General features: G+C 70.4%; 43 protein-coding genes. 32 read left to right on the forward strand and 11 right to left on the reverse strand.

What is annotated here, in order from left to right; all coding sequences use genetic code 11:
* Nucleotides 1-155 precede the first annotated feature (155 nt).
* Entirely contained in the window at nt 156-827 is a 672-nt protein-coding gene (locus ACFHVL_RS24355) for a hypothetical protein (protein ID WP_416630753.1), read from the reverse strand.
* 68 nt (nt 828-895) lie between these two features.
* Here ACFHVL_RS24355 and ACFHVL_RS24360 point away from each other — a divergent pair, with 68 nt between their 5' ends.
* The 3 genes from ACFHVL_RS24360 (at nt 896) to ACFHVL_RS24370 (ending at nt 5,369) form a co-directional block, all read left to right on the forward strand.
* A complete protein-coding gene (locus tag ACFHVL_RS24360) occupies nt 896-3,562 on the forward strand; it encodes a valine--tRNA ligase (RefSeq protein WP_416630754.1) in 2,667 nt (888 codons plus the stop codon).
* 107 nt (nt 3,563-3,669) lie between these two features.
* On the forward strand, nt 3,670-4,941 hold the full coding sequence (locus ACFHVL_RS24365) for a bifunctional folylpolyglutamate synthase/dihydrofolate synthase (protein ID WP_416630790.1): 1,272 nt from the start codon (nt 3,670-3,672) through the stop codon (nt 4,939-4,941).
* A gap of 74 nt (nt 4,942-5,015) precedes the next feature.
* Nucleotides 5,016-5,369 carry a DUF4233 domain-containing protein gene (locus ACFHVL_RS24370; RefSeq protein WP_416630791.1) on the forward strand — a complete coding sequence of 118 codons (354 nt, stop codon included), beginning with the start codon at nt 5,016-5,018 and terminating at the stop codon, nt 5,367-5,369.
* A 23-nt stretch (nt 5,370-5,392) separates the two neighbouring features.
* Here ACFHVL_RS24370 and ACFHVL_RS24375 read toward each other — a convergent pair whose 3' ends face one another.
* Nucleotides 5,393-6,904 carry a VOC family protein gene (locus ACFHVL_RS24375; RefSeq protein ID WP_416630755.1) on the reverse strand — a complete coding sequence of 504 codons (1,512 nt, stop codon included), beginning with the start codon at nt 6,902-6,904 and terminating at the stop codon, nt 5,393-5,395.
* A 305-nt stretch (nt 6,905-7,209) separates the two neighbouring features.
* On the opposite strand from ACFHVL_RS24375, the gene ndk reads away from it, so the two are divergent.
* The 3 genes from ndk (at nt 7,210) to ACFHVL_RS24390 (ending at nt 12,166) form a co-directional block, all read left to right on the forward strand.
* On the forward strand, nt 7,210-7,635 hold the full coding sequence (ndk, locus tag ACFHVL_RS24380; RefSeq protein ID WP_416630756.1) for a nucleoside-diphosphate kinase: 426 nt from the start codon (nt 7,210-7,212) through the stop codon (nt 7,633-7,635).
* Nucleotides 7,636-8,194: 559 nt separating this feature from the next.
* Entirely contained in the window at nt 8,195-11,374 is a 3,180-nt protein-coding gene (gene ileS / locus ACFHVL_RS24385; RefSeq protein ID WP_416630757.1) for an isoleucine--tRNA ligase, read from the forward strand.
* 78 nt (nt 11,375-11,452) lie between these two features.
* Complete coding sequence (locus ACFHVL_RS24390) at nt 11,453-12,166, forward strand: lysophospholipid acyltransferase family protein (RefSeq protein ID WP_416630758.1); 714 nt, start codon at nt 11,453-11,455, stop codon at nt 12,164-12,166.
* A gap of 15 nt (nt 12,167-12,181) precedes the next feature.
* Here ACFHVL_RS24390 and ACFHVL_RS24395 read toward each other — a convergent pair whose 3' ends face one another.
* A complete protein-coding gene (locus ACFHVL_RS24395; RefSeq protein WP_416630759.1) occupies nt 12,182-13,405 on the reverse strand; it encodes a hypothetical protein in 1,224 nt (407 codons plus the stop codon).
* Nucleotides 13,406-13,558: 153 nt separating this feature from the next.
* On the opposite strand from ACFHVL_RS24395, the gene ACFHVL_RS24400 reads away from it, so the two are divergent.
* From ACFHVL_RS24400 to ACFHVL_RS24450, 11 genes are all read left to right on the forward strand, one after another.
* On the forward strand, nt 13,559-15,556 hold the full coding sequence (locus ACFHVL_RS24400) for a TIGR03960 family B12-binding radical SAM protein (RefSeq protein ID WP_416630760.1): 1,998 nt from the start codon (nt 13,559-13,561) through the stop codon (nt 15,554-15,556).
* Nucleotides 15,557-15,664: 108 nt separating this feature from the next.
* Nucleotides 15,665-16,459, forward strand: coding sequence for a TIGR03936 family radical SAM-associated protein (locus ACFHVL_RS24405; protein WP_416630761.1), 795 nt, complete (start codon nt 15,665-15,667; stop codon nt 16,457-16,459).
* A gap of 144 nt (nt 16,460-16,603) precedes the next feature.
* Entirely contained in the window at nt 16,604-19,753 is a 3,150-nt protein-coding gene (locus tag ACFHVL_RS24410) for an Rne/Rng family ribonuclease (protein ID WP_416630762.1), read from the forward strand.
* A 195-nt stretch (nt 19,754-19,948) separates the two neighbouring features.
* A complete protein-coding gene (gene rplU / locus ACFHVL_RS24415; RefSeq protein ID WP_416630763.1) occupies nt 19,949-20,263 on the forward strand; it encodes a 50S ribosomal protein L21 in 315 nt (104 codons plus the stop codon).
* A gap of 9 nt (nt 20,264-20,272) precedes the next feature.
* Nucleotides 20,273-20,530, forward strand: a complete 258-nt coding sequence (rpmA, locus tag ACFHVL_RS24420; RefSeq protein WP_416630764.1) for a 50S ribosomal protein L27 — start codon at nt 20,273-20,275, stop codon at nt 20,528-20,530.
* Between the two features lie 185 nt (nt 20,531-20,715).
* The gene (gene obgE / locus ACFHVL_RS24425) at nt 20,716-22,257 is read left to right on the forward strand and encodes a GTPase ObgE (protein WP_416630765.1); all 1,542 of its coding nucleotides are present in this window, start codon (nt 20,716-20,718) and stop codon (nt 22,255-22,257) included.
* 182 nt (nt 22,258-22,439) lie between these two features.
* Entirely contained in the window at nt 22,440-22,901 is a 462-nt protein-coding gene (locus ACFHVL_RS24430; RefSeq protein ID WP_416630766.1) for a GNAT family N-acetyltransferase, read from the forward strand.
* A gap of 85 nt (nt 22,902-22,986) precedes the next feature.
* Nucleotides 22,987-23,391, forward strand: coding sequence for a hypothetical protein (locus ACFHVL_RS24435; RefSeq protein ID WP_416630767.1), 405 nt, complete (start codon nt 22,987-22,989; stop codon nt 23,389-23,391).
* A 123-nt stretch (nt 23,392-23,514) separates the two neighbouring features.
* On the forward strand, nt 23,515-23,934 hold the full coding sequence (locus tag ACFHVL_RS24440; protein ID WP_416630768.1) for a hypothetical protein: 420 nt from the start codon (nt 23,515-23,517) through the stop codon (nt 23,932-23,934).
* Between the two features lie 3 nt (nt 23,935-23,937).
* Nucleotides 23,938-24,168: a helix-turn-helix transcriptional regulator gene (locus ACFHVL_RS24445; RefSeq protein ID WP_416630769.1), complete on the forward strand. Its 231-nt coding sequence runs from the start codon at nt 23,938-23,940 to the stop codon at nt 24,166-24,168.
* Between the two features lie 44 nt (nt 24,169-24,212).
* Nucleotides 24,213-25,223: an NAD(P)-dependent alcohol dehydrogenase gene (locus tag ACFHVL_RS24450; protein ID WP_416630770.1), complete on the forward strand. Its 1,011-nt coding sequence runs from the start codon at nt 24,213-24,215 to the stop codon at nt 25,221-25,223.
* 7 nt (nt 25,224-25,230) lie between these two features.
* Here ACFHVL_RS24450 and ACFHVL_RS24455 read toward each other — a convergent pair whose 3' ends face one another.
* Both ACFHVL_RS24455 and ACFHVL_RS24460 read right to left on the reverse strand, forming a co-directional pair.
* Nucleotides 25,231-26,544, reverse strand: coding sequence for a type II toxin-antitoxin system HipA family toxin (locus ACFHVL_RS24455; RefSeq protein ID WP_416630771.1), 1,314 nt, complete (start codon nt 26,542-26,544; stop codon nt 25,231-25,233).
* On the reverse strand, nt 26,528-26,809 hold the full coding sequence (locus tag ACFHVL_RS24460) for a helix-turn-helix domain-containing protein (protein WP_416630772.1): 282 nt from the start codon (nt 26,807-26,809) through the stop codon (nt 26,528-26,530). The genes ACFHVL_RS24455 and ACFHVL_RS24460 overlap by 17 nt, the downstream gene beginning before the upstream one ends.
* Nucleotides 26,810-26,978: 169 nt before the next feature.
* Here ACFHVL_RS24460 and ACFHVL_RS24465 point away from each other — a divergent pair, with 169 nt between their 5' ends.
* Nucleotides 26,979-27,404, forward strand: coding sequence for a helix-turn-helix domain-containing protein (locus tag ACFHVL_RS24465; RefSeq protein WP_416630773.1), 426 nt, complete (start codon nt 26,979-26,981; stop codon nt 27,402-27,404).
* Between the two features lie 9 nt (nt 27,405-27,413).
* A complete protein-coding gene (locus ACFHVL_RS24470) occupies nt 27,414-27,830 on the forward strand; it encodes a VOC family protein (RefSeq protein ID WP_416630774.1) in 417 nt (138 codons plus the stop codon).
* A 90-nt stretch (nt 27,831-27,920) separates the two neighbouring features.
* Here ACFHVL_RS24470 and ACFHVL_RS24475 read toward each other — a convergent pair whose 3' ends face one another.
* The 3 genes from ACFHVL_RS24475 to ACFHVL_RS24485 are packed head-to-tail and all read right to left on the reverse strand — an operon-like array spanning nt 27,921 to nt 29,535.
* Complete coding sequence (locus ACFHVL_RS24475; protein ID WP_416630775.1) at nt 27,921-28,778, reverse strand: class I SAM-dependent methyltransferase; 858 nt, start codon at nt 28,776-28,778, stop codon at nt 27,921-27,923.
* A 6-nt stretch (nt 28,779-28,784) separates the two neighbouring features.
* The gene (locus ACFHVL_RS24480) at nt 28,785-28,973 is read right to left on the reverse strand and encodes a DUF397 domain-containing protein (RefSeq protein ID WP_416630776.1); all 189 of its coding nucleotides are present in this window, start codon (nt 28,971-28,973) and stop codon (nt 28,785-28,787) included.
* Complete coding sequence (locus ACFHVL_RS24485; protein WP_416630777.1) at nt 28,918-29,535, reverse strand: DUF5753 domain-containing protein; 618 nt, start codon at nt 29,533-29,535, stop codon at nt 28,918-28,920. The genes ACFHVL_RS24480 and ACFHVL_RS24485 overlap by 56 nt, the downstream gene beginning before the upstream one ends.
* A gap of 95 nt (nt 29,536-29,630) precedes the next feature.
* Here ACFHVL_RS24485 and ACFHVL_RS24490 point away from each other — a divergent pair, with 95 nt between their 5' ends.
* Nucleotides 29,631-29,993 (forward strand): hypothetical protein, encoded by a 363-nt coding sequence (locus ACFHVL_RS24490; protein ID WP_416630778.1) that lies wholly within the window; start codon nt 29,631-29,633, stop codon nt 29,991-29,993.
* Nucleotides 29,994-30,093: 100 nt separating this feature from the next.
* Here ACFHVL_RS24490 and ACFHVL_RS24495 read toward each other — a convergent pair whose 3' ends face one another.
* Nucleotides 30,094-30,312 carry a DUF397 domain-containing protein gene (locus tag ACFHVL_RS24495; RefSeq protein ID WP_101371446.1) on the reverse strand — a complete coding sequence of 73 codons (219 nt, stop codon included), beginning with the start codon at nt 30,310-30,312 and terminating at the stop codon, nt 30,094-30,096.
* Nucleotides 30,313-30,423: 111 nt separating this feature from the next.
* On the opposite strand from ACFHVL_RS24495, the gene pepN reads away from it, so the two are divergent.
* From pepN to ACFHVL_RS24540, 9 genes are all read left to right on the forward strand, one after another.
* Nucleotides 30,424-32,967, forward strand: a complete 2,544-nt coding sequence (gene pepN / locus ACFHVL_RS24500; RefSeq protein ID WP_416630779.1) for an aminopeptidase N — start codon at nt 30,424-30,426, stop codon at nt 32,965-32,967.
* A gap of 57 nt (nt 32,968-33,024) precedes the next feature.
* Nucleotides 33,025-33,636 (forward strand): nicotinate-nucleotide adenylyltransferase, encoded by a 612-nt coding sequence (gene nadD / locus ACFHVL_RS24505; protein WP_416630780.1) that lies wholly within the window; start codon nt 33,025-33,027, stop codon nt 33,634-33,636.
* A gap of 111 nt (nt 33,637-33,747) precedes the next feature.
* The gene (rsfS, locus tag ACFHVL_RS24510; protein ID WP_326552429.1) at nt 33,748-34,146 is read left to right on the forward strand and encodes a ribosome silencing factor; all 399 of its coding nucleotides are present in this window, start codon (nt 33,748-33,750) and stop codon (nt 34,144-34,146) included.
* Nucleotides 34,143-34,772: a histidine phosphatase family protein gene (locus tag ACFHVL_RS24515; RefSeq protein WP_416630781.1), complete on the forward strand. Its 630-nt coding sequence runs from the start codon at nt 34,143-34,145 to the stop codon at nt 34,770-34,772. Before rsfS ends, ACFHVL_RS24515 begins: the two co-directional genes overlap by 4 nt.
* A gap of 57 nt (nt 34,773-34,829) precedes the next feature.
* A complete protein-coding gene (locus tag ACFHVL_RS24520; RefSeq protein ID WP_416630782.1) occupies nt 34,830-35,708 on the forward strand; it encodes a DegV family protein in 879 nt (292 codons plus the stop codon).
* A gap of 287 nt (nt 35,709-35,995) precedes the next feature.
* Complete coding sequence (locus ACFHVL_RS24525; protein WP_416630792.1) at nt 35,996-36,709, forward strand: ComEA family DNA-binding protein; 714 nt, start codon at nt 35,996-35,998, stop codon at nt 36,707-36,709.
* Nucleotides 36,706-39,147 (forward strand): ComEC/Rec2 family competence protein, encoded by a 2,442-nt coding sequence (locus ACFHVL_RS24530; RefSeq protein ID WP_416630783.1) that lies wholly within the window; start codon nt 36,706-36,708, stop codon nt 39,145-39,147. Before ACFHVL_RS24525 ends, ACFHVL_RS24530 begins: the two co-directional genes overlap by 4 nt.
* A 141-nt stretch (nt 39,148-39,288) precedes the next feature.
* The gene (gene holA / locus ACFHVL_RS24535) at nt 39,289-40,275 is read left to right on the forward strand and encodes a DNA polymerase III subunit delta (RefSeq protein ID WP_416630784.1); all 987 of its coding nucleotides are present in this window, start codon (nt 39,289-39,291) and stop codon (nt 40,273-40,275) included.
* Nucleotides 40,272-40,865: a hypothetical protein gene (locus ACFHVL_RS24540; RefSeq protein WP_416630785.1), complete on the forward strand. Its 594-nt coding sequence runs from the start codon at nt 40,272-40,274 to the stop codon at nt 40,863-40,865. Before holA ends, ACFHVL_RS24540 begins: the two co-directional genes overlap by 4 nt.
* Before the next feature lie 169 nt (nt 40,866-41,034).
* Here ACFHVL_RS24540 and rpsT read toward each other — a convergent pair whose 3' ends face one another.
* Together rpsT and ACFHVL_RS24550 are read right to left on the reverse strand one after the other, a co-directional pair.
* Nucleotides 41,035-41,301 (reverse strand): 30S ribosomal protein S20, encoded by a 267-nt coding sequence (gene rpsT, locus ACFHVL_RS24545; RefSeq protein ID WP_326552435.1) that lies wholly within the window; start codon nt 41,299-41,301, stop codon nt 41,035-41,037.
* A 126-nt stretch (nt 41,302-41,427) separates the two neighbouring features.
* On the reverse strand, nt 41,428-42,483 hold the full coding sequence (locus ACFHVL_RS24550; RefSeq protein WP_416630786.1) for a phosphotransferase family protein: 1,056 nt from the start codon (nt 42,481-42,483) through the stop codon (nt 41,428-41,430).
* Nucleotides 42,484-42,650: 167 nt separating this feature from the next.
* Between ACFHVL_RS24550 and lepA the strand changes: the two genes are divergently transcribed.
* The 3 genes from lepA (at nt 42,651) to ACFHVL_RS24565 (ending at nt 45,501) form a co-directional block, all read left to right on the forward strand.
* Nucleotides 42,651-44,537 carry a translation elongation factor 4 gene (gene lepA, locus ACFHVL_RS24555; RefSeq protein ID WP_416630787.1) on the forward strand — a complete coding sequence of 629 codons (1,887 nt, stop codon included), beginning with the start codon at nt 42,651-42,653 and terminating at the stop codon, nt 44,535-44,537.
* Nucleotides 44,534-45,118 (forward strand): NUDIX hydrolase, encoded by a 585-nt coding sequence (locus ACFHVL_RS24560; RefSeq protein ID WP_416630788.1) that lies wholly within the window; start codon nt 44,534-44,536, stop codon nt 45,116-45,118. The genes lepA and ACFHVL_RS24560 overlap by 4 nt, the downstream gene beginning before the upstream one ends.
* A 104-nt stretch (nt 45,119-45,222) precedes the next feature.
* Complete coding sequence (locus ACFHVL_RS24565; protein ID WP_416630789.1) at nt 45,223-45,501, forward strand: GlsB/YeaQ/YmgE family stress response membrane protein; 279 nt, start codon at nt 45,223-45,225, stop codon at nt 45,499-45,501.
* Nucleotides 45,502-45,658: the final 157 nt, after the last annotated feature.

The raw sequence follows: 45,658 nt of genomic DNA on the forward strand, positions 1-45,658 counted from the left end.
AAGCTCTCCAGCGCCGATGGTACTGCACTCGTGAGGGTGTGGGAGAGTAGGTCACCGCCGGACATCTTTACTTCAGGGCCACCCGCGAGGGTGGCCCTGAAGTGTTTCTGGCGTTGGTCGTCCCCGCCGCCGCAGGTGCATGTATCGCGAGCTGCTCAGCCGCGCTGCTGCAGTTCGGCGCGCAACTCCACGAGCAGCTCAGCGGACTCGTCGATGGACCGCCCCGGAAACAGCGCGACGGCGATGCTTCCATGATCCGCCCAGCCGCAGGCCGTCATGTCCTGGCCGTCGGTCGGTGCGCTGCCGCATTTCATCACCCCGCCGAGTGAACCGGCCGGTACCGTGCGCAGCCCGGCCACCGCACCCTGCTCGTCGCCGACGAGCTCCAGCAATGTGTCCAGATCGCGTTCCGGTGACCACAACATCGTCGTGCCGCCGAAGACGAGCACACTGCGGTCAGGCGCCTCGGTGTCCCGGTAGACCGCAGCTGCGCTGCGGTCCAGGTCGATCCCGGCGGCGAAGGCGTTGCGCAGGTACTGGGCGGTGTCGCGGGCCCGCTCGCTGTCGTCGCGCACCAACCCTGCGGCCTCGTCCGGGGTGGTCAGCGACGCGTCCTTCTGCTGCAGCATCCGTAGTCCGGTGGAGCCGAGCAGTCCGACACCGAGCAGCCCGGCCGCCAAGACCGAACCGATGACGATCCGTCGGCTGCGGGTCGATCGCCCGGGCTGGTCGAGTTCGTCGGGCCGTTCGGGCTGGTCCGGTTGCGGGGTCACGTCCACTGGTTGCGGGTCACCTGTCCGCCGCCCACCGAAGATGTCCTCGACCATCCCGTCACCGTACGTCAGCGGAACCGGGGTGGAGATAATTCTGCTGCGCGGCTCCGTAGACTTGACGGGTGACCGAAACTCCGCAAGCCCAGCGCGCCGATGCCCCCGACCTGCCGGCCCAGTACCAACCCGGCGAGGTAGAACAGCGGCGGTACGCGCGGTGGGTAGCCGAGGGTCGCTTCCGGGCGTCGGCTGGCACCGGCAAGCCGCCATTCACGATCGTCCTGCCGCCGCCCAACGTCACCGGTTCGCTGCACGTGGGGCACGCGCTGGACCACTCGGTCCAGGACACCCTGACCCGGCGTAAGCGGATGCAGGGCTTCGAGGCGCTCTGGCTGCCCGGCATGGATCATGCCGGCATCGCCACGCAGAACGTGGTGGAGCGCCAGCTGGCCGCCGAGGGGTTGTCCCGACACGACCTCGGGCGCGAAGCGTTCGTGGAGCGGGTCTGGCAGTGGAAGGCCGAATCCGGCGGCGCGATCCTCGGGCAGATGCGCCGGCTCGGCGACTCCGTCGACTGGGACCGTGAGCGGTTCACCATGGACGAGGGTTTGTCCCGTGCCGTGCAGACCATCTTCAAACGTCTCTTCGACGACGATCTGATCTATCGGGCCGAACGCATCATCAACTGGTGTCCGCGCTGCCTGACCGCACTGTCGGACATCGAGGTGGAGCACAGCGACGACGAGGGCGAGTTGGTTTCCATCCGGTACGGCGACGGCGACGCTTCCATCGTGGTGGCGACCACCCGGGTGGAGACGATGCTCGGTGACACGGCGGTCGCGGTCCACCCGGACGACGACCGCTACCGGCATCTGGTCGGCACCGAGGTCGAGTTGCCGTTGACCGGCCGTCGGATCCCGATCATCGCCGACGCACACGTCGATCCGGCATTCGGTACCGGAGCGGTGAAGGTGACGCCGGCGCACGACCCCAACGACTTCGAGATCGGCCAGCGGCACCAACTGCCCAGCCGCACCATCCTCGACGAGCGCGGCGTGGTCACCGCGGCCGGTCCGTTCGAAGGTCTGGACCGATTCGAGGCCCGGCCGGCGATCGTCGCGGCGTTGCGCGCCGACGGGCGCATCGTCGCCGAGAGGCGGCCGTACGTGCACGCGGTCGGACACTGCTCGCGGTGCCGGACCACGGTCGAGCCTCGGCTGTCGCTGCAGTGGTTCGTCAGCACCGGTCCGCTGGCCAGGGCGGCCGGTGACGCGGTGCGCGACGGCCGGACCCGGGTCGAGCCACCGGAGCTGGCGCGGCGCTACTTCGCCTGGGTCGACAACATGCACGACTGGTGCATCTCCCGGCAGCTGTGGTGGGGTCACCGGATTCCGGTCTGGTACGGCCCGGACGGCGAGGTCGTCTGCGTCGGCCCTGACGAGCCGCCGCCCACCGGTGACGGCTGGCGTCAGGACGAGGACGTGCTGGACACCTGGTTCTCCAGCGCGCTGTGGCCGTTCTCCACGTTGGGTTGGCCGGACCAGACCGACGACCTGCGGACCTTCTACCCGACGAGTGTCCTGGTCACCGGCTACGACATCCTGTTCTTCTGGGTTGCGCGGATGATGATGTTCGGGCTGTACGCGATGGACGGCCGGCAGCCGTTCGACGTGGTGGCACTGCACGGCATGGTCCGTGACCAGTACGGCAAGAAGATGTCGAAGTCGTACGGAAACGTGGTCGATCCACTGGACTGGATTGAGCGGTTCGGTGCCGATGCCACCCGGTTCACCCTGGTCCGGGGCGCCAACCCCGGTGCCGACGTGCCGGTGAGCGAGGAGTGGTGCCAGGGTTCGCGCAACTTCTGCAACAAGCTGTGGAACGCCACCCGGTTCGCGTTGCTCAACGGCGCGCACCTGACCGGCGAGCTGCCGGCCGCCGCGGACCTGGGGATGACCGACCGGTGGGTCATGTCCCGGTTGCAGGAGGTGGTCACACAGGTCGACGAGCAGTTCGAGGCGTTCGAGCTGGCGAAGGTCTGCGACACGCTCTACCACTTCGCCTGGGACGACGTCTGTGACTGGTATCTGGAGCTGAGCAAGCCGGTGCTGGCCGCTGGTGGGCCGGCGGCAGAGCGGACCCGGCGGGTTCTCGGCCATGTGCTGGACCAGCTGCTGCGGCTGCTGCACCCGGTGATTCCGTTCGTCACCGACGAACTGTGGCTGGCGCTGGCCGGTGCCGGGACCGCCGTGCAGCAGACCAGCAGCGTCATGGTCGCCGACTGGCCGGTCGCGGACCGGTCGTGGCACGACCGGTCCGCTGAGGCGGAGTTGGCGGTGGTGCAGCGAGTGGTGACCGAGGTCCGTCGGTTCCGGTCGGATCAGGGGCTGCGGCCGACCCAGCGGGTCAGCGCCCGGCTCGCTGGCCTTGCCGAAGCGGGCGTCGGCGGGCACGAGCCGTTGATCCGGTCGCTGACCCGGCTCGACGAGCCGGTCGCGGACTTCTCCGCTACGGCGAAGCTCGCCGTGACCGCACAGGTCACCGTCGAGTTCGACACCCGGGGCGCGATCGACGTCGGGGCAGAGCGGGCCCGGCTGGAGAAGGACCGGGCCGCCGCCGAGCGCGAGGCGCAGCAGTGCCAGACGAAGCTGGGCAACAGCGCCTTCGTGGACAAGGCGCCGGCGGCGGTGGTGGACAAGATCCGTACCCGGTTGGCGGTCGCGGAGGCGGAGCTGGCCCGGATCGCCGGGGCGCTCGCCGCGTTGCCGGCCGCCGAGGGCGGGCAGCCGTGACGGTACGGCGGTCGGGTCGTCCCGGTGGCCCGCCGCCGGGGCAGGACCGCCCGACTGGCGAGTTCGCGCAGGTGGAGCAGGAGCTCGACACCCGGGGCTTCACCCGGATGGTGTTCGACCTGGACCGCATCGGCCAGCTGCTGGACCTGTTGGGCAGCCCGCAGCGGGCGTACCCGTCGATTCATCTGACCGGCACCAACGGCAAGACCTCGACGGCCCGGATGATCGACTCGCTGCTGCGTGCGTTCGGGCTGCACACCGGCCGGTACACCAGCCCGCACCTGGAGTCGGTGCGCGAGCGGATCAGCCTGGACGGCGAGCCGATCAGCGAGGAGCGGTTCGCGGCCGGCTACCGGGAGGTGGCGCCGCTGGTCGAGCTGGTCGACAAGCAGGCGACGGAGCCGTTGACCTACTTCGACGTGACCACCGCGCTGGCGTTCGCGACCTTCGCCGACGCCCCGGTGGACGTGGCCGTCGTCGAGGTCGGGCTCGGCGGTGCGGAGGATGCCACCAACGTGCTGTCCGCCGGGGTCTGTGTGATCACCCCGATCGGGTTGGACCATACCGAGTGGCTCGGGGACACGCTCACCGACATCGCCCTGGCCAAGGCGGGCATCGTGCACGCCGGGGCGACGGTCGTCACCGCGCTGCAGCCCGAGGAGGCGGCCGGGCCGATCCTGGACCGGTGCGCCGAGGTCGGTGCCACCATTGCCCGTGAGGGCGGCGAGTTCGGTGTGGTGCACCGGGCGGTCGCGGTCGGCGGCCAGGTGTTGACCCTGCAGGGCCTGGGCGGCCGGTACGACGACGTGTTCCTGCCGCTGCACGGGGCCCACCAGGCGCAGAACGCGGCGCTGGCGTTGGCGGCGGTGGAGGCATTCCTCGGTGCGGGGGCTGGCCGGATGCTCGACGTCGAGCCGGTCCGGCAGGGTTTCGCCGCGGTGTCGTCGCCTGGCCGGCTGGAGCGGGTGCGCAGCGCGCCGACGATCCTGCTCGACGGTGCGCACAATCCGCACGGGATGGCGGCGACGGTCACCGCGCTGCAGGAAGAGTTCGCGTTCCGCCGGCTGGTGGTGGTGCTCGCCGTACTCAGTGACAAGGACGCCGAGACGCTGCTCGACCTGTTGCAGCCGGTGGCGGACGCGGTGGTGGTGACGGTCAACACCTCGCCCCGGGCGATGCCGCTCGGTCAGTTGGCCGCCGCCGCCGTCGAGGTGTTCGGTGAGGACCGGGTACGGGTGGCGCAGTCCATGCCCGACGCGATCGAAGCCGCGGTGGCGTTGGCCGAAGCCGACGTCGACGGGGAACTCAGCGGGGTAGGTGTGCTGATCACCGGTTCGGTGGTGACGGTCGCCGACGCGCGCCGGCTGCTGACGCGGTGAACGACAAACGGCCTGCCGGCGGCACCCCCGTCGGCGACGACCTGCCTGCGGCTGATGGGTGTGCCGGCGACCCGATGGGGCGGCTACCACGGCGTTCCGGGCTGCGTGACCCGGTCGCGGCCGCCCGCGGGCTGGGGGCCGCCACGCTCGGCCTGGAAGCGCTGGTACTGGTGCTGGCGATCCAGCCGATCCGGATGCTCGGGGCGGGTTTCGGCACCTCGGCGATGGCAGCCAGCGCCGTGTTGGCAGTCGGTGCGGTCGTGGTCGCCGGTCTGCTGCGGTACCGGTGGGCCTGGTACGCCGGGACTGTGCTGCAGGCACTGGTGTTGCTGGCTGGCCTGCTGCACTGGTCCCTGCTCGGAGTGGGGCTCGTGTTCGCCGTGGTCTGGGCGTACGTCTGGCATGTCCGTCGGGTCATTGTGGGCTGACCCACTGGCGGGCGGGCGGCCGGCTAGGTCGTGCTCGCCGGGGACGCCACTGGCTGTTCCCGGTCGCGCCATTCGATTATCGCGATGCCGTGGCCGTCGGGGTCGCGGAACGCGGCGGCCCAGAGTTCGAGCAGGGCTCCGCGGTTGACGGCCCTGGGCGCGTAGGTGAAGCGCACGCCTTTCGACTTGAGCTCGTCGTGCACCCGCAGCAGGCCGTCGACTTCGAGATTGAGGTGCATGAGGCGGCGGTTGACCGGGGCGACCTCGGGCACCGACCGCAGCACGAGACGGGTCTGGCCGGAGGCGAGGACGGCGTTGCCGTCGCCGCCGTCGATCTCGTAGAAGCCGAGCATGTCGCGGTAGAAGGCGACGGAACGGTCCAGGTCCGCGACGAGCAGGGTCAGCCCTACGTTGTGGACCGGGCCGCCGCCGTCGTCACCGGCGGCCGGACCGGCCGCGTCGAGGTCGAGGTCGACCATAGGGTCGGCTTCCGTGGCGCCGGGCGGTGCGGTCGGCGGGTCCGGTGCCTCGGGCGGGTCGGCCAGGACGGTACCCGCGGCGGTCGGCATCCGCGCATCGCCGACACCGTCGCGGTCGGTAGGCCCGCCGGCCGCCGCGCCACCGCCCTGCTCCGCCGACGAGTACGGCTTCGGCCTGGGCCGTCGGGGCAGTGGCACCGGCGTCGGGTCGACCAGGGTGCCTTCCAGCACGATCTGGCCGCCGGGTGCCTGCCGTACCACCAGCGGATCGTCGTCGCGGGGACCAGGTGACTCGATGTCCGGGTCGAAGTCGGTGTCCGGGTCGAAGCCGGGGCGGGTGAAGTCGGGCTGCGGGTTCTCGGCCGGATCGCGCCGCCGTCCGGGCCCGGGGCGGTCGGCCGGCGGCGGCCCGTGCAGGTCGCCGAGGTCGGCGTCGGGATCGCCGGTGCGTACCGTGTCGGGGTCGGCCAGTAGGTCGTCGTCCGGGCCGCGGCGGGCCCACGGCGGGTCGTCGTCGACGCCGAGCAGCCGGTCGTCGTCGGCCAGCAGGTCGTCGTCGGTCGGCCCGAAGTCGGGCTCGTCGAACTCCGGCGGCAGGTCGGCGTGTTCGGCGGCGGCCTCGGCGTGTGTCGGTACGTCGTCCCACATGATCCGGACGTGCCGCTGGTCGTCGATGGCGACCATGATCGGCAGGGTGGAGCGAGGGCTAGGCCACTTCGAGACCGGCACCCGGGGATCGCGGATCTTGACCGAACGGGGCGGTACGCCGGGGGCGTCGATCAGGATCTGCAACTCGCACCGGCCGTACGTCGAGGACGCGGGGGGCTCGGAGACGCTGTGCACATGGGCGGTGCCGGCCACCCAGGCGCGTTCCGTGCCGGGGAAGGCGGTGATGACCACCAGGCTGATGGCGAGCACCAGGAGGGCCACGCCGAGCGCCGCGATCGACCAGCTCGTCATGCCGGCACCGAAGAGGATGATGAACGCGGCGAAGGTGCCCAGCACCGCCGCGATGAGCTTTCGGGCGGTGGTAACCGGTCGACGGCCGTTCGCCACAGTAGACCTCCCAGCGTTAGGACCAGGCTAGGCCGGGCTCGGCGCGGATGGAAGAGCCGCGCCGGTAGGCGTTGGCCGCCGTCGCCTGCCCGTTCCCGTCTTCATCATTGCGTGCCTGCGGGTGAGTCTCCATCATTACCTGCCTGCCGACGAGTCTCCACCGTCACGTACCAGCCGGCGAGTCTCCTCGCGGGCAATGTCACCAAGCCGACCGACCGAAGGGTGCGACCCACTAGGCTGGCAGCGCCAGTCCGCACCGGCCGGCGCTGTGGCAGCCGTACCGGTCCGTTGAGTGAGGAGTCAGCGTGTCCAGCCCCACCGAGGTGCAACGTACCCTTGTATTGATCAAACCCGACGCGGTCCGGCGTGGGTTGGTCGGTGAGATCCTCGGCCGGTTCGAACGCAAGGGCCTGCAACTGGTGGCTCTGACGCTGCGCGAGATGGACGTGGCGCTGGCCGACGCGCACTACGCCGACCATGTGGACAAGCCGTTCTACCCGCCGCTGAAGGAGTTCATGACCGGTGGCCCGCTGGTTGCCCTGGTCCTCGCCGGTGACCAGGCGGTCGACGTGGTCCGTGGCCTGATCGGATCCACCGACGGGCGCAAGGCCGCCGCGGGCACGATCCGTGGCGATCTGGGGCTGTCCAACCGGGAGAACCTGGTGCACGCGTCGGACTCGCCGGAGAGCGCGGCCCGGGAGATCAAGCTCTGGTTCACCGACCTGGCCTGACGACCGGGCCGACCTGGCTTGACGGTGCGGACTTGACGGTGCGGACTTGACGGTGCGGACTTGACGGTGCGGACTTGACGGTGCGGACTTGACGGTGCGGATGAGCGCCGGCTTGCGGGGTAGCCGCCACCGGACGGCGCTTCTGGCGTTTTCGCCCGGTTTCTGTGCCGTGGCCACCTGATCAGGTGGCCACTGCGCCACATTCAGTCGATACACCGGGAAGGTGATCGCCGACGATCCGCCGCTCGGGCTGATCGTGCCCACCTCCGGGTAAACGGGTGGCGGGGTGAGCTAACATCAGGGCAACGGCGATGACCCGGCCATCACCGGCGAGCCCCCGGAAGAACCGGCCACCCGCGTCGCTGCGGAGCCTCAGTAGAACCGGGCGGGTCCGGCCCGACACAGCCGGCCCAAGAGCGGGCGGTCGACACTTCGGCCGCCAAGCGAGGTGGTACCGCGGCCCACCGTGGCGGCACCCGGCACCCGCCGGTGTGGCGTTGCGGCGGGTTCGTCCTCGCAGACCACGACGAATGTGTGCTGCGCGAGGAGAACGACCACCATGGCGTACCCGATGACCGACCCTGCCGCGACCGGCGTGCCGGCGAGTCCGGACCTGCCGGCGGTGGAACGCCGCGTCCTGGACTACTGGGCGGCGGACAAGACCTTCGAGGCGAGCGTCGACCGGCGCGACCCCGGCCCCGACGGCGACAACGAGTACGTCTTCTACGACGGACCGCCGTTCGCCAACGGGCTGCCGCACTACGGCCACCTGTTCACCGGCTACGTCAAGGACGTCGTGCCGCGCTACCAGACGATGCGCGGCCGGCGGGTCGAACGCCGCTTCGGCTGGGACTGCCACGGCCTGCCGGCCGAGGTCGAGGCCGAACGGCAACTCGGCATCTCCACCAAGGCGGAGATCGTCGAGCTGGGCATGGAGCGCTTCAACGACGTCTGCCGCAGCTCCGTCCTGGCGTACACCCAGGACTGGGAGCGCTACGTCACCCGCCAGGCCCGGTGGGTCGACTTCGCCAACGACTACAAGACGCTCGACCTGGACTACATGGAGAGCGTCATGTGGGCCTTCAAGGCCCTGCACGACAAGGGCCTGATCTACGAGGGCTTCCGGGTCCTGGCGTACTGCTGGCGGTGTGAGACGCCGCTGAGCAACACCGAGACCCGGATGGACGACGTGTACCGGGACCGGCAGGACCCGTCGGTCACCGTCTGGTTCGAGCTGGAGCCGACGCGACCCGGCGGCCCGCCCGAGCGGATCGGCGTCTGGACGACCACGCCGTGGACACTGCCATCGAACCTCGCCCTCGCAGTCGGCCCGGACATCGAGTACGCGGTCCTGCAGCGTGACGGGCAGCGGTACCTGCTCGGGGCGGCGCGGGTCGAGGCGTACGCCAAGGAACTGGACGGCTTCGACCAGGTCGGCACGGTCCGCGGCGCCGACCTGGTCGGCCGCCGTTACACCCCGCTGTTCGACTTCCTGGTCGACCAGGCCGGCCCGAACGCCTTCCAGGTCCTCGGCGCCGACTTCGTCACCACCGAGGACGGCACCGGGGTGGTGCACATGGCCCCGGCGTTCGGCGAGGACGACCAGAACACCTGCAACGCCGCCGGCATCCCGACGATCGTCACCGTCGACGACCACACCCGGTTCACCGCGCTGGTCCCGCCGTACCAGGGCGAGCAGGTCTTCGACGTCAACAAGCCGATCATCCGCGAGCTGCGTGACCGGGGTGTGCTGCTGCGTCACGACACCTACACCCACTCGTACCCGCACTGCTGGCGGTGCGACACGCCGCTGGTCTACAAGGCCGTGTCTTCGTGGTTCGTCGCGGTGTCGACCTTCCGCGACCGGATGGTGGAGCTCAACCAGCAGATCGAATGGACGCCGGCCCACGTCAAGGACGGGTCGTTCGGCAAGTGGCTGGCCGGGGCGCGCGACTGGTCGATCAGCCGCAACCGGTTCTGGGGTTCACCGATCCCGGTGTGGCGCTCCGACGACCCGGCCTACCCGCGGATCGACGTGTACGGCTCGCTCGACGAGCTGGAACGCGACTTCGGGGTGCGGGTCGCCGACCTGCACCGGCCGGTCATCGACGAGCTGACCCGGCCCAACCCGGACGACCCGACCGGCCGGTCGACGATGCGCCGGGTGCCGGAGGTGCTGGACTGCTGGTTCGAGTCCGGCTCGATGCCGTTCGCCCAGGTGCACTACCCGTTCGAGAACCGCCAGTGGTTCGAGCACCACTACCCGGGTGACTTCATCGTCGAGTACATCGGGCAGACCCGAGGCTGGTTCTACACCATGCACGTGCTGGCCACCGCGCTGTTCGACCGGCCCGCGTTCCGCTCCTGCGTCAGCCACGGCATCCTGCTCGGTGCCGACGGGCGCAAGATGAGCAAGAGCCTGCGCAACTACCCGGACGTGTACGAGGTGTTCGACAGCTACGGCTCGGACGCGATGCGCTGGACGTTGATGTCCTCGCCGGTGCTGCGCGGCGGCGACATGGCGGTGGTGGAGGGCGGCATCCGAGACTCGGTGCGCCAGGTGCTGCTGCCGTTGTGGAACGTCTGGTACTTCTTCGCGCTGTACGCCAACGCGGAGGGCCACACCGCTGCCCGGCGTACCGACAGCAGCCACCTGCTCGACCGGTACGTGCTGGCCAAGACCGGCGAACTGGTCGACGAGGTCACCCGGCAGATGGACGGCTACGACATCCCCGGTGCCTGCGCGAGCGTGCGGACCTACCTGGACGCGCTGACCAACTGGTACGTCCGCCGGTCCCGGGACCGGTTCTGGTCCGGCGACGCCGACGCCTTCGACACCCTCTACACGGTGCTGGAGACGCTGTCGCGGGTGGTGGCGCCGCTGGCACCGCTGACCAGTGAGGAGATCTGGCGGGGGCTGACCGGGCAGCGGTCGGTGCATCTGACCGACTGGCCGACCCGTGACGAGTTCCCCGTCGACCACGACCTGGTCGCGGCGATGGACGCGGTACGCGAGGTCTGCTCCGCAGGGCTGTCGCTGCGCAAGGCCCGTGGCCTGCGGGTCCGGCTGCCGCTGCCGGCGCTCACCGTGGCGACCTCGGCGGCGGAGCGCCTGCGGCCCTTCGCCGACCTGGTCACCGACGAGGTCAACGTCAAGTCGGTGGTCTTCACCGATGCTGTCGACAGCTATTGCCAGCAGGTGCTGAGCGTGGTGCCGCGGGTGCTCGGCCCCCGCGTCGGCGGCCAGGTGCAGTCGGTGATCAAGGCGGTGAAGGCCGGTGACTGGGTGCTGGGCGATGACGGCGCGCCGGTCGCCGCCGGGGTCCGGCTCGCCGACGGTGAGTACGAGCTGAAGCTGGTGGCCGCCGACCCGGAGCACTCCGCGCCGCTGCCGGCCGGGCAGGGCGTGGTCGTACTGGACACCACCGTCACCCCTGAGCTGGCGGCCGAAGGTCTGGCCCGGGACCTGGTCCGGGTGATCCAGCAGGCCCGCCGCGAGGCGGATCTGCGGATCACCGACCGGATCCGGGTCGCGGTGATCGCCAGCGACCAGGTGGCGTCGGCGGTACGGGCGTACCACGGCTTCGTCGCCGGTGAGGTGCTCGCCGACGAGGTGTCGTTCGGGCCGGTGGATGCCGCTGGCCGGGCTGACGCCGCCGACGGGACCACCGGTTTCGGTGGCTTCGGCGGTGAGGTCGGCGACGGCGAGCCGGTTACCGTACGGGTGGAACGGGTCTGATCGGGCGGGACGGGATCCCGTCCGCTACCGTGTCTGTCCGACCACCCCACCCCACCCTGTCCCGTCGCCGGAGGATCCGTGCCGCCGCTGTACTCGATCGGCAAAGTCACTGTCGGACCCGCGTTGCTGCTGGGTTGGCGACCCAAGGTGGAAGGCAAGGAGAACGTCCCGGCCGCGGGTGGGGTGATTCTGGCTGCGAACCACCTCTCCGTTGCCGACGAGTACTTCCTCGGCGCGGTGCTGCCCCGACATGTGGCCTTCTGGGCCAAGGCGGAGTACTTCGTCGGCACCGGGTTCCGCGGTCTGGTCACCAGGAGTCTGGTGACCGGGCTGGGCGCGATCCGGGTGGAACGCGGCGGCGGGCGGGCTGCGTTGAGCGCCTTCGACGGTGCGATTCCGGTGCTGGCGGCCGGTGGGCAGGTGGCGGTCTTCCCGGAGGGGACCCGGTCGCCGGACGGGCGGCTCTACCGGGGCCGCACCGGGGTTGCCCGGCTGGCGTTGGCCGCCGGTGTGCCGGTGGTGCCGGTCGGGTTCGCCGGGACCGACGAGATCCAGCCGATCGGGACGCTCTGGCCGAAGCTGAAGCGTGGCAAGGCCGTGGTCAGGTTCGGCAAGCCGATGGACTTCACCGGGCGCAGTGACGACCGTGCCGAGATGCGTCGGATCACCGACGAGGTGATGGCCGAGATCCAGCGGCTCACCGGCCAGGAGTACGTGCCCCGCTACGCCCCACCGCGTACCGCTGCCGGCGGGGCGGGTCCGGCCACCAGCGGGGAGGGCCTGGCCGGCTGAACGACGTCGACCGGGTCACTGCCGGTCGATCGCGTCGACGCGTAGCCGCCGGGTGAGTTCGGCGCTCTCCTCGACCGATCGCCGGGTGAACAACGCGGTGCCCAGGCTGCCATGGTCGGCCCAGACACAGACGACCATGTCGGTCCCTTCGGACTGCCCGGTGCCGCATTGCAGATGGCTGCCCCGGGTATCGGTCTCGAACGCGGTCATCGTGCCGAGTTCGTACTCGGTGCCGATCCGCGTCATCTCGGCGGTCAGGTCGCTGCCCGGTGAAATCCGGAAGCCGGTGGTGCCGTACAGGACCACCTGTTTGCCGTTGCCGTCGCGGTAGACGGCGGCGAAGGTGTCCTCGGCCAGCAGGTGGGCGCCGCGCATCTCGACCTCGAGTCGGGCCACTGTCTCCTGACTGCGGCCGTCGTCACTCAACCGCAGGTCAGCGAACTGGCCGGGCAGCGCCGGACTCGCCGGGTACTGGTCCCACAGCGGTTTGCCGTAGTAGGCCGGGGCGCCGCAGCAGCATGCCACGGTGAGCAGGGTCAGTAGCGACGTCACCCACGGCCAGCGACGACGCCGTCGCCGCCGGGCGGCCGGTGGTGGTCCCGGCGGTGCCGGCCGGGCGGGCGGCACTGGATGTTGCGTCGGGCCGGCGGCCCGCAGCGGAGACCGTGTCGGGCGGCCGGACCGCACCTGTGGCGGCGGCTGGCCGGCGTACGGCGGCGGGTCGGTGGCCGATTGGCGTCGACCTGTCGGCGGGCCGGGCGGCGGCTGATAGCTCGGTGGCTGGTGACCAGGTGGCGCGTAGGCCGGAGCCTGGTAGCTCGGCGGCTCAGACGGCGTCGACTCGTCGGGGGACACCGGCTGCGCGTCGGCCCAGGCATCGTTATCCCCGACGGGGTGGCCGGCCGGCCACAGGTCGGCGCTGGCCCACGGGTCGACCGGTGTGCGGGTCTCCGGGTCGTCATCGGCCCGATCGCCCGCCGGCAGGTGCAGTGTCGGATCCCGGGGCGGTGGCGCAGCCGCTGGGCCGGCGTCGCGTTGCCACCAGCGTTGCCGCGGCTGTGGCGGTGGGACCTGTGCCGAGCCCCGCCACGGCGTGGGCGACGTCGGCTGCCCGGAGTCGTCGATCCGGGCAGTCGGCTCGGGCCGGTCACCGTCGACGGCATCGGCGGCAACGGCTGTGCCGTCGGCTCCGGACGTCTGGTCCGGATGGGGATTTTCGTCCGGTTGCGGCTGCCGCATCGCAGTTGCATCTCCTCTCGGACCCGTCCGAGGTTAGTACCGCCGGGCGAGTCCGCCACCGCCGCCATCGGTGACTACCCAGTCCGCAGCCCCGCTTGGTGCGCGTACCCTGGGTGGTTGATCCGGTGTCCGGTGCGGTGTGGAGGAGATCTGATGGGTGTCACGGCAGGCGCTGCCCCGACGGCGACCACGGGCGGCCCGGTGACCCGATCGGTCTGGCCCCGGTTGGAGCCGTTGCTGCCCCAGGTCAGCAAACCGATCCAGTACGTCGGCGGCGAACTGGGCGCGGTGACCAAGGACTGGGACGCCGTCGTGGTGCGCTGGGCGCTGATGTACCCGGACGCCTACGAGGTCGGCCTGCCCAACCAGGGCGTCCAGATCCTCTACGAGGTGCTCAACGAGCAGCCGGACGTGCTGGCCGAGCGGACCTACGCCGTCTGGCCCGACCTGGAGCGGCTGATGCGGGCGCACGGCGTTCCGCAGTTCACCGTCGACGCGCACCGGCCGGTCGCCGACTTCGACGTGTTCGGGATCTCGTTCGCCACCGAGCTGGGCTACACCAATCTGCTGACCGCGATCGACCTGGCCGGCATCCCGCTGCTCGCCGCCGACCGGGACGACGCACACCCGGTGGTGCTGGCCGGCGGGCACGCCGCGTTCAACCCGGAGCCGATCGCCGACTTCATCGACGCCGCCGTCCTCGGCGACGGTGAGGAAGCCGTCCTGGAGATCACCGCGATCGTCCGGCAGTGGAAGTCCGAAGGGTCACCTGGCGGGCGCGACGAACTGCTGCTGCGGCTGGCCCGGACCGAGAGTGTCTACGTACCGCGCTTCTACGACGTCGACTACCTGCCGGACGGCCGGATCCAGCGGGTGGTGCCCAACCGCGCTGACGTGCCGTTTCGGGTGCACAAGCGCACCACCATGGACCTGGACGCCTGGCCGTACCCGAAGAAGCCGATCGTGCCGCTGGCCGAGACCGTGCATGAGCGGTACGCGGTGGAGATCTTCCGCGGCTGTACGCGTGGCTGCCGGTTCTGCCAGGCCGGCATGATCACCCGCCCGGTGCGGGAACGGTCCATCACCACGGTCGGCCAGATGGTCGCCGACGGTCTGGCGTACTCCGGTTTCCACGAGGTCGGCCTGCTCTCGCTCTCCTCGGCGGACCACTCCGAGATCGGCGACATGTGTTCGGGCCTGGCCGAGCAGTACGCCGGCACGAACGTGTCGCTGTCGTTGCCGTCCACCCGGGTCGACGCGTTCAACATCGATCTGGCCCAGGAGTTGTCCCGCAACGGGCGGCGCACCGGGCTCACGTTCGCCCCGGAGGGTGGCTCGGAGCGGATCCGCCGGGTCATCAACAAGATGGTCTCGGAGGAGGACCTGATCCGCACAGTGGTGACCGCGTACACCAACGGCTGGCGGCAGGTGAAGCTCTACTTCATGTGCGGACTGCCCACCGAGACCGACGAGGACGTGCTGCAGATCGCCCGGCTCGCCCACGAGGTGATCAAGGCGGGGCGGGCGGCGACCGGGTCGAAGGACATCCGGTGCACGGTGTCGATCGGTGGGTTCGTGCCGAAGCCGCACACCCCGTTCCAGTGGGCGTCGATGCAGCCGCCGGAGGTCATCGACAACCGGTTGCGTCTGCTCAAGCAGGCGATCAACGCAGACCGGTCGCTCGGTCGGGCGATCGGCTTCCGCTACCACGACGGCGAGCCGTCGCTGATCGAGGGCCTGCTCTCCCGGGGCGACCGGCGGGTCGGTGCGGTGATCCGGCGGGTCTGGGAGGCCGGCGGCCGATTCGACGGCTGGAGCGAGCACTTCTCGTACCAGCGGTGGGTGGACGCGGCAGCCGAGACACTGCCCGCGTTCGGAGTCGACCTCGACTGGTACACGACGCGCGAACGGGACAGCACAGAGGTGCTGGCCTGGGACCATCTGGACTCGGGGCTGGACAAGGACTGGCTCTGGCAGGACTGGCAGGATGCGACGAGCGAGTACGAGCAGGACGACTGCCGGTGGACCCCCTGTTTCGACTGTGGCGTCTGCCCGAGCATGGACACGGAGATCCAGATCGGGCCGACCGGGCAGAAACTGCTGCCCCTGACGCCGGTCAACACCGGGCTGCGGATTCCCGCGGCGGGCTGACTGGCGCTTCGCGCCCACCTGGGTGACGATGGCGACAACCCCTTCCCTTCGGCGAGGAGCATCACGATCAGCAGGAAGCCACAGCCGGAAGGCGGCCAGGCACCGGTCGTGCAGCGGATCCGGATCCGGTACGCCAAGCGCGGGCCACTCCGGTTCACCTCACACCGGGACTTCGCCCGGGCGTTCGAGCGGGCGCTGCGCCGCGCCGGCGTGCCGGTCGCCTTTTCCCAAGGGTTCACCCCCCACCCCAAGATTTCGTACGCCAGCGCCGCACCGACCGGTGTGGCCAGCGAGGCCGAGTACCTGGAGGTCGGCCTCCAGGTCGAGGTCGACCCGGGCCAGCTGCGGGAGGCACTCGACGCGGCCCTGTCCCCGGGACTCGACGTGTTGGACACCGTCGTGGCGACCGGCGGCAGCCTGGCCGACCGGATCGACGCGTCCCACTGGCGGATCGAGCTGCCAGAGGTCGAGCCGGAGCAGGCAGCCAAGGCGGTGGCCGCCTTCCTCGCCGCCGACGAGGTACTGGTGGATCGGCTCACCAAGCAGGGCAGGCGCACTTTCGACGCCCGGGTCGCCGTGCTGCGGATGGCCGTGGTCGGTGACCAGGACAAGCCCGATCCCCCGGTCGGTGACGCGGTGTCCGGCCTACCTTCCGAGGTCAGCTCGGTGCCGTGTGCGATACTCGACCTAGTCGTCCGGCAGGTCACCCCGTCGGTACGACCCGATGACGTCCTTTCCGGCCTGCGCGTCATGGCCGACCTGGAGCCGCCGGTGCCGCCCCGAGTGACCCGGCTAGCGCAGGGAACAATGTCCGCGCAGGGGGAGATCGTCGATCCGTTGGAGGCGGATCGCGCTGGGCAACCATCGGTGAACGCCAGCCTTGTTCCGGCCGGCGCTCAGTAAGTCCAGACTTCGGCGGTCTGCCTCCGGGTCTTTCGCCCAACCGGGCCGGAAGCTCGGCGGCCTGTCCGCCGGAACACCTTTTGCGGCAACCCTGCGTGGCAGCGCTCACCCGCGCCCGGGGCGGCCAGAACTGGAGAACGTCCAATGCTCGAAAACGAGCCCGAGGGCGGGGACCGGACCGGTACCGAACCGGCCGGCGACACCGCCGATGTGACTCGATCCACACCCGTGCGCGCCACGCGGCGGCGGACCACCAAAGCAGCCGCAGCCGCAGCCGCAGCTGACGGTGCGACGGCCGGCGACAGCGCGCCACCTGCCGCCGGTGACCTGCCGCCGGGCGAGCCGGAAGGTGAGCCGCGGGCACGGCGCCGCCGCAAGGCGGTGGTGAGTGTCGCCAGCGACGCGGGTCCCGAGGAGGCCGACGCCGCGCCGGTCGAAGACGCCACGCCGGTGGAACCGGTGGCGAAGAAGGCGACCAGAAGCCGGCGGAAGAAGACCGCCGAGCCGGTCGTGGTTCCGGTCGAGGAGAGCGAGCCCGCGCCTGGCGCGGCGGCTCCGCAGCTCGTCGCGTCGGCACCGGCGCAACCACTGGACGCGGCCGTCCCGGCCACCGAACCACTGGCCACCGAACCATCGGCGGCCGAGGCGGCACAGCAGGAGGCACCGGTCACGGCGGACGACGAGGTTGAGCCGCGGACCCGTCGGCGGCGTTCGGCGGCCGCCACGCCGCCCGCCGTTCTGTTCATGGCGCCGGACCCGCAGACCCCGGCAGCGGTCACCGGGCGGCCCGCCGTCGTGGTGCCCGCCGTACCGGTGGTGCCGGCGGCGGCAGCTGGCGATGACGCTGGCGACGCCGCCACCGAGGACGAGCCGGTGCGCCGTCGTCGTCGGGGTCGCCGAGGCGCGGAGGGCGAGCCGGCCGAGCCGGCTGCGGCCGAGCCGGTGGAGCCGCCGGCGGCGGACGCGGCGACGTCGGCCGAGGAAGACGACGACAGCGACGACGATGACGACGACTCCCCGGCCGGGCGCCGGCGCCGGCGCCGGGGGCGTCGGGGCCGGGGTCGGGGCAAGGGCGGCGCGGACGATGACACCGACGACGAGTCCGAGTCGGCCACCAGCGACGACGAGGAGCCTGTCGACGACGGCGGTGACGCCGAGGACGGCGAGTCGACGACCCGGCGGCGGCGTCGGCGGCGGCGGCGTGGTTCCGGCGACGCGGAGTCCGGTGCCGAGGACGGCGTGCCGACGGTCGTCAAGATCCGTGAGCCGCGCCGGACCGTCGACGAGGTGCAGGGTGTCACCGGTTCGACCCGGCTGGAAGCCAAGCGGCAACGTCGTCGGGACGGCCGGGAGCAGCGCCGGACCCGGCCACCGATCCTGAGTGAGTCGGAGTTCCTGGCCCGCCGGGAAGCCGTGGACCGGGACATGGTGGTCCGCCAGCGTGGTGACCGGACCCAGATCGCGGTCCTGGAGGACGGCATCCTGGTCGAGCACTACGTCACCAGGGCATCGTCGGGAACGATGGCCGGAAACGTGTATCTCGGCAAGGTGCAGAACGTGCTGCCGAGCATGGAGGCCGCGTTCGTCGACGTGGGCCGGGGTCGCAACGCGGTCCTGTACGCCGGTGAGGTCAACTGGGACGCCACCGGTCTGGAAGGGCGGGCCCGTTCGATCGAGCAGGCGCTGCGCTCCGGTGACTCGGTGCTGGTGCAGGTCACCAAGGACCCGATCGGGCACAAGGGTGCCCGGCTCACCAGCCACATCGCGCTGTCCGGGCGGCACCTGGTGTACGTACCGAACGGCAACGCTTCCGGGATCAGCCGCAAGCTGCCCGACACCGAGCGCAAGCGGTTGCGTGACGTCCTGAAGAAGCTGGTCCCGGAGGGCGCGGGCGTGATCGTGCGCACCGCCGCCGAGGGCGCGAGCGAGGACGAGCTGGCTCGCGACGTCAAGCGGTTGCAGGCACAGTGGGAGGACATCCAGGCCAAGGTTGGTTCCGGGGGCGCGCCGACGCTGCTCTACGAGGAGCCGGACCTGGTCATCCGGGTGGTCCGAGACCTGTTCAACGAGGACTTCCGTGAGCTGATCGTCCAGGGCGAGACGGCGTACGAGATGGTCGAGTCGTACCTTGCCCACGTGTCGCCGGATCTGCTGCCCCGGCTGCGTCGGCACGCGGGCGTCGCCGACGTCTTCGCCGACCGCCGGATCGACGAGCAGATCCTCAAGGGCCTGGACCGCAAGGTGTTCCTGCCGTCCGGTGGGCACCTGGTGATCGACCGCACCGAGGCGATGACCGTCGTCGACGTCAACACCGGCAAGTACACCGGTGCCGGCGGCAACCTGGAGGAGACGGTCACCCGCAACAACCTGGAAGCGGCCGAGGAGATCGTCCGCCAGCTCCGGTTGCGCGACATCGGCGGCATCGTGGTGATCGACTTCATCGACATGGTGCTGGAGTCGAACCGTGAGTTGGTGCTGCGCCGGCTGACCGAGTGTCTGGGCCGGGACCGCACGAAGCATCAGGTCACCGAGATCACCTCGCTGGGTCTGGTGCAGATGACCCGCAAGCGGATCGCCGCTGGGCTGCTGGAGGCGTTCAGCGAGACCTGTGACTGCTGCAAGGGCCGAGGGGTGATCATCCATACCGAGCCTGTCGGGGACAAACCTCGAGCGGCCAACGGCGGCGGCTCCGGTGCCGGAGCGGGTGCCGGGGACAAGGTCAAGGCGGTCGCCGCCGCGGTCGCACCGACATCGGCTGTGGTGTCGACCAGCGCGACCTCGGGCCAGGGACGGCGGCGCGGGCGTAGGGCGGCCGAGGTGGCACCCGAGGTGACCGTGCCGGACGAGGCCGATCTGCCCGGTGCGGATGGTCCGCTGGACGTTCCGGTGGTCGAGGCCGTTGAGCAGCCCGGCGACGTGTCGCCGGCCGAACCGCAGCCGACGTCGGTGTCGTCCGGGCCGGTCACTGGCGGTTCGTCTGGTTCGTCCGGTCCGGTCACGACCGGAGTGATCTCCGTGTCCGGGTTGCCCGGCGCGGCGGGACTGCAGCCGGTCGGGTACGACGACGCGGGCGAGGACGAGACGATGGGTTACGACCTGTCCCGCTACGAGTCGGAGCCGATGGAGCCGGTCAGCAACGGTCCCACCCGGCTGGCCGGCGACGACGACCCGGACCTCGCCGACGACGGCGAGGACTCAGCTGACGAGGACGCCGACGAGGTGGCCGCCGAGCACTCGGCCGGCGGCCGGCGGCGGGTTCGGCGGGGCGGCGTGCGTCGCCGTACCCGTCCCTGAGCGGGGGACCGACTTGAGGGTGGCCACCGGCATGGCGTACTCTTGCCGGTGGCGTACCCGGTGCGTCATGTTCCTGTGTGCCCGTGACAGCAGCGTCCGAGACCGCCGCTCCCGTGTTTGCGCGGTGTGGTCGGCAGGGCGACGATCCGTCACGATCACCAATTGTCAGCGACAAACGACAGGAGTCCGCGTCCGATGTACGCGATCGTCAAGACCGGCGGCAAGCAGTACAAGGTCGCTGAGGGCGACGTGATCGAGGTCGAGAAGCTCATCGGTGCTCCCGGTGACGCGGTGACGCTTCCCGCGCTGCTCCTCGTCGACGGCGACGACTTGGTGACCGACGTGGCCAAGCTCGCCGAGGTCGCGGTGACCGGCGAGATCGCCGCCCACACCAAGGGTCCGAAGATCAAGATCCACAAGTTCAAGAACAAGACCGGATACCACAAGCGCCAGGGTCACCGTCAGCCGCTGACCCAGGTCAAGGTGACCGGCATCTCGAACGGGAAGTAGGCACCAGCAATGGCTCACAAAAAGGGTGCGTCCAGCTCGCGCAACGGCCGCGACTCAGAGGCCCAGCGCCTCGGGGTGAAGCGGTTCGGTGGCCAGGTCGTCAGCGCCGGTGAGATCCTCATCCGTCAGCGCGGCACCAAGTTCCACCCGGGTGACCTGGTTGGTCGCGGCGGCGACGATACGTTGTTCGCGCTGGCCGCAGGGTCGGTGCAGTTCGGCACCAGGCGCGGCCGCAAGATGGTCAATATCGTGCCGGCGGCGCAGTAGCAGCAAGGCTTCGGCGTCGCGGTGGTCGGCGCTTCGCGCGGCTACCACGACGCTTGTCGGGTAACGCGGCGAGCGGGCTGTGGACCAGAGGTCCCGGCCCGCTTTGTCGTGTTTGCTTAATTTCAACGGGGCCCAGGGTGGCAGACCCGCCGGCGGGACCGCCGTATCGAGGAGAGGACAGGGCCGTGACGACATTCGTCGACCGGGTCGTGCTGCACGTACTGGCGGGCAACGGTGGGCACGGCTGTGTCTCGATCCACCGCGAGAAGTTCAAGCCGTTCGGCGGCCCGGACGGGGGCAACGGTGGGCACGGCGGCAGTGTCATGCTGGTCGTCGACCCTCAGGTGCACACCCTGCTCGACTTTCATTTCCGGCCGCACGCCAAGGGGGAGAACGGCAAGGGTGGTGCTGGCGGCAACCGTGACGGTGGCAAAGGCGCCGACCTGGTGCTCAAGGTGCCGAACGGGACGAGTGTGCAGACCGTCGACGGTGAAGTGTTGGCCGACCTAGTCGGGTCGGGCACCAGCCTGGAGGTGGCCCGGGGCGGCCGGGGCGGCCGGGGCAACGCCGCGCTGGCCAACGCCCGGCGCAAGGCCCCCGGCTTTGCCGAACTCGGCGAACCGGGCGAGCAACTGGACATCGTCCTCGAGCTCAAGAGCGTGGCGGACGTCGGTCTGGTGGGGTTCCCGTCGGCCGGTAAGTCCTCGCTGATCTCAGTGATCTCAGCGGCCAAGCCCAAGATCGCCGACTATCCGTTCACCACCCTGGTGCCGAACCTCGGCGTGGTGCGGGCCGACGAACACACTTTCACGGTGGCCGACGTGCCAGGGCTGATCCCTGGAGCGGCCACCGGTAAGGGGCTCGGGTTGGAGTTCCTGCGGCACATCGAGCGGTGTGCGGTGCTGGCGCACGTGGTGGACACCGCGACGCTCGAACAGGGCCGGGACCCGATGGCCGACATCGACGCGATCGAGGCGGAGCTGGCCGCGTACGGCGGTCTGGCCGACCGGCCCCGGCTGGTGATCCTCAACAAGATCGACATACCGGACGGGCGGGCGATGGCCGAACTGGTCCGCGACGATCTGCGGGCCCGTGGCCTGGCTGTCTACGAGATCAGCACCGCCACCAGGGAAGGGTTGCGGGAGCTGACCTACGCGCTGGCCGAGCTGGTGGCGGCGGCGCGCGCCGCCGCGCCCGAGCTGGAGCCGACGCGAATCGTGTTGCGCCCGACCGCGGTCGACGACGCCGGCTTCACCGTCGAACCGGTGGCCGACGGCGAGTTCCGCATCCGTGGGGTCAGCCCGGAGCGGTGGGTGCGGCAGACGAACTTCGACAACGACGAGGCGGTCGGCTACCTGGCGGATCGGCTGACCCGGCTCGGCGTGGAGGACTCGCTGGCCAAGGCTGGCGCGCAACCGGGGGCGCTGGTGAAGATCGGTACGTGGGAGTTCGACTGGCGGCCCAGCCACTTCGCTGACGCCGAGTACGTTCCGGGCTCACGCGGCACTGACGTGCGGCTGGAGGAACAGTCGAACCGGCCCGGCGCGGCCCAGCGGCTGGCGGCCCGCAAGGCGCGCCGTCGCCAGCCCGGCGACCCCGTCGACGAGGTCGGCCCGGCCATCGCTGGTCCGGAGGTCGACTACGCGCTCGATTCCGATTCCGATTCCGACGACGGTCCGGGTTCGGATGCCGACACCGAGGTCGGTGTGGTCGGCGATCGGCGCTAGACCTCGGGCGTAGCCCTCGGCAGCGGCGAGACCCCGACGAAGGCCTGGCGGCGGCGTACTCGTGGATGACTCACCGTCACTGTCGGGTCGGTGTCATCCGGGTGTCGAGTTGTCGAAGCCGAGACGGATCCCGGCCAACTGGACGAAACCTCCAGGAAACGCGCGATGCCTATTGTGACTGAGTGTTAATAGAGCGTCGTTCGTCCACTGATCCGGAGGTTGCCGCCCTCGTCGCCACCCAGCAACGTGAGCTGGCGGAGGCGCAGCGGGTGGGCCGACCGGTCGATCCGGCCGCGTACCCGCTGCACGACGACGCCCACTACCTGGTCTGCGTGGTGAGCGGCCGAGCAGTGGCGTGCGGTGCGGTCCGGTCCCTGGACGGGCGGATCGCCGAGATCACCCGGATGTACGTGCGCCCGGCGTACCGAGGGCGGGGGATCGCGCGCCATCTGCTGACCGCGTTGGAGGAGTCGGCGTACGCTCTGGGCCACACGGTGTTGCGGCTGGAGACCGGCAGCTACCTGCCGGCGGCGTTGCACCTGTACGCCACGGCGGGCTACGCCCAGATCCCGGTCTACGGGGAGTACGTCGGCAACCCGTACAGCGTGTGCTTCGAGAAGCGGGCCCCGGTCGTCGCCGCATGACCCGTCCGCAGGCCTGGTCCGGTGGGTGATTCCGGTACGGAACAGGCTGGCTCACGTCGGGCGAATGGTGGAACGATGTCGGGTCATGAGCGATTCGCCGGTTCTGGATAGTCCCGAGGCTATCGATGCTCACCTCACCACCGCGATCGAGCGCTGGGAGCGGGGCCGTCGGGGCGTGCGCTTCGTACTGTGTGACGGTGAGGACCGGGTGCAGATCCACTGCCCGGTGGACGATCTGCCGCCACGGCCGGATCCGGCCGACTGCGCGCAGGCGATCGAGATCTTCGCCAGCGCGCTGGCAGATCGGTCCGGGAACGGCTCGATGCTGGTGGTGCTCACCCGGTCCGGGTCGAGCGCGGTGAGCGATCCCGATCGGGTCTGGTTCCACGCCGCGTACCAGGTGTGTGGCCGGGTCGGCGTGCGGCTGCTCGGCGTACACCTGGTGACCCCGGCGGACCAGCGACGGATCCTGCTCGACGACGCCCTCTGACCTCGGCGGCCCACGGCTGCAGCTGCGCCTGGGTCCTGCCCGGCAGTGTCAAACATGCTTGACATCGTGTCGGGTCTTCTTTACCTTGGTGATGTCAGGTTTTCTTTACATGAGGAGCATGTGGTGTCATACGAGGAGAAGGGCACCTGGGCGTTCCTGGTGACCACGCTGGGTACGTACGCGGGCTACGTCGTCGCCATCGTGCGCCGGGCCGACAGCGGGCCGCTGACCGCGGCGCCGTACGTGTCGACGATGCTCTGGGCGCTGGGCATCGCCGTCGTCGCCGCGATGGTCCTGCGGATCGTCGTCGAGATGGCCGTGCCGAGCGAGACGTACCAGATCGACGTCCGCGACAAGGACATCAACCGGCGCGGGGACTACGTCTCCGGGCTGGTCCTCTCGGTCGGAATGGTGCTGCCGCTCGGCCTGACCCTGGCCGAGCTCGACCACTTCTGGATCGCCAACGCCATCTACGCGGTGTTCGTGGTCTCCACCTCCATCGGCGCGATCGTCAAGATCGTCGCGTACCGCCGGGGGTGGTGAAGCGTGGGCAGAGAACCGACCAGGGTGACCAACTCGATCCGGGCCCTGCGCTTCACCAACGGGGAGATGACCCAGGCCGAGCTGGCCAAACGGCTCGGCGTCACCCGGCAGACCGTCATCGCCATCGAGCAAAGCAGGTACTCGCCCTCGCTGGAGATGGCCTTCCAGATCGCCCGCGTCTTCAAGGTCCCCCTCGACGAGGTCTTCCAGTACGCCGGCGACGAGCCGGCCTGACCACCCGTTCCACCATTCCCGTTACCCCTCACGGAGGAACGACCATGAAAGCGATCACTCAGGACTCGTACGGCGCACCGCAGGACGTCATGGTCCTGCGCGAGGTTCCCCGGCCGGTGCCGGGGGAGCACGACGTGCTGGTCCGCGTGCACGCAACGCCGGTCAGCGGCACCGACTGGCACCTCGTCCGAGGACTGCCGTACATTGCCCGGCCGGTCACCGGCTGGCGCCGGCCGAGGTCCCGGATCCCCGGCTACGACCTCGCCGGCACCGTCGTCGAGGCTGGCGCGGCGGTGACCAGCCTGCGACCCGGTGACCAGGTGTACGGCTGGGCCGCCGGCACCTTCGCCGAGTACGCGGCGGTGCCTGCGAAGCAACTGGCACAGATCCCGGCCACCCTCACCCTGGAGCAGGCGGCGGCGGTGCCGATCGCCGCCTTCACCGCCCTGCAGGCGGTCCGGGACGGAGCCGGTCTGCGGCCCGACAGCACCGAGGACCCTCGGCCAGCCGGTGACACGGGCCGCCGGGTGCTGATCACCGGGGCGTCCGGCGGCGTCGGGACCTACGCCGTGCAGTTCGCCAAGGCGTACGGCGCCCACGTCACCGGCATGTGCCGGACCAGCAAGATGGACCTGGTCGCCGGGCTCGGTGCCGACGAGGTCGTCGACTACACCGCCACCCCGCTGCGCGACCTCGGCCGCCGCTTCGACCTGCTTATCGACCTGTACGGCAACCCGTCGCTGGCCGAGGTCGCCCGGGTGCTGGTCCCCGGCGGCACTGTCGCCTACGTCGGCGGCACCGGCGGCCGGTGGTTCATGGGCACCGACCGGTGGCTGCGGGCGATGGTCGGCGCGCCACTGCGCGGGCTCAAGACCCGACCCGTGATCCACAAAGACAGCCACGACGATCTGGTCACCATCACCGGCATGATCGAATCAGGGGCGGTCCGACCAGTGCTGGACCGGACGTTCCCACTGGCCGAGGCGGCGGAGGCGATCCGCTACGTCACCGCCGGCGAGGTACGCGGCCAGGCCGTACTGCGCTGCGCCGACTGACCGCCGGTCACACCTCGGTCAGCACCTGGCGGCAACGCGCCGCGCGACCGGTCACCCGCTGGACCAGGCGGACCGGCAGTGTGCTGCCGAGCGAGCGGACCGCGTGGTCTTCGGCGGCGGCCGCGAAACAACCCGGGGTACGGGCTGCCAGAGCGTCCACCTGCGCCAGTACATCCTGTGCGTCGAGCCCGTTCTGTTCGGCGAACCGACGCCAGTGACGACCCCGGACAGCGTCGACCCGATATTCACCACCGATCCGCATCGCCATTCGCAGTTTCGGCAGATACATGTCGTCGTAAGGTAGCGCGCTGGCCACGTCGTAGAGCGGTGCCAGCCGCACCTGCGACCCGGCAAGTAGGAAAGAGTAGTTCTTTGCGTGCGCATCGGTGCCAGCGATGATCCAGTTGAACGCCAGGGCATCGACGAATCGGGAAATATGTTCGGCGGCGACCCCTGCCGGTCTGACTTCTCGTCGAAGTAGCTCGATGATCTGCTCGGGTGACGGCCCGCCTTCGTTCTGGTACTTCCGCATCGGCGCGATCGCGAGTGCCTGGCACGTGTCTTCCTGGTGGATCCGGTGCAACGCCCCATGGCTGTACCTGCGGTCGTACCGTTCGACGGCAATCGCTCGTTCGCCGCTGAAACTGACGATGTTCGACCGGGCAGCCGACAGCCCGGCAAGCCCAGCGGCCGCCAGGCAGAGGTGTTCGTTAAGGTCGTGCTCGTCCAGGCCGGTCACCGCTGGCTTGAGAATGTGTGTGGTCGGAACGGCGCCCCAGGGCTCGCCCCACCGTTGGCTCGCCTCGTCGAGATACAGCGCCGTCTTGGCCTGTGCGCCGGCTAGACTGAACTGTCCACTGTTGTTGATGTGCCACGATGTCGGGTCGTTTCTGAGGGTGCGGAGTCGAAGCTCCAGGTCGTCTGCTGTCAGCCAGTGGACGCCGCCATCACCGTCGACGGCCGCCTGCACGCGATCCTGGGTGACGAGTTGGGCCGCGCCAGCGCAGTCCTCGCCGACGTGTCGAAGAAGGGCGAACGGATTGCCGGCCGAGACCTGGTAGTCACGTGCCCAACGCTCCAGGACCCGCTCGTTGTCCGGTAACAGCCCCCACATCATCGTCCGCACCGCTGGATCATCGTGGGTACGATGTGGCAGCGGCATCGACAGGGATATCGGTGTGGCATCCTGTCTGGCCTGCCAGTCGTTCTCGTACGAGAACATGAACCGGCCATCACGCTGTTGGGTGATCACCCCGACCACGGAGCCGGCCATGATTGCGGTCAACGTCGTTGCGGCGCTCGTCTCAGTCTGCTCGGCCACGGCCACCCTCGAAGTCCTTCAGCAGCTCGTCCAGGTCGATGCCGTTTGCGCCGGGAGGAGGGAACGACACGTTCACGGTGGCACCCAGTGCGCTCAGGGTCCGCAGGGCCAGGCCGACCTCGGCTGACGTCTTTCCCGCCTCCAGGTCGGAAAGCCACCGTCGACTCACCCCCGCTTGCTGGGCAAGATGGGCCTGCGTCCAGCCCTTGTCCTGTCGGCTCTGGCGGACGAAGAGCCCGAGGTCTCGTGCGTCGCTGATTCGCATCCTGTTCCGATCGTGTGCGCGTACGTACCCAGGTTAGCTGTTGTGCGCGTTCGTGCTCAGCCTTTCTGCTGTGTACGTACGTGCTCATTCTTCGGGTTGTGCGCGTACGTGCACAGCAGTAGGGCTGGCGAGCGCGAATCCTGTCCGGGTGGGCTGGTGTAATGCCACGGTGAGCCGTGCGGTCGAGGAGTCCAACCGTCGGATGCTGCGCGCCCGGGACGCCATGGACCGGGCGTACGCCGAACCGCTGGACATTCCGACGCTGGCCCGGATCGCGTTCGTGTCGCCGGCACACTTCATCCGCACCTTCCGGGCCACGTTCGGCGAGACACCGCACCGCTACCTGCAGCGGCGCCGGGTGGAGCGGGCGATGTTCCTGCTTCGTGGCACCGAGCACAGCGTGACCGACATCTGCATGGCGGTCGGGTTCACCAGCCTCGGCACCTTCAGCCGGACGTTCCACGACATCGTCGGCGAGTCGCCGACGGCGTACCGTCGCCGGGCCGTCCCGCTCGGTGCGCCGGGCTGCTTCGCGATGGCCTACTGCCGACCCGCGTCACTTTTGGATAAGCCTGGGGGTACCGGCGGCGGTTAGCGTGGTCCCATGCTGAACAAGACGCGTATTTCGCACATTTTGGTCTTCGACCAGGATGAAGCGCTCGAGTTCTACGTCGGCAAGCTCGGCCTGGAGGTGGCCGACGACATCGACATGGGCTTCATGCGCTGGCTGACCGTTCGGGTGCCCGGCGACGACCCGGACCGGATCATTCTCCTGGAGAAGCCCGGCCCACCGGCGATGGACGCCGGCACCGCCGAGCAGGTACGCGAGCTGATCTCCAAGGGGGCGAGTGGATTCGCCGTCGGCTTCACCACCTACGACGCCCGCAAGACCTACGACGAGCTCAAGGCCAAGGGCGTCGAGCTGACCGACGGGCCGAACGAGCAGCCGTACGGCATCGACTTCGGTGGCCGGGACCCGTTCGGCAACAACTTCCGGATCGTCCAGCCGCCCACGGCCTGACCTGACTCGCCTCGGTGCGGTCGGCAGTCATGATCAGTTGACGAAAATTCGGCCGACACGCCGACGCTGTCCCGGTTTTTCGTCAACTGATCATGGCCTCGTCGACCCTGGGTACCAGATCACGACATCGATTTCCCTGGTCCGCTCCGCGAACCGGCCACTGTCCGATGACCGGGTCAGCAACTCGTGCAGCTCCGCCTGGAAAGCCGGCAGCCGATCGCCGAACAGGTGCGGAGCCGAGCTGGACAGGGAGAAGACCGCAGCGGCGACCTCGTCGACCGTACGTCCGACGATCTGACCGCCGCCGACGTCGAGCCGGGTCGGACCGGTGAAGCCGGCCCGGCGCATCACTTCCTCCTCGCCGGATCGGGTCCCGGCAGGCAGCCGGCCCTGCCCGGCCCGACGCACCGGCCCGAGGTAGCCGGCGACCAACTCGTCGATGCGGTCCCAGGGTGGGCGCGGGTGCGGGAGCGGATCGTCGCCGTCCACGCCACGATGGGTGCTGGCGTGGATGTGGACCCATGCGCCGTCCGGGTCGAGCATGCCGCGGACCCGGTCCGCCACCAGGTCCTGATCCATCCAGTGGAACGACTGGGCGAACGTGACCACCCGGAAGGTGCCGAGATCCGCCGGCAACTCCTCGGCCCGCAGCCGACGCCACTCGATGTTGATGGCGCCCACCCAGTCGGCGCGGCGGGCCGCCTCGGCGAGCATGTCGGCGTCCGCGTCCGCGTCGACGCCGAGCGCCGTCTCGAACAACGGCGCCAGCAGCAGCGTCGACGAGCCGGGGCCGCAGCCCACGTCGAGCAGCCTGCCCCGGCCGTCGAGACCGAGCGCGCTGCGGACGGCCTCAGCGAGAATCGACGGGTACGGCATCCGGCCGGCGGCGTAGTGCGTGGCGCTGCCGGCGTACAGGGTCTCGTCCCACTCCCAGCCGTCGGCCGACACTGTCGGTCAGCGGTGGTGCGCGGGGAGCGCGTCGAGGAACGCCGACCACGCTGCCGGGTCGAACCGCAGGACCGGGCCGGCCTGGTCCTTGGAGTCACGGACCCCGACCCCACCGCCCAGCGCCGCCACCTCGACACAGTCACCGCCGTTCTCGCCGCTGCGAGTGTTCTTGTGCCATTCGATCGGTACGTGCATGCCAGGCGGCCGCATCCTCCAACAGGAGGCCTCCGGTCAGGTGCTCGACGTACCCGACTGGTGGGTCCTCGGTCGATGGGAAGTCCAGCAGGACGAAGGGTCCGTAGGAACTGGCAAGTGGACCGGCGGCGAACGGCAGGATCTGGACTGTTGCCTGCCTGCGTTCGACTGCCCGGGTCAGCCTGGCCATCTGTTCCCGCATCACTTCCGGCGAGCCGACCTGGCAGTGCAGGGCCGCTTCGCTGAGGACGACGTGGTAGGAGACGGATCGTTCCTCTTCGAGTAGTTGCCGCCGACCGAGCCGTGCTTTGACCCGCCGGTCGACTTCGACGTCGGAGAGCTTCTGCCACGGCAGCCCGAGCACCGCGCGGGCGTAGTCCTCGGTCTGGAGCAGTCCGGGGACCACCTGCGGCTGGTAGGCCTGGATCAGCGATGCCTCGCCCTCGAAGCCGACAAAGGTTTCGAACCAGTCCGGGATGACATCCCGGTAGGAGTACCACCAGCCGCGTTTGGTCGCCTCCTTGGCGATCTGCACGATCGCTTCCGCCTCGTCACCTCGCACGTCGTAGACGGTGAGCAGGCCACGGACGATTGCCGGGTGCGCGGCAGCTCGCCGAGTAGCGGGCGTTCAACGCTGTCGTCGACGGCTGGACCGGGATGACAGGGGAGCGTTGTCGCATCGACCGGGCCGGCGTACCGCCGAATTTGGTTGCCGGACCGGGACGGCCTGCGGCGCTACCGCTCGGCTTCACCATGCACGTCGCCTTCGGCGCGCAGACCCTGGTCGACGCCCGCGAGCAGGCGGTGCGGTACGTGGCAGGGTTGGCGATCCTGCGGCCCGAGGTGGCGCTCGGCGTCGCCCGGCTGTCCTACGCGGACGCCTGGCACCTGGCCGAGTCGTTGTTCTGCGGGTCGGTCGGGCCGGACGGCGAGACCTGTGTCGACGTACTCGAACATCCCGGCTTCCATCGTGCGGCCGGGATCAACGCACTGAGCTGGGGTGAGGGCGACTCGTACTGAGACAAGATCGATGTGAGCGCTAGATACCCTAAAATCGCGGCGTAGGGTATCTAGCGCTCACATCGATCTTGGAAGTTGACGGTTCCGCGCGATCACGGAGTCAGTCCAGGTCGAACTCGCCGTCCTGGGCGCCGGCGACGAAGGCGTCCCACTCGGCCTGGGTGAAGACCAGGACCGGGCCGTCGGGCTCGGCCGAGTTGCGCATCCCGATCAGGTCGTCGACGAACGCGATCTCGACCGCACCCTCGGAGTCGTCCCCTTCGGCCCGCTGCCACACCGCACGGGACAGGTCGAAATCGCCCTTGGGGTGCTGCGCCATCGTCGACTCCTTCTGCACTGGAACACACGTGGGTGATGTCGGGCGGTACACGCCCGGTTACCGGCACAGGCTAACCCGCACCGGTCACCCGCCGTGCGGCAGGATGGTCGGATGCCGAGCCTGACCCGCGCCGAGGCCACCGAGCGCGCCGCGACGATCACCGTCGAGTCGTACACGATCGACCTCGACCTCACCGTCGGCGCGACCGAGTTCGTCTCGACCAGCACCATCGAGTTCCGGGCCACGCCGGGAGCGGCGACCTTCGTCGAGGTCGCCCCGGTGACGTTGCTCCGGGTACGGCTCAACGACGTCGACCTGGACCCGGCCACGCTCGACGACAAGCGGATCCCGCTGACCGGGCTGGCCGGGCGCAACACGCTGATCGTCGAGGCGCGGATGGCGTACTCGAACTCGGGGCAGGGGCTGCACCGGTTCGTCGATCCGGCCGACGGTGAGACGTACCTGTACGCGATGTCCTTCCTGGATGACGCGCCGAGCATCTTCGGCTGTTTCGACCAGCCGGACCTCAAGGCACCGGTGCGGCTGCGGGTCACCGCGCCACCGCAGTGGACGGTGGCGGCGAACGGACAGCCGGTCGGGCCGCCGGTGGACGGGCGGTGGGAGTTCGCGCCGACGCAGCCGCTGGCGACGTACTTCGTGACCCTGATCGCCGGTCCGTACCACGCGGTGCAGGCCGAGCACGACGGCGTCCCGCTGGCGCTGTACTGCCGGCGTTCGATGGCCGCGCACCTGGACGCCGACGCCGAGGAGATCTTCACCGTCACCCGGCAGTGCCTGGACCGGTTCCACGAGCTGTTCGAGGTGCGGTACCCGTTCGGCGGGTACGGGCAGGCGTTCCTGCCCGAGTTCAACGCCGGTGCGATGGAGAACCCGGGCCTGGTCACCTTCCGCGACGACTACGTCTTCCGGTCCGTGGTCACCGACAGCCAGCGGGAGACCCGGGCCACCACGATCGCCCACGAGATGGCCCACATGTGGTTCGGCGACCTGGTGACCATGCGCTGGTGGGACGACCTGTGGCTGAACGAGTCGTTCGCCGAGTACCTCGGGGTGCGGGTGACCGCCGAGGCGACCCGGTTCACCGATGCCTGGACCACGTTCGGCATCGTCCGCAAAGCCTGGGGGTACGCGGCCGACCAGCGGCCGTCGACGCACCCGGTGGCACCCGAGGAGGTCGCCGACGCGGCCCAGGCACTGCTCAACTTCGACGGCATCTCGTACGCCAAGGGCGCCTCGGTGCTGCGTCAACTGGTGGCCTGGCTGGGCGACGAGCCGTTCCTGGCCGGGCTGCGCGCCCACTTCGCCGCCCACCGGTTCGGCAACGCCACCCTGGCCGACCTGCTCGACGCGCTGGCCAGGGCGAGTGGACGCGACCTGTCCGGCTGGGCGGCGACGTGGCTGCGGCAGCCGCAGGTGAACACGGTCCGGGCCGAGGTGATCGTCGACGAGGCCGGCCGTTACCGCGAGGTGGCGGTGGTGCAGACCGCACCGGACAGCCATCCGGTGCTGCGTCCGCACCGGATCGGGCTCGGATTGTTCGACGCCGGTGTGACCGCCGACCAGCCGGTGGTGCGGCGTCGCCGGCTGGAGGTCGATCTCGACCCGGACACCGACGGCGGGCGGACCGTGGTGCCGGCCCTGGTCGGTGAGCCGGCGGCCGACCTGCTGCTGCCCAACGACGGGGACTTCACCTACGCCAAGGTGCGGTTCGACCCACGCTCGGCGGCGGCCCTGCCGGCGTTGCTTCCCGGACTGACCGACCCGTTGGCCCGTGCGGTGTCGTGGAGCGCGGTCCTGGACGCGGTCCGCGACGCACAACATCCGGTGGCCGGGCTGGCCGAGTTGATCGAGCAGGCCCTGCCGGCCGAGACCGTGGTGGTCGTGGTCGAAGACGTACAGCGGTTGAGCCTTGCACTGATCGACCGGTACGCGCACCCGGTGGATCGGCCGGCGCTGCTGGCCCGACTCGCCGCCGCCTGCACGCGGTTGCTGGCCACCGCCCCGTCGGGTGGCTCGGTGCAGTTGGCCGCCGCCCGTGGGGCGATCGCCGCCAGCGCCGACGTCGACTGGCTGCGCGGGCTGCTCGCCAGGCGGCACGTGCCGGCCGGTCTGGTGGTCGACGCGGAGCTGCGGTGGCTGCTGCTGTACCGGCTGGCGGTGCTGGGCGGTGTCGAGTCGGTGGAGATCGACGACGAGGCCGGGCGGGACCGTAGCGCGGCCGGCGAGCAGTGGGGGGCGCGGTGCCGGGCGGCGGTGCCGGACCCGGCCGGCAAGGATCGGGCGTGGCAGGCGATCGTCGGCGACGCCAGCCTGTCGAACCGGATCGTCGAGGCGTACGCGCAGGGTTTCTGGCAGCCGGAGCAGGCCGAGCTGACCGCGCCGTACGTCGATCGTTATGTCGCGGACATGCCGGCGGCGGCCCGGCTGAGGTCGGCGTGGGTCGCGGACCGGGTGGCGCAGGTGGCCTTCCCTCAGTACGCGGTGAGCGAGGCGAACCGGCAGGTCCTCGCCGGGCTGCTCGCCCACGACGATCTCACCCCAGGGCTGCGCCGGGTGGTCGTCGACGCCGTCGACGACCTGGACCGGGCGTTGGCAGCACGGCGGGGGTACGGTCCGGTCGCAGGCACCCGATAGTGTTGGCTACACCACGCGGCCGGTCGCCGGAGTAGATCATCGGCATACGATTCTTCGATGGACGTGGGTATCCGTCGGGTCGGGATCATGGGCGGGACCTTTGATCCGATCCATCAGGGTCATCTGGTCGCGGCCAGCGAGGTGGCCGAGCGGTTCGCGCTCGACGAGGTCGTCTTCGTGCCGACCGGGGATCCGTGGGAAAAGGCCGGGCTGACGGTGAGTTCCGCCGAGGACCGGTACCTGATGACGGTCATCGCCACGGCGTCGAATCCGCAGTTCCAGGTGAGCCGGGCGGACGTCGACCGACCGGGGCCCACCTACACCGTCGACACGCTGCGGGACCTGCAGGCGGCGTACGGGCCGAAGACGCAGTTGTTCTTCATCACCGGTGCCGACGCCCTGGAGAAGATCCTGTCCTGGAAAGACGCCGCGGCGATGTTCGAGTTGGCCCACTTCATCGGGGTCACCCGGCCGGGGTTCGAGTTGTCCGACGACCATCTACCGGCGGACACGGTGACCCTGGTGGAGGTGCCGGCGATGGCGATCTCGTCGACCGAGTGTCGGGCGAGGGTGGCCGCTGGCAAGCCGTTGTGGTACCTCGTGCCGGACGGTGTGGTGCAGTACATCGCCAAGCGCCGGCTGTACGACGCGGAATCTTCGGGGAGATAGTCCGAATATGTGGCGTCTTGGGCGCTGTGTCCGGATTTCCTGGTCGGCAGAGTGTGAGACGCTAGAACACCGAAGTCGTCTAGCTGAAGGAAGTGTTGTCGAGGTGATCCGATGAGCGCCTCAGAGCGCGCACGGGAGATGGCCCTCACGGCCGCCCAGGCCGCGGCCGACAAGAAGGCGCAGGACATCGTCGTCATCGACGTGGCCGACCGGATGGCGCTCACCGACGCCTTCGTGCTCGCCTCGGCACCCAACGAGCGGCACGTGCTGGCGATCGTCGACGCGATCGAGGAGAGCCTGGTCGGGCTGCCGGAGAAGGCCAAGCCGATCCGGCGGGAAGGCGACCGGGCCGGCCGCTGGGTGCTGCTCGACTTCAACGACATCGTCGTGCACGTCCAGCACGCCGAAGAGCGTGAGTTCTACGCCCTCGACCGGCTCTGGAAGGATTGCCCGGTCATTCCGTTCGTCGACCGGGATCTGGTCGAGGCCGAGGCGGGTGCCGCGGAGTGACCCGCCTGATCGTCTGGCGGCACGGCAACACCGACTGGAACGCCGCCAACCGGGTCCAGGGGCAGACCGACGTCGCACTCAACGACCTCGGCCGGGCCCAGGCCACCGCCGCCGCGCCGCTGATCGCGGCACTGCGGCCGGACGCCATCGTCGCCAGCGACCTGCAACGCGCAGTCGACACCGCAGCGGCCCTGGTCGCGCTCACCGGCCTGCCGGTGCGTTACGACCCACGGCTGCGGGAGCGGCACTACGGGCGCTGGCAGGGCCTCACCATGCCGACCATCGCGGAGCGGTTCCCCGCCGAGCACGCCCGCTGGCGCTCCGGTGACCAGGCACCCGGCTGCGAGGTGGAGAGCCTCGACGATCTCGGCAAACGCATGGGCGAAGCGCTTCAGGAGGCGGCCGACGCAGTGTCCGGCGGCACCGTCGTCGTCGCCACCCACGGCGGTGCGGCCCGGCAGGGCTGCGGCCAGCTGCTCGGCTGGGGCACCGAGGTGCTGCGTTCGGTCGCCCCGCTGCAGAACTGCCACTGGACCGAGCTGCGCGACGACCCGGTGCGGGGTTGGCAGCTGCGGGCGCACAACGTCGGCGTCACCAGCGCCCGGGACATTCCAGCGCCGGTCTGATCGCACAACTGGCGCTCGGACCGGCAACGACTGGTGATCATCGGCTACCGTGCCGGAATGCCAGTCGCGGTCGTCACCGACTCCACCGCCTACCTGCCCGATGAGCTGGCGGATCGGCACAGCCTCACTGTGGTGCCGCTGACCGTGGTGATCGACGATGTCGCCCGCCAGGAAGGCATCGACCTCACCCCGGCCGACGTCGCCGTCGCGTTGGCCAGCCGCCGCCCGGCGGTCAGCACCTCACGGCCCGCGCCGGAGCAGTTCGTCGAGACGTACCGGCGGTTGCTGGGACTTGACAGTCAGGACACCGCGGCGTCCGCGATCGTGTCGGTCCACCTGTCCGCAGGCCTGTCCGGCACGGTCGACGCCGCCCAACTGGCCGCCCGCGAGGTCGGATCGGACCGGGTGGTCGTGGTGGACAGCGGCTCGACCGGCATGGGGCTCGGCTTCCCCGCCCTCGCCGCCGCCACCGTCGCGGTCGCCGGTGGCGACCTGCGGCAGGTACGGTCGGCGGCCGCCGACACGGCCGCGCGGACCCGGACCCTGCTCTACGTCGACACCCTGGAACACCTGCGTCGGGGCGGTCGGATCACCGCCGCGTCCGCGCTGCTGGGCACCGCGCTGTCGGTCAAGCCGATCCTGCACCTGCGCGACGGGCAGATCGTGTTGCGGGACAAGGTCCGGACCGCCGCCCGGGCGCTGGCGAAGCTGGTGGACCTCGCCCACGCGGCCGCCGAGGACGCCCCGGCGGTCGACATCGCCGTGCACCACCTTGGCGACCCGGACCGCGCCGCCGAGCTGCGCGACCAGTTGGCCGACCGGCTCGGTGACCGGCTGCGGGACAGCTACCTGGCGGAGATCGGCGCGGTGGTGACCGCGCACACCGGGCCGGGTCTGATGTCGATCGTGGTGCACCGGCGCGCGGCCGCGCACTGACCGGACCGGGGCCGGTAGAAGTGCTGCCGTAGCAGATCGGGGCTGGTCCGGTCGTCCCGTCCACAGCTGCTGGCGTTGTCCACAGCCGGTGTCCGGGTGACGACGGCCGGCCCACTGCGGTGCCTAACTTCTGGGGCGTGACCGACGACGACACCGCCCGGCGGCGGCTGGCGGATCTGCGCCCTACGACCAGCCGCTGGCTAGATCGACCCGATCCTGTCGCTCCGCGTGACTCGGTTGGTTCGGCAGGCCCGGACTCCGAGCCCGACGACCCGGATTCGGCCGCACTGGAGCAGGGCGCGGAGATCGAGTCCGGTTCCGCGTACCGGCTCGCCGCCTTCGATCCGGGTAGCCGGGGCGTCAAGGCGTTGGCCGCCGTCGCCGTCGTGGTGGTGGCCGTCGCCGCGTTCCTGACCTGGCGGGCCCGGCCACAGGTCGACCCGGTGACGTCGGCGGACGTGCCGGCGGTCGCCAGTGCGCCGCCGGTCGGCGGTGACCAGCCGACCGCGGCGGCGTCAGTCGAGCCCACCGCTGGTGCCGGACCCGCCGTGGTGGTCGTGGCCGTGACCGGCCGGGTGCGCCGGCCCGGCCTGGTGACCCTGCCCGTCGGGGCGCGGGTGGCCGACGCGTTGGCCGCGGCGGGCGGCGCGTTGCCCGGCACCGACCTCGCCTGGCTCAACCTGGCCCGGCAGGTCACCGACGGCGAGTTGGTCGCGGTCGGCGTCACCCCGCCGCCTGGCGTGGCGCTCGGCCCGGGTGCGTCCGGTGGCGGTGAGCAGGCCGGCGGTGGCGGCAGTACCGCCGGTGGGGGCAAGGTCGACCTGAACAGCGCGACCCAGCAGCAACTGGAGACGTTGCCCGGGGTCGGGCCGGTGCTCGCCCAACGGATCATCGAGTACCGGCAGCGGGTCGGCGGGTTCGACTCGGTCGCGGATCTACGCAAGGTCAGCGGGATCGGCGACAGCCGGTTCGAGCAGCTGCGTGACCTGGTGACGGTATGAGCACCGGCCACCGGAGCCCTACCGAGGCACCGGACCTGCGGCTGGCCGGCTTCGCCGTTGCCTGTTGGCTGGCCGCGCTCACCGTCGTGTACGGCTCGGCCGCCCGTGGTCTGGCATTGGTGGCCGGTGGTGTCCTGGCCGCCGTCGGGCTGGTGGCCGGGATGTTCGCCGCCGACCGGGTGCGGCGCGGTCGACCGGGCCGGCCGGGTCGGGCGCGACCTCGCCGGCTGGGCGGGCCCGGCAGGTTCGGCTGGATCGGGGTCGCCCTGGCGATCGGGGTGGTCTGCGGCAGCGCCGCCGCCGCGACCCGGGTCGCCACCCGCGACGCCGATCCGCTCGCGACGCTGGTCCGGGACCGGGCGGCGGTCACTGTGGAGCTGATCATCCGCGATGATCCACGTCAGGTCAGGTCCGCCGTGGCGGGGCCCGCGCTGTGGCTGGTTCCTGTCCGGCTGGCCGACCTGTCGCTGCAGTCGGGCGCGGTGGCGTCCGTCGGCTCGTCGGTGGTGCGGGCCCGGCTGTTGGTGCTGGGCACCAGCGGCGGGTGGGCGGGGCTGCTGCCCGGCCAGCGGGTCCGGGTGGACGGCCGGCTCGCGCCGTCGCGTGGCGGCGACCTCAACGCGGGCGTGGTGTCCACGGCGGACGACCCGGTGCCTGTTGGTGTGTCGAGCTGGGCGCAACGGGCCGCCGGTGTGCTGCGTACCGGGCTGCAACGGGCCTGCGTGGGTCTGCACGACGAGCCGGGCGGACTGCTGCCTGGCCTGGTGGTGGGCGACACCAGCCGGCTCGACGTCGGTGTCGAGGAGGACTTCCGGGCGACCGGGTTGACTCACCTGGTCGCCGTGAGCGGATCCAACGTCGCCATCGCGGTCGGCTTCGTTCTGCTGATCATGCGCTGGTGCCGCGCCGGACCCGGGCTGACGGCGGCCGCGTGCACCGTCGCCCTGGTGGGTTTCGTGATCCTGGCACGTCCGTCGCCGAGTGTGGTGCGTGCCGGTGTGATGGGGGCGATCGGGTTGCTCGCCCTGGCTACCGGCCGACAGCGGGCGGCCCTACCGGCGCTGTGCACCACCATCGCGGTTCTCGTGATGATCGATCCGGAGCTTTCGGCCGACGCGGGTTTCGCCCTGTCGGTGCTGGCCACCGGTGGTCTTCTGCTGCTCGCGCCGCGCTGGCGGGACGCGATGACGGCCCGTGGGGTGCCCGCCGGCGCGGCCGAGGCGCTGGCGATTCCGGCGGCGGCGCAGTTGGCCTGCACTCCGGTGGTCGCCGGCCTGTCCGGGACGATCAGCCTCGTCGCGGTCCCCGCCAACCTGTTGGTGGTGCCGGCGATCGCCCCGGCGACGGTGCTCGGCGTGGCCACCGCGATCCTGTCACCGATCTGGCCGGTCGGTGCGCAGTGGCTCGCCTGGTTGGCCCACTGGCCAGCCTGGTGGCTGGTCGTGGTGGCCCGGTACGGAGCCAGGGTGCCGGCGGGTGCGCTGCCGTGGCCGGACGGAGTGACAGGTGCCCTGGCGCTGGCCGGTCTGACGCTCATCGTGCTGGTCCTGCTACGCCACGGGCTGGCCCGCAAGCTGTTGGTCGTCGTCGCGGTCGCGGCGGTGGTCGGTGCCCTGCCGGTGCGGCTGGTCGTCGCGGGCTGGCCGCCGCCGGGCTGGGTGGTGGCGGTCTGCGCGGTGGGACAGGGCGATGTGGTGGTGCTGCCGGCGGGTCCGCGTACCGCGGTCGTGATAGACGCCGGTCCGGAGCCGGCGGCCGCCGACCGATGCCTGCGACGTCTCGGGGTACGGGTGGTTCCGCTGCTGGTCGTCAGTCACTTCCACGCCGATCACGTGGCCGGGGTCGGCGGCATCCTGCGCAACCGGCGGGTCACCACCGTCGCCACCACCGGGTGGCCGGAGCCGGCCGCCGGCCGGGACGCGGTCACGATGGCGGCGGCCGGCCGGGGTGTCGCGATCGGCGCGGTGCCGGCCGGCTGGACGTTCCGGCACGGGTCGGTGGAGTTGACGGTGCTCGGCCCGACCGAGTCGTTCTCCGGGACAAGGTCCGACCCGAACAACAATTCGTTGATGGTGCTCGCCGTCGTCCGAGGCGTGCGCATCCTGCTGACCGGCGATGCCGAGCACGAGTCGCAGCGTGCGTTGCTCGACCGACTCGGTCCGGCGGGGCTGCGGGCGGACGTGTTGAAGGTGGCGCATCACGGTTCGTCGTTTCAGGAGGTGGATTTCCTGGATGCCGTCGATGCGGCGGTGGCGGTCGTCCCGGTGGGCACCGGCAACCGCTACGGCCATCCGGATCCCGGGGTGCTCGCCCGATTGTCGGCAGGTGGGGCCCGGGTGCTTCGCACCGATGTCGACGGTGATCTGGCGGTGGTGTGGCGCGACGGTCGACTCGCGGTGTCGACCCGCCGGTTGACCGCCGTGGACGGGGCCTCGTGAGCCGGTACCGAGTCGAGATGTCGTCCTGATCCGTGGCTGTTCGAGAGCAGTCAGGTCAAATGTCCCTATTATCAGAGAGTGATCGAACCGCTACTGAGGGAAAAGTTGGGGGTTGTTGCCGTCGCTACGGACCGTGCGAATATGGCGGGCGTGAATCTTGCCGTGCTGCCCCCCCTCGTGCTGGTGCTGGGTGACGAGGAACTTCTGGTCACCCGTGCGGTGACCGAAGCCGCCCAGGCCGCCCGCGCGGCCGACCCCGATGCCGACGTGCGCGAGTACGAGGCGGGCGTGGTAGCCGCCGGCGAGGTGGCCGAGATGCTGAGTCCGTCGCTGTTCGGGGGGCGGCGGCTGTTGATCCTGCGCGGCGGCCAGGACGCCCGCAAGGACCTGACCACCGCCCTGCTCGGCTACGCCAAGCAGCCGGACCCGGAGGTGACCTTGCTGGTGACACACGCCGGCGGGGCCAAAGGCAAGTCGTTCGCCGACGGACTACGCGCCGCCGGTGCCACCGTGGTTCCGGCAGTCAAGCTGAAAGGCCACCGCGAACGGGTCGCCTTCGTCCGGGAGGAGTTCCGCCGCGCCGGCGGCAGATGCGCCGAGGACGCCGCCGAGGCGCTGCTCGCGGCCGTCGGCAACGACCTGCGGGAGCTTTCCGCCGCCTCAGCACAGCTGATGGCGGACACCGGCGGCCGGATCGACGCGCAGACCGTGGCCCGCTACTACCGGGGCCGGGCCGAAGTCAGCGGCTTCACCGTGGCGGATGCGGCGATCATCGGGGACGTCCCCGGGGCGTTGGAGGCGCTTCGATGGGCACTGCACGTCGGAGTCGACGCGGTGCCGATCGCCGACGCGTTGGCCGACGGTATCCGTACGGTCGCCCGGGTCACCTCGGCCGGCCGAGGAAGTCCGTACCAGCTGGCGAGCAGTCTCGGCATGCCCGCGTGGAAGATCGAGCGAGCCCAACGACAGGGCCGGGGTTGGAGCCCTGAGGGCCTGGTCGACGCGATGCACGCCGCTGCCCGGTGCAACTCTGACGTCAAAGGCGGCTCCGACGACCGTGGCTACGCCCTGGAACGGGCGGTGGTCGCGGTCGCCCAGGCACGGCGTACTGGTGGTGATCGACGGTGAGAGTGTCGGAGGTCGAGCCGGTTGCCGACGACGACGGCGAGGAGTTCCAGCCGCCGATCTACGCCCGCGCGCTGCGGCTACGGTACGTACAGCCGGGCGGGTTGGCCTGCCTGGTGTTCTTCGAGGGCAGCTTCGTCGTCGGTGTACTGCTGGCTCTCGCGGAGCTCATTGCGTGGTGGGGCATATTCGTACTTCCGGTCGCCGTCGCGATCATGGTCAAGATCAACGACTTCGTCGCGGGTGTCGTGGAGCGCTCGGCCGACCTGGTGCCCGAACGAGAGCAGGAGCTGTTCCGCCGCGAGGTGGTACCGGCGGTGGGACGGACCCCGAGGCCCGTGGTCGGTGACCATCCCGGGATCGGCCGCCCCGCCGCCGGGCTCGGTCCGGGCATTCGGATCCGCCACCTCGGTGGGGCGCACTCCACGGCGACGGCGCCCGCCCACGCGGCGTTGGCCGCACCTACTGTCCTGCTGGAAGCGCTGCAGATCGACCCTGCCACGACCGCCGCCCTCGGGGCGCCGACCGTGCTGCTCGAGGTGGTGCAGGCCGGCTCGGCTGGCAGCGGCACGCGGGGCCCCGGCGGCAGTTGACCCTCGCGCCAGGTCCGCTCGACCGGCGAGCGGGTCCGGTTCAGTCGCGCAGTGGGTCAGTCTTCAATCGCGCAGTGGGTCAGTCGAGTCGTGGACGTATGACGAGGAGCAGGGCCGGTCCGCAGACCGGCCCTGCTCCTCGTCATACGTCAGGTGGTGACCGTGCTCGTCAGGAAGCGAGCGCCTGCAGGCGCTTGGCGATCGCCGACTTGCGGTTCGCCGCCTGGTTCTTGTGGATCACGCCCTTGCTGACCGCCTTGTCGAGCTTGCGGCTCGCCTCCCGCATCAGCGCCTGAGCCTGCTCGTTGTCGCCGGTGGAGCTGGCCTCGTTGAACTTGCGGACGGCGGTCTTCAGCGCCGACTTGACAGACTTGTTGCGCAGCCGACGCTTCTCGTTCTGCCGGTTGCGCTTGATCTGGGACTTGATGTTCGCCACGCGACAGCCTCGCCCTGCTCATCCGAAATCGAAACGACCAAAATGACAACTCACCTGCGGCGCCACCCGGCCACCAGTGCATGCTGGCGGCACGTGTCGCCACGCGCGAAAAGCCAGGCTACCAGTTCATCCCCGCGGCGACCAAAACGGCCCATCCCAGCCGCGTCGCGCCGCCAGCCAGGCCAGCGCCGTCTCGCCGCTGAACTGCTGGTGCGCCTGGGCGTACGGGGAGGCCCCGGTCGGTTCGGCGGCCGACCGGGTCAGCCAGTAGCCGGCGAGTGCGGCGAGTGCGGCGTCCAACCCGCCTGCAGGCGCGCCGGCCGCCGTCGGATGGGCGGCGAACAACGCGTCGGCGTCCAGCCCGCTGGCGTACGCGGTGACCAGCAGACTCGCCGTGTCGAACCACGCGGGGCCGTGACACAACCAGGTCCAGTCACAGATCCACGCCATGTTCGCCCGGTCGACGAGCAGATTGTCCAGCCGTAGGTCCCCGTGGATCACCGCGGCGTCGAACACCAGGTCGGGCAGGGTTGCCTCCAGCGCCGCCAGCTCGGGGAGCCACTGCCGCAGGAACCGGTCCGGCCCACCCCCGGCCGCCAGCCGTGGATTGGATCCACCGCCGGACACCAGCGGCGGAAGGGCCTCCCGGCCCGCGTGGATCTCCTGCCACCAGGCCAGGTCCGTGCGAACCAGATCCGCCAGCTGCGGCAGACCGACCCCGACCAACCCGGCCGGTGGTCGCCGCAGCGCGGCCGCCGCGCTGGCCCAGGCGGCCAGGGCGGCGTTGAGTTCCTCCGGCGCCCAGGGCAGCGCGGGCATTCGTCCGTCGACCGCGTCGAGGCAGAGCACGAAGTACCCGGCGGTGGTCAACGTCCAGCGTGGCCGGGCCGCAGGCACCGCGGGTGGCAGCTCCGCGGTCAGCGCCGCCTCCCGGGCGTACCAGTCACTCAGATGGCGCTGCTCGACCAGCGACGCCGCCTTGACGAACACCCGCTCGCCGGCGGCAGTGGTCAGCACGGCGGCGAACCCACGGGTGAACCCGCCACCGGCGCTGGTCGCCCAGGTCACCGGACTGCCGAGTCGACCGGAGATCGCCGCCCGCAAGTCGGGGGGAAGATCCGCCCAGGTGGGCCGGACCGCTGTCGCGTCGTACTGGATCGCGGGCAACCGCACTGTAGCCACCCGTCCATCCTGCCGCGCCGACGGCGGTTCTCCGGCTATCCGGCGGCGGCGATTTGCGGGGTGGGCATGGCCACCATCGTGGGCGGCCGAGGCGTGGGAACATGGTGATCGGCCGGCGGCGACGCCAGCTGACCCGATGTCACTCCAGCCGAGCAGAACGGACCACCGTGCCACCGACGCCCGACTCCGGCGTGAACGCCCCCGGCGCCACCGATCCCGGCCGTATCAGGAACTTCTGCATCATCGCCCACATCGACCACGGAAAGTCGACCCTCGCTGACCGGATGCTCCAGCTCACTGAGGTCGTCGACCCCCGGCAGATGCGGGCGCAGTACCTGGACCGGATGGACATCGAGCGGGAACGCGGCATCACGATCAAAAGCCAGGCGGTACGGATGCCGTGGACCGTCCGTGCCGGCGATCGCCAGGGCGAGACCGCCGTGCTCAACATGATCGACACCCCGGGGCACGTCGACTTCACCTACGAGGTGTCCCGGTCGCTCGCCGCCTGTGAGGGAGCGGTGCTGCTGGTGGACGCGGCCCAGGGAATCGAGGCGCAGACCCTGGCCAACCTCTACCTCGCGCTGGAGAACGATCTGCACGTCATCCCGGTGCTCAACAAGATCGACCTACCGGCGGCGCAGCCGGACAAGTACGCCGAGGAGCTGGCACACTTGATCGGCGGCGACCCGGCCGACTGCATCCGGGTCTCCGGCAAGACCGGCGAGGGTGTCTCGTACCTCCTCGACGAGATCGTCCGCCAGTTCGTCCCGCCGGTCGGTGACGCGGCCGCACCGGCCCGCGCGATGATCTTCGACTCGGTGTACGACGTCTACCGGGGCGTGGTCACCTACGTCCGGGTCATCGACGGGCGGATCGAGGCGCGGGACCGGATCAAGATGATGTCCACCGGTGCGGTCCATGAGCTGCTGGAGATCGGGGTGATCTCGCCGGAGATGCTCAAGGCCCAGGCGTTGGGTGTGGGTGAGGTCGGTTACCTGATCACCGGGGTCAAGGACGTCCGGCAGTCTCGGGTCGGTGACACGGTCACCATCAACAGCCGACCGGCGGCGGAGTCACTCGGTGGCTACAAGGATCCCAGGCCGATGGTCTACTCCGGCCTGTACCCGATCGACGGATCCGAGTACCCGGCGTTGCGCGAGGCGCTGGACAAGCTCAAGCTCAACGACGCCGCGCTCGTCTACGAGCCGGAGACCTCCGGGGCGCTCGGGTTCGGCTTCCGCTGCGGCTTCCTCGGCCTGCTGCACCTGGAGATCATCAGGGAGCGGTTGGAGCGGGAGTTCAACCTCGACCTGATCTCCACCGCCCCGAACGTGGTTTACCGGGTGCTGATGGACGACGGTGACACGATCACCGTCACCAACCCCAGCGAGTACCCGACCGGCAAGATCGCCGAGGTGTACGAGCCGGTGGTCCGCGCCACGGTGCTGACGCCCAACGACTTCGTCGGAGCGGTGATGGAGCTCTGCCAGGGCCGCCGCGGCTCGCTGCAGGGGATGGACTATCTCTCCGCCGACCGGGTGGAACTGCGGTACACACTGCCCCTCGCCGAGATCATCTACGACTTCTTCGACCAGCTCAAGAGCCGGACCAAGGGCTACGCCTCGCTGGACTACGAGCCCACCGACGAGCAGCCGGCCGACCTCGTCAAGGTCGACATCCTGCTGCACGGCGAGCCGGTGGACGCGTTCAGCGCCATCGTGCACAAGGACAAGGCGTACGGCTACGGCACGAGCATCGCCGCGAAACTGCGCAGCCTCATCCCGCGTCAGCAGTTCGAGGTCCCGATCCAGGCGGCGATCGGCGCCCGGGTGATCGCCCGGGAGACGATCCGGGCGATTCGCAAGGACGTGCTGGCCAAGTGCTACGGCGGTGACATCAGCCGGAAACGCAAACTGCTCGAGAAGCAGAAGGAAGGCAAGAAGCGAATGAAGATGGTCGGTCGGGTGGAGGTCCCCCAGGAGGCGTTCATCGCCGCCCTGTCGTCCTCCGACGGCGGTGCTACCGAGGGGAAGGGCGGCAACAAGCGGTGAGCCCGCCGGACCCGGGGGGCGTGCCGTCAGGCGCGGCCCGCGGCTATGGGCCGGCGGCGGCGTACTGCCCACGGTGTTCAGCCGCGCTGCCCGGGCCGCCGCCGTCCCGCTGCCTTCGTTGTGCCTATCAGCTGTTCGACAACGCGCGGCCGGCGGTCAACGTCGTCGTGCTCGACCCGGGCGGCACCCGGTTCCTGGCGATCAGGCGGGCACGACCACCGCGGGCCGGCCACTGGGAGACACCAGGCGGATTCTGCGACGGTGCCGAACATCCGCGCGTGGCGGCGGCGCGCGAGTGTCGGGAGGAGCTGGGCGTCGAGATCGAGCTCGGCGACCTGGTCGGGCTCTACCTGGGCGAGTACGAGTTCCAGGACGAGACGCTGACGGTGCTCGAGTGCTTCTATCTGGCGACCGTACCGGGTGGCCAGCTGCGACTCGACCCCGCCGAGGCGACCCAGCTGGCCTGGTTCGCGCTGGACGACCCGCCGCCGCTGGCCTTCGCCACCATGGACGCGGCGGTACGGGACCTCGCGGCATCCGCGAGGGCGGCACGGGACCCGAACGGATCCTCCGGCCGATGAGGCAGTTTTCCGTCGCCGCCGATCAATCGGTTTGGTTGTCGACAGGGCCGGGAACATAGCGGTCACCAACGACAACGCGACATCTCCGACGAGGAGGAAGAACAATGACTGTTGCCGGCATCATCTCCGCGCTCATCATCGGTCTGATCATCGGTGCGCTCGGCCGGTTGGTCGTGCCCGGGAAGCAGAACATCCCGATCTGGCTCACGATCCTGATCGGTATCGGTGCGGCGCTGCTGGGCACCGTGATCGCCCAGGCCGCCGGCTTCGCGACCACCTCCGGGTTCGACTGGCGGGAGTTCTTCCTGCAGGTGGTGCTCGCCGCCGTGGGTGTCGCACTGGTGGTGGGAGTCAGCAGCCGGCGCAGCGTGAGCCGGTACTGACCGGCCACGGCGACTTGTGACGGACGGCAGTGGGACCGGCGTCGGCGACTGACCTGGACATCCTGGTCGGCCGCCGACGCCGGTCCCAGTGAGCCTTTGCGAGTAACGGTCCGCGACTGGGTGTAGTGCCGGTACTCGGCTCAGGTGGTTCGGTTGT

Source organism: Micromonospora sp. LOL_023, assembly GCF_048060115.1.
Lineage (GTDB): Bacteria > Actinomycetota > Actinomycetes > Mycobacteriales > Micromonosporaceae > Micromonospora_E.

What these genes read in the sequence shown, in the direction of transcription:
- ACFHVL_RS24565 (WP_416630789.1), top strand. Translation starts at nt 45,223, where the DNA reads ATGACTGTTGCCGGCATCATCTCCGCGCTCATCATCGGTCTGATCATC.
- pepN (WP_416630779.1), top strand. Translation starts at nt 30,424, where the DNA reads ATGCCGAGCCTGACCCGCGCCGAGGCCACCGAGCGCGCCGCGACGATC.
- nadD (WP_416630780.1), top strand. Translation starts at nt 33,025, where the DNA reads ATGGACGTGGGTATCCGTCGGGTCGGGATCATGGGCGGGACCTTTGAT.
- ACFHVL_RS24410 (WP_416630762.1), top strand. Translation starts at nt 16,604, where the DNA reads ATGCTCGAAAACGAGCCCGAGGGCGGGGACCGGACCGGTACCGAACCG.
- ACFHVL_RS24530 (WP_416630783.1), top strand. Translation starts at nt 36,706, where the DNA reads ATGAGCACCGGCCACCGGAGCCCTACCGAGGCACCGGACCTGCGGCTG.
- ACFHVL_RS24400 (WP_416630760.1), top strand. Translation starts at nt 13,559, where the DNA reads ATGGGTGTCACGGCAGGCGCTGCCCCGACGGCGACCACGGGCGGCCCG.
- ACFHVL_RS24460 (WP_416630772.1), bottom strand. Translation starts at nt 26,809, where the DNA reads ATGCGAATCAGCGACGCACGAGACCTCGGGCTCTTCGTCCGCCAGAGC.
- ACFHVL_RS24490 (WP_416630778.1), top strand. Translation starts at nt 29,631, where the DNA reads ATGACAGGGGAGCGTTGTCGCATCGACCGGGCCGGCGTACCGCCGAAT.
- ACFHVL_RS24495 (WP_101371446.1), bottom strand. Translation starts at nt 30,312, where the DNA reads ATGGCGCAGCACCCCAAGGGCGATTTCGACCTGTCCCGTGCGGTGTGG.
- ileS (WP_416630757.1), top strand. Translation starts at nt 8,195, where the DNA reads ATGGCGTACCCGATGACCGACCCTGCCGCGACCGGCGTGCCGGCGAGT.
- ACFHVL_RS24435 (WP_416630767.1), top strand. Translation starts at nt 22,987, where the DNA reads ATGAGCGATTCGCCGGTTCTGGATAGTCCCGAGGCTATCGATGCTCAC.
- ACFHVL_RS24470 (WP_416630774.1), top strand. Translation starts at nt 27,414, where the DNA reads ATGCTGAACAAGACGCGTATTTCGCACATTTTGGTCTTCGACCAGGAT.
- ACFHVL_RS24520 (WP_416630782.1), top strand. Translation starts at nt 34,830, where the DNA reads ATGCCAGTCGCGGTCGTCACCGACTCCACCGCCTACCTGCCCGATGAG.
- holA (WP_416630784.1), top strand. Translation starts at nt 39,289, where the DNA reads ATGGCGGGCGTGAATCTTGCCGTGCTGCCCCCCCTCGTGCTGGTGCTG.
- ACFHVL_RS24370 (WP_416630791.1), top strand. Translation starts at nt 5,016, where the DNA reads ATGGGGCGGCTACCACGGCGTTCCGGGCTGCGTGACCCGGTCGCGGCC.
- rplU (WP_416630763.1), top strand. Translation starts at nt 19,949, where the DNA reads ATGTACGCGATCGTCAAGACCGGCGGCAAGCAGTACAAGGTCGCTGAG.
- ACFHVL_RS24395 (WP_416630759.1), bottom strand. Translation starts at nt 13,405, where the DNA reads ATGCGGCAGCCGCAACCGGACGAAAATCCCCATCCGGACCAGACGTCC.
- ACFHVL_RS24365 (WP_416630790.1), top strand. Translation starts at nt 3,670, where the DNA reads ATGGTGTTCGACCTGGACCGCATCGGCCAGCTGCTGGACCTGTTGGGC.
- ACFHVL_RS24355 (WP_416630753.1), bottom strand. Translation starts at nt 827, where the DNA reads ATGGTCGAGGACATCTTCGGTGGGCGGCGGACAGGTGACCCGCAACCA.
- ACFHVL_RS24480 (WP_416630776.1), bottom strand. Translation starts at nt 28,973, where the DNA reads ATGCACGTACCGATCGAATGGCACAAGAACACTCGCAGCGGCGAGAAC.
- ACFHVL_RS24450 (WP_416630770.1), top strand. Translation starts at nt 24,213, where the DNA reads ATGAAAGCGATCACTCAGGACTCGTACGGCGCACCGCAGGACGTCATG.
- rsfS (WP_326552429.1), top strand. Translation starts at nt 33,748, where the DNA reads ATGAGCGCCTCAGAGCGCGCACGGGAGATGGCCCTCACGGCCGCCCAG.
- rpmA (WP_416630764.1), top strand. Translation starts at nt 20,273, where the DNA reads ATGGCTCACAAAAAGGGTGCGTCCAGCTCGCGCAACGGCCGCGACTCA.